Origin of the sequence: Mucilaginibacter sediminis, from assembly GCF_051903035.1 — a bacterium.
Classification (GTDB): domain Bacteria; phylum Bacteroidota; class Bacteroidia; order Sphingobacteriales; family Sphingobacteriaceae; genus Mucilaginibacter.
In genome coordinates, this window is record NZ_CP170602.1 from 3,688,054 (window position 1) to 3,745,724 (window position 57,671).

At 43.8% G+C, this 57,671-nt stretch carries 43 protein-coding genes and 1 tRNA gene (1 of these 44 running past the window's edge); 19 read left to right on the top strand and 25 right to left on the bottom strand.

What is annotated here, in order from left to right; all coding sequences use genetic code 11:
• On the top strand, positions 1-1,153 hold the 3' portion of the coding sequence (locus tag ACFGVS_RS15060) for an LTA synthase family protein (protein ID WP_439699219.1). Its footprint begins 641 nt before the window's first position; the window shows 1,153 of its 1,794 coding nt (coding positions 642-1,794); its start codon lies off the left edge, out of view; it ends in the stop codon at positions 1,151-1,153.
• A 21-nt stretch (positions 1,154-1,174) separates the two neighbouring features.
• Here the strand turns inward: ACFGVS_RS15060 and ACFGVS_RS15065 are convergent, their stop codons facing one another.
• Complete coding sequence (locus ACFGVS_RS15065; protein WP_439699220.1) at positions 1,175-2,029, bottom strand: LysR family transcriptional regulator; 855 nt, start codon at positions 2,027-2,029, stop codon at positions 1,175-1,177.
• Between the two features lie 87 nt (positions 2,030-2,116).
• Between ACFGVS_RS15065 and ACFGVS_RS15070 the strand changes: the two genes are divergently transcribed.
• Complete coding sequence (locus ACFGVS_RS15070) at positions 2,117-3,088, top strand: alpha/beta fold hydrolase (protein WP_439699221.1); 972 nt, start codon at positions 2,117-2,119, stop codon at positions 3,086-3,088.
• An 80-nt stretch (positions 3,089-3,168) separates the two neighbouring features.
• On the opposite strand, the gene ACFGVS_RS15075 is transcribed toward ACFGVS_RS15070, so the two are convergent.
• The 5 genes from ACFGVS_RS15075 to ACFGVS_RS15095 form a co-directional block, all read right to left on the bottom strand.
• Entirely contained in the window at positions 3,169-5,469 is a 2,301-nt protein-coding gene (locus ACFGVS_RS15075) for a DPP IV N-terminal domain-containing protein (protein ID WP_439699222.1), read from the bottom strand.
• A gap of 65 nt (positions 5,470-5,534) precedes the next feature.
• Positions 5,535-7,334: a DUF885 family protein gene (locus tag ACFGVS_RS15080; protein ID WP_439699223.1), complete on the bottom strand. Its 1,800-nt coding sequence runs from the start codon at positions 7,332-7,334 to the stop codon at positions 5,535-5,537.
• Between the two features lie 171 nt (positions 7,335-7,505).
• Positions 7,506-8,408: an AraC family transcriptional regulator gene (locus tag ACFGVS_RS15085; RefSeq protein WP_439699224.1), complete on the bottom strand. Its 903-nt coding sequence runs from the start codon at positions 8,406-8,408 to the stop codon at positions 7,506-7,508.
• Between the two features lie 419 nt (positions 8,409-8,827).
• The gene (locus ACFGVS_RS15090; RefSeq protein ID WP_439699225.1) at positions 8,828-10,213 is read right to left on the bottom strand and encodes a SusD/RagB family nutrient-binding outer membrane lipoprotein; all 1,386 of its coding nucleotides are present in this window, start codon (positions 10,211-10,213) and stop codon (positions 8,828-8,830) included.
• 25 nt (positions 10,214-10,238) lie between these two features.
• On the bottom strand, positions 10,239-13,262 hold the full coding sequence (locus tag ACFGVS_RS15095) for a SusC/RagA family TonB-linked outer membrane protein (RefSeq protein WP_439699226.1): 3,024 nt from the start codon (positions 13,260-13,262) through the stop codon (positions 10,239-10,241).
• A gap of 332 nt (positions 13,263-13,594) precedes the next feature.
• On the opposite strand from ACFGVS_RS15095, the gene ACFGVS_RS15100 reads away from it, so the two are divergent.
• The 6 genes from ACFGVS_RS15100 (at position 13,595) to ACFGVS_RS15125 (ending at position 22,115) form a co-directional block, all read left to right on the top strand.
• Complete coding sequence (locus ACFGVS_RS15100; protein WP_439699227.1) at positions 13,595-15,964, top strand: beta-L-arabinofuranosidase domain-containing protein; 2,370 nt, start codon at positions 13,595-13,597, stop codon at positions 15,962-15,964.
• Positions 15,965-15,967: 3 nt separating this feature from the next.
• On the top strand, positions 15,968-18,373 hold the full coding sequence (locus ACFGVS_RS15105; protein WP_439699228.1) for a glycoside hydrolase family 127 protein: 2,406 nt from the start codon (positions 15,968-15,970) through the stop codon (positions 18,371-18,373).
• A 202-nt stretch (positions 18,374-18,575) separates the two neighbouring features.
• Positions 18,576-19,178, top strand: coding sequence for a hypothetical protein (locus ACFGVS_RS15110; RefSeq protein WP_439694586.1), 603 nt, complete (start codon positions 18,576-18,578; stop codon positions 19,176-19,178).
• A 465-nt stretch (positions 19,179-19,643) separates the two neighbouring features.
• Positions 19,644-20,246 carry a hypothetical protein gene (locus tag ACFGVS_RS15115; protein ID WP_090642703.1) on the top strand — a complete coding sequence of 201 codons (603 nt, stop codon included), beginning with the start codon at positions 19,644-19,646 and terminating at the stop codon, positions 20,244-20,246.
• An 82-nt stretch (positions 20,247-20,328) separates the two neighbouring features.
• A complete protein-coding gene (locus ACFGVS_RS15120) occupies positions 20,329-20,931 on the top strand; it encodes a DUF1684 domain-containing protein (protein ID WP_439694587.1) in 603 nt (200 codons plus the stop codon).
• 23 nt (positions 20,932-20,954) lie between these two features.
• A complete protein-coding gene (locus ACFGVS_RS15125) occupies positions 20,955-22,115 on the top strand; it encodes a M20 aminoacylase family protein (RefSeq protein ID WP_439694588.1) in 1,161 nt (386 codons plus the stop codon).
• 82 nt (positions 22,116-22,197) lie between these two features.
• On the opposite strand, the gene ACFGVS_RS15130 is transcribed toward ACFGVS_RS15125, so the two are convergent.
• Both ACFGVS_RS15130 and ACFGVS_RS15135 read right to left on the bottom strand, forming a co-directional pair.
• Positions 22,198-22,821 (bottom strand): alpha/beta hydrolase, encoded by a 624-nt coding sequence (locus ACFGVS_RS15130; RefSeq protein WP_439694589.1) that lies wholly within the window; start codon positions 22,819-22,821, stop codon positions 22,198-22,200.
• 2 nt (positions 22,822-22,823) lie between these two features.
• Entirely contained in the window at positions 22,824-23,759 is a 936-nt protein-coding gene (locus tag ACFGVS_RS15135; protein ID WP_439694590.1) for a ring-cleaving dioxygenase, read from the bottom strand.
• On the opposite strand from ACFGVS_RS15135, the gene ACFGVS_RS15140 reads away from it, so the two are divergent.
• The 5 genes from ACFGVS_RS15140 (at position 23,758) to ACFGVS_RS15160 (ending at position 28,537) form a co-directional block, all read left to right on the top strand.
• Positions 23,758-23,973 carry a hypothetical protein gene (locus ACFGVS_RS15140; protein ID WP_439694591.1) on the top strand — a complete coding sequence of 72 codons (216 nt, stop codon included), beginning with the start codon at positions 23,758-23,760 and terminating at the stop codon, positions 23,971-23,973. The two genes, ACFGVS_RS15135 and ACFGVS_RS15140, sit on opposite strands and share 2 nt — an antisense overlap.
• 81 nt (positions 23,974-24,054) lie before the next feature.
• Complete coding sequence (locus ACFGVS_RS15145) at positions 24,055-25,770, top strand: IlvD/Edd family dehydratase (protein WP_439694592.1); 1,716 nt, start codon at positions 24,055-24,057, stop codon at positions 25,768-25,770.
• A 9-nt stretch (positions 25,771-25,779) separates the two neighbouring features.
• Positions 25,780-26,550 (top strand): SDR family NAD(P)-dependent oxidoreductase, encoded by a 771-nt coding sequence (locus ACFGVS_RS15150; RefSeq protein WP_439694593.1) that lies wholly within the window; start codon positions 25,780-25,782, stop codon positions 26,548-26,550.
• Between the two features lie 9 nt (positions 26,551-26,559).
• The gene (locus tag ACFGVS_RS15155) at positions 26,560-27,435 is read left to right on the top strand and encodes an SMP-30/gluconolactonase/LRE family protein (RefSeq protein WP_439694594.1); all 876 of its coding nucleotides are present in this window, start codon (positions 26,560-26,562) and stop codon (positions 27,433-27,435) included.
• An 814-nt stretch (positions 27,436-28,249) separates the two neighbouring features.
• Positions 28,250-28,537 (top strand): DUF6922 domain-containing protein, encoded by a 288-nt coding sequence (locus tag ACFGVS_RS15160; RefSeq protein ID WP_274211746.1) that lies wholly within the window; start codon positions 28,250-28,252, stop codon positions 28,535-28,537.
• A 427-nt stretch (positions 28,538-28,964) separates the two neighbouring features.
• Here the strand turns inward: ACFGVS_RS15160 and ACFGVS_RS15165 are convergent, their stop codons facing one another.
• From ACFGVS_RS15165 to ACFGVS_RS15190, 6 genes are all read right to left on the bottom strand, one after another.
• Positions 28,965-30,188 (bottom strand): phosphorylase family protein, encoded by a 1,224-nt coding sequence (locus ACFGVS_RS15165; protein WP_439694595.1) that lies wholly within the window; start codon positions 30,186-30,188, stop codon positions 28,965-28,967.
• Positions 30,185-30,634 (bottom strand): response regulator, encoded by a 450-nt coding sequence (locus ACFGVS_RS15170; RefSeq protein WP_439694596.1) that lies wholly within the window; start codon positions 30,632-30,634, stop codon positions 30,185-30,187. The genes ACFGVS_RS15165 and ACFGVS_RS15170 overlap by 4 nt, the downstream gene beginning before the upstream one ends.
• Positions 30,631-34,230, bottom strand: a complete 3,600-nt coding sequence (locus tag ACFGVS_RS15175) for a hypothetical protein (RefSeq protein WP_439694597.1) — start codon at positions 34,228-34,230, stop codon at positions 30,631-30,633. The genes ACFGVS_RS15170 and ACFGVS_RS15175 overlap by 4 nt, the downstream gene beginning before the upstream one ends.
• 782 nt (positions 34,231-35,012) lie before the next feature.
• Positions 35,013-36,452, bottom strand: coding sequence for a nucleoside hydrolase-like domain-containing protein (locus tag ACFGVS_RS15180; protein ID WP_439694598.1), 1,440 nt, complete (start codon positions 36,450-36,452; stop codon positions 35,013-35,015).
• Between the two features lie 12 nt (positions 36,453-36,464).
• Complete coding sequence (locus ACFGVS_RS15185) at positions 36,465-40,145, bottom strand: family 78 glycoside hydrolase catalytic domain (protein ID WP_439694599.1); 3,681 nt, start codon at positions 40,143-40,145, stop codon at positions 36,465-36,467.
• Positions 40,146-40,387: 242 nt separating this feature from the next.
• Complete coding sequence (locus ACFGVS_RS15190; RefSeq protein WP_439694600.1) at positions 40,388-41,305, bottom strand: glycoside hydrolase family 16 protein; 918 nt, start codon at positions 41,303-41,305, stop codon at positions 40,388-40,390.
• Between the two features lie 166 nt (positions 41,306-41,471).
• Between ACFGVS_RS15190 and ACFGVS_RS15195 the strand changes: the two genes are divergently transcribed.
• From ACFGVS_RS15195 to ACFGVS_RS15205, 3 genes are read left to right on the top strand one after another with little or no spacing between them, the layout of a single operon-like run.
• Positions 41,472-42,959: a M1 family aminopeptidase gene (locus tag ACFGVS_RS15195; protein ID WP_439694601.1), complete on the top strand. Its 1,488-nt coding sequence runs from the start codon at positions 41,472-41,474 to the stop codon at positions 42,957-42,959.
• Positions 42,949-44,214: an aminotransferase class V-fold PLP-dependent enzyme gene (locus ACFGVS_RS15200; RefSeq protein ID WP_439694602.1), complete on the top strand. Its 1,266-nt coding sequence runs from the start codon at positions 42,949-42,951 to the stop codon at positions 44,212-44,214. Before ACFGVS_RS15195 ends, ACFGVS_RS15200 begins: the two co-directional genes overlap by 11 nt.
• Positions 44,186-44,596 carry a hypothetical protein gene (locus ACFGVS_RS15205; RefSeq protein ID WP_439694603.1) on the top strand — a complete coding sequence of 137 codons (411 nt, stop codon included), beginning with the start codon at positions 44,186-44,188 and terminating at the stop codon, positions 44,594-44,596. The genes ACFGVS_RS15200 and ACFGVS_RS15205 overlap by 29 nt, the downstream gene beginning before the upstream one ends.
• Before the next feature lie 221 nt (positions 44,597-44,817).
• Here the strand turns inward: ACFGVS_RS15205 and ACFGVS_RS15210 are convergent, their stop codons facing one another.
• From ACFGVS_RS15210 to ACFGVS_RS15220, 3 genes are all read right to left on the bottom strand, one after another.
• Entirely contained in the window at positions 44,818-44,949 is a 132-nt protein-coding gene (locus ACFGVS_RS15210) for a hypothetical protein (RefSeq protein WP_255369787.1), read from the bottom strand.
• Positions 44,950-45,053: 104 nt separating this feature from the next.
• Complete coding sequence (locus tag ACFGVS_RS15215) at positions 45,054-45,899, bottom strand: universal stress protein (protein ID WP_439694604.1); 846 nt, start codon at positions 45,897-45,899, stop codon at positions 45,054-45,056.
• Positions 45,896-46,063 (bottom strand): hypothetical protein, encoded by a 168-nt coding sequence (locus tag ACFGVS_RS15220; protein ID WP_177183734.1) that lies wholly within the window; start codon positions 46,061-46,063, stop codon positions 45,896-45,898. Before ACFGVS_RS15220 ends, ACFGVS_RS15215 begins: the two co-directional genes overlap by 4 nt.
• Before the next feature lie 258 nt (positions 46,064-46,321).
• Here ACFGVS_RS15220 and ACFGVS_RS15225 point away from each other — a divergent pair, with 258 nt between their 5' ends.
• Positions 46,322-48,037, top strand: coding sequence for a GMC oxidoreductase (locus ACFGVS_RS15225; protein WP_439694605.1), 1,716 nt, complete (start codon positions 46,322-46,324; stop codon positions 48,035-48,037).
• A gap of 269 nt (positions 48,038-48,306) precedes the next feature.
• Here the strand turns inward: ACFGVS_RS15225 and ACFGVS_RS15230 are convergent, their stop codons facing one another.
• Together ACFGVS_RS15230 and ACFGVS_RS15235 are read right to left on the bottom strand one after the other, a co-directional pair.
• Positions 48,307-49,377, bottom strand: coding sequence for a PDDEXK nuclease domain-containing protein (locus ACFGVS_RS15230; protein WP_439694606.1), 1,071 nt, complete (start codon positions 49,375-49,377; stop codon positions 48,307-48,309).
• Between the two features lie 84 nt (positions 49,378-49,461).
• A complete protein-coding gene (locus ACFGVS_RS15235) occupies positions 49,462-52,446 on the bottom strand; it encodes a TOTE conflict system archaeo-eukaryotic primase domain-containing protein (RefSeq protein WP_439694607.1) in 2,985 nt (994 codons plus the stop codon).
• A 78-nt stretch (positions 52,447-52,524) separates the two neighbouring features.
• On the opposite strand from ACFGVS_RS15235, the gene ACFGVS_RS15240 reads away from it, so the two are divergent.
• Positions 52,525-52,776, top strand: a complete 252-nt coding sequence (locus ACFGVS_RS15240; RefSeq protein WP_439694608.1) for a hypothetical protein — start codon at positions 52,525-52,527, stop codon at positions 52,774-52,776.
• A 126-nt stretch (positions 52,777-52,902) separates the two neighbouring features.
• Here ACFGVS_RS15240 and ACFGVS_RS15245 read toward each other — a convergent pair.
• Positions 52,903-52,979 (bottom strand) — tRNA-Asn (locus tag ACFGVS_RS15245).
• Positions 52,980-53,065: 86 nt separating this feature from the next.
• On the opposite strand from ACFGVS_RS15245, the gene ACFGVS_RS15250 reads away from it, so the two are divergent.
• Positions 53,066-53,980 (top strand): PfkB family carbohydrate kinase, encoded by a 915-nt coding sequence (locus ACFGVS_RS15250; protein ID WP_090643953.1) that lies wholly within the window; start codon positions 53,066-53,068, stop codon positions 53,978-53,980.
• A gap of 101 nt (positions 53,981-54,081) precedes the next feature.
• On the opposite strand, the gene ACFGVS_RS15255 is transcribed toward ACFGVS_RS15250, so the two are convergent.
• From ACFGVS_RS15255 to murB, 5 genes are all read right to left on the bottom strand, one after another.
• Positions 54,082-54,336, bottom strand: a complete 255-nt coding sequence (locus ACFGVS_RS15255; protein ID WP_274211626.1) for a cytochrome b5 domain-containing protein — start codon at positions 54,334-54,336, stop codon at positions 54,082-54,084.
• Positions 54,320-55,012, bottom strand: a complete 693-nt coding sequence (locus ACFGVS_RS15260; RefSeq protein WP_274211625.1) for a lycopene cyclase domain-containing protein — start codon at positions 55,010-55,012, stop codon at positions 54,320-54,322. Before ACFGVS_RS15260 ends, ACFGVS_RS15255 begins: the two co-directional genes overlap by 17 nt.
• The gene (locus ACFGVS_RS15265) at positions 55,009-55,554 is read right to left on the bottom strand and encodes a hypothetical protein (RefSeq protein WP_274211624.1); all 546 of its coding nucleotides are present in this window, start codon (positions 55,552-55,554) and stop codon (positions 55,009-55,011) included. Before ACFGVS_RS15265 ends, ACFGVS_RS15260 begins: the two co-directional genes overlap by 4 nt.
• 155 nt (positions 55,555-55,709) lie before the next feature.
• The gene (locus ACFGVS_RS15270) at positions 55,710-56,246 is read right to left on the bottom strand and encodes an RNA polymerase sigma factor (protein ID WP_090642614.1); all 537 of its coding nucleotides are present in this window, start codon (positions 56,244-56,246) and stop codon (positions 55,710-55,712) included.
• A gap of 266 nt (positions 56,247-56,512) precedes the next feature.
• Positions 56,513-57,532, bottom strand: coding sequence for a UDP-N-acetylmuramate dehydrogenase (gene murB / locus ACFGVS_RS15275; RefSeq protein WP_439694609.1), 1,020 nt, complete (start codon positions 57,530-57,532; stop codon positions 56,513-56,515).
• Between the last annotated feature and the right edge of the window lie 139 nt (positions 57,533-57,671).

A 57,671-nucleotide genomic window follows, 5' to 3' on the forward strand; every position in this document is an offset into this window, starting at 1 on the left:
TATGCCTGCCGAAAAGGCTTCGGCGATGGTTGATAGTATGTACGCCGTAAAAAAAGACAGCACTTTACATATCCTAACAACCAACCGCCCAAACGTGGTTATTTTTCAACTGGAAAGTTTTACTGCCGATTTAATTGAATCATTAGGCGGCGAAAAGGGCGATGCACCCAACTTTGAAGATTTTATAAAACAAGGGGTTTTGTTTGATAGCGCATATGCGGCCAGCGACCGTACCGACAAAGGCATTGTAGCCATTATAAGCGCTTTCCCGTCGCAGGCCACGCGCACAATTATCATTGATAACGAAAGGCAGGAACGCCTGCCGGCGCTATCCACTGTTTTTGCCGACCAGGGATACCGAACATCATACTTTTATGGCGGCGAAAGCGAGTTCATGAACTTTAAAGCCTACCTGCTAAGCCACAAAATAACCGACCTGGTAGATAAACGAGATTTTGAAGCTAAAGAAATGAACTCCAAATGGGGCGCTCACGACGATATTTTGTTCAGGCGGAATATCAGCTATCTGAACAAAGTACAAAAGCCGTTTTTTAGCTATGTACAAACCCTAAGCAACCACGAGCCTTTTGAGCTTCCAGTTCCGCCACATTTCCCCGGCGATGATATGGGCAACAAATTCAGGAGCACCGCATATTATACAGATGCCAGCCTGAAACAATACTTTGATGCGGCAAAAAAACAACCCTGGTACAAAAACACCCTGTTTATTTTAGTGGCAGATCATGGCCACCGCTTACCGCTCGATAAATCGGAGCCTTACGAACCACGTAAATACCACATCCCCCTACTGTTTTTTGGCGATGCCATTAAACCGGAATACCGCGGCCTGAGGGTAAAAAAACTGGGCAACCAAACGGATATAGCGGCTACCCTGTTGGCGCAGCTGAACCTGCCACATCAGCAATTCAAATGGTCGAAGAATTTACTGAACCCCTATAGCCGGGATTTCGCATTTTTCGACTGGGATAATGGCATGGGCTTTATGCTGCCCAACCAGGCTGTTACTTACGATAACGCAGGCCAAACAGTTAGCTATATCCAAAACAAGAAGGCACCAAAAGCTTATACTGATAAAACGTTGGATTATGCCAAGGCTTTTATGCAGCAGGTATTTACGGATTATTTGAGGTAGGATATATGCGTTTTATAACAATCAATACATATCCAAAAAAGCTTTCAATGCTCTTGATTGCGGTACATCTCTCCGGGTTATCAGTACTGTGGTCATGGTGCCTATTTCCTTATTCATAGCAAGGGTATTTATCTTTCGGTTGCTGTAATACTGGCTAATCACTTCCTCTGGTAATATACTGACACCCAGGCCGGCTTCTACAAAGTTGATGATGCCTTCGATGGAGTTAACCACAATACTTTTATAGCGAATGATGCCTTTTGAACCAAGCCACGATTCCAACCTTGCCCTAAAAACACAACCCTGGTCAAATACCACAATTTTTAAGGGACTAAAGGCAATGGCGTCGTCAATATTTTTGATGCCGGCCGGTGCTAAAATGACCAGTTGCTCTTCTTTAATCATCACCTGCTCCAGTTCGGGAATGTTAACCGGCGCAGGCACAAAAGCTGCATCCAATTTATAGTTCATAACATCGCTGATAAGGCTGCCCGCCATAGCCGATCTGAACTCGAGCTCAACCTCTGGATAGGTATCTGCAAAATGGCTGATGATTGCGGGGGCTTTGAGTGCCATGGTTGTTTCAATACAACCTATTTTTATATGCCCTTTAACCTGGTCGGCATTTTGGATGTTTTTTTTGGCTTCCTCAATCAAATGGCCTACCTGTTTGCTGTACTGCATCAAAGTTTGCCCGGCTGCCGTCAATTCAACTTTGCGCGATGTTCGTGTAAAAAGCTCGGTGCCAAATTCTTCTTCCAAACTTTTAATGCGTGCCGTTACGTTTGATTGTACTGTAAACATTGATTCGGCGGCTTTGGTAAAACTGCCATTGGCCGCCACGGCTTCAAATATTTTAAGATCGTTGGTATTCATAAATCACAAAATATGATTATATAAATCATTATAAATCGTTTTTAACAATCAAATGTAAGAGTTAGTTTTGAATAAGCAAAACAGCAGATGAAAAACATAACAAAAACAACACTTTCGCTATTAACAGCAGTCAGCCTGGTAGGTAGCCAGTTGCATGCGTTAGCTGTCGAACATTTAAAACCCATTAACAACACCATGGAAACTACTCAAATTTATTACCGCAACATTAAAGCTAACGGGCTGAATATATTTTACCGTGAAGCCGGACCAAAAGATGCCTCTGTAATTTTATTGCTGCATGGCTACCCAACATCATCGCACATGTTTAGGAACCTGATACCCATACTTAGCGAAAAATACCACGTGATAGCCCCCGATTTGCCTGGCTTTGGCTATTCAGACGCGCCCGACCATACCCAGTTTGCCTACACATTTGATAACCTGGCCAATACCATGCAGGCTTTTATAAACGAACTTAGCCTTAAACATTTTGCACTGTACATATTTGATTATGGTGCGCCAACCGGGTTAAGGCTGGCAATGGCCAATCCCGAAAAAATCACCGGCATCATATCGCAAAACGGCAACGCCTACGTTGAGGGCCTAAGTAACGCCTGGAACCCCATCCAGCGGTACTGGGAACACGAGTCGCCCGATAACAGGGACGCACTGAAAGACTTCGTGTCAGAAAAAATAACCTGGTTTCAGTACCACGAAGGCGTAACCGATCCATCATTGATAGCCCCCGAAAGCTATACTTTAGATCAGCATTTTTTAGATCGTCCCGGAAACGTGGAGATTCAATTGGATTTGATGAAGGATTATAAAAGCAATGTGGAACTGTATCCAAAATTCCAGGCCTATTTCAGGCAATACAAACCCAAATTTCTGGCTGTTTGGGGCAATAAAGATCCCTTCTTTTTACCAGCAGGGGCCGAAGCTTACAAACGCGATAACCCTAACGCCACTGTTAAATTTTATAATACCGGGCACTTCGCTTTAGAAACCCATGTTAACGAAATTGGCGGCGATATTTTAAATTTCATGGCGGGGCTTTAAGCTAAAAAAGCACAGGCGCACCAACAGAAAAGCACAGGGCATATCGCTCTGTGCTTTTCCATTTATCATGCTTCCCCGACTTAAAAACCGGCGGTTGATGCCTTTTCGCCGCTATTCCGTGCCGGAGGATCAATACCCAGTAAATGTTTAACAAAGAAGTCGCGCTTCTTTTGACGGCCATAAACACCGCCATCGCCGTGTCCCATGCCCGGCACGGTAAGCAAATCAAAAAACTTATTGTTTTTTATCAGCGCATCAGCAAAACGATAGGTGGACTCGGGAGGTACGTTGGTATCGGCCTCGCCCACTATCAGCATTAAATTACCCTGTAGTTTTGCAGCGTTTGTGATGTTTGATTGTTCGGCATAATGCGGGCCTACAGGGTAACCCATCCATTGCTCGTTCCACCACTGCTTATCTATCCGGTTATCGTGGCAGCCGCAGGCAGATACCGCCGCTTTATAAAACTCGGGATGAAACAATACCGCACCGGCCGAATTTTGCCCGCCTGCTGATGTGCCATAAACGCCCACCCTGCTGATATCAGCTTGCGGGTATTTTGCCGCCAGCGCTTTCATCCATAAAATACGGTCGGCAAAACCTGCATCAGCAAGGTTATGCCAGCATACATCATGAAAAGCTTTGGAGCGGTTTGCAGTGCCCATGCCATCAATTTGTACCACCATAAAGCCAAGCTGGGCTATGCTTTGCATTTCGTTAACGGCGGCAAAGTTTTTAGGCACAAATGAATCCTGCGGCCCGGCGTAAATATTTTCAATTACCGGGTAGCTTTTAGCGGAGTCCATATTGGCAGGGCGATAAACTACGCCCCATATATCGGTTACCCCATCGCGCCCCTTTGCTACAAACACTTCGGGCAGTTTTATGCCGGTATTTAATAATAAGGGCGCTATATCAGGATGTTCCAGTTCCATAACAGTTTTCAGCGTAGCTGTATTTTTGAGCACCATACGCGGCGCGACATTTACCTCCGAATAAGTATCGATATAATATTTTCTATCGGGAGAGAAAGTAAGTCGGTGATTCCCCTTTTCCGGGGTAAGGTCAACCATGTTTTTCCCATCGAGACCAATACGGTAATAGTGAATAAAATAAGGGTCTTCGCCTGCGTTTTTGCCGCTGGCAGTAAACCATAGCTGCCTTTTATTTACGTCAACGCTATCAATATCACGTACCACCCAATTGCCTTTGGTAATTAGCTTTTCTTTGCCGGTAAGCTCATCAACCAGGTAAACATGCCGCCAGCCATCTTTTTCGGTTATCCATACTACTTCATGGGTTTTGGGCAGATAATGCGTATATAGCCTTTGCTCGTAAATAAAAGTATTCGTTTTCTCGTCGATGATGTTGCGGGTTTTGCCTGTTTGTACATCAACCTCAATAACCCTGAACCGCTGGTGTCCCCTGTCAACTTTTTCATAAGTGTAAAAGCGGCTGTTAACATCGCGCCAGTGCAGTATGGGCGCCCCAAAAAAATCAATCTTTTCGGCATCAACGGGCAGTTTACTTTTATCGGCAATATTAAAAACAAAAGGCTGGTACGATGTAAATTCATCGCCCGGCTGGTCGTACTCATGCGATTCGAGCTGCCCCCTTGTAGTGCCGGGTACCGAACTTAATACATAGTATACCTTTTTTGTTTTTTTAGGATCGGTAAGGTAAGCCACTAAATGCTTACTATCCGGCGACCATGTGATTTCGGCATACGGCTTATCATTAGTACCGTCAGTTGTAAACTGTATTTCGGCAGAGCCCTTTAAGGCCCTGGCATACAAATTCCCGTTCCTGATAAAAGCCGTCCATTGCTTATCGGGAGAAACCGAATCGGTAACATTAGCCTCCCAGCGATAGGTGCGTTTTTGCAGCGGGGCGGTTGGGTCGAAATCCTTAAAAACGGTATCGGTAGTTTTTTCGCAATGGTAATTACTTAAATCGCATTTAAGCCAGTTTTTGCCGGTTTTAAAAGTAATCTGCTTTTCATCGGCGCCATAAAACATAGCCGTGATGCGCAGTTTATTTGCGGGCACAGGTTTCCCTAACGCGGCAGCCACTGCATTGGCCATTTGTTTGGTATCAAAGGCCTGGTGTTTGGTTTGCTTTTCGGCATTAACAAAGTAATATTCAGTAGCATCGGCCCCGGCACGCTTGTCATACCAAAATTGCTTGCCGTTTGCCTGCCAGTTGGGCCTGATGTTGGTTACAACCGGGATCTTTTTCCAGGCAGAATCCAGCCTGTCGGCATTGGCATAGGCCTGCAGCATTTGTTGATGGGTTGGCAAATATGGTGTAACCGCCGGCTTTTGGGCATAGCTAAAGTTAGCTGAAAAAACCAGCAACAAACAAAAACGAGTGTATCGCATCGGAGACAGATGAAAATTGATGAATGTTTTTAATGCAGCCCGGCGCTAAAACCGGGCTGCATTTGTTATTTATTAAAATCGTAAAACTTCCAGCTGGTGGTAAAATCCCTGGTTAACGGCTGGTTGATAAATGTGGCCCGCATCATTTCAATAGGGATAAGATTCTGCTTCATAAACGTATCATGAAATTGCTTGTAGGTCATTTTACCACTATCAACCATCTCTTTTTTAAGCTCCATAATTTGCAGGCCGCCCAGCAGGTAGGCTACCTGGTAAAGCGGGCTGTACCCCCCTTCAAATGAGCGCCTCACTTCACCTGCGGCGTTGGCTTTTTCGTGCCCTACACGGTCAATCAAAAAGTCGATACATTGCTGTGGCGTCCATTTGCCCAGGTGATAATTGAGCGAAAAGATGATCCTTGCGCAGCGGTGCATGCGCCAAAATAGCATCCCAACCCTTTCTTCGGGTGTTTTGGCAAAGCCCTTATCATACAATAATAATTCCCAGTATAACGACCATCCCTCTACCCCAAATGGCGTCACAAAATCCTGCCTATAGGCTTTGTAACGGCTGTTCATAAAGTATTGCAGGTTATGGCCGGGTATTAATTCATGCTGAACTGTGCCTCTTGAAAAATAAGGGTTATTGCCACGCATGCTCATGAGCTTATCCTGCGCTTCCATACTATTGGTTGGGTACGATATCATGATCTCTTTACCACCCAAAAAGAACGGGTTAACCAATTGCCGCTCGGGCGACATCATTGTCATCCCCCAGGTTTCTTCGGCCAATGGCGGTATCGTGATCAGGTCGCGCTCCTTAATAAAACTGATGGCATCGTTATATAATTTCACAATCAGTTCCGGCTGATGGCCTACCGGCACATAGCTGTTTTTCACCTTCTCCAACGCTTTTTTCCAATCGGTACCGAAACCCATTTCCTGCGATGCCTTTAACATTTCCTTATCGCACCAGGCAAATTCTTTATTGGCCAGCTGAATCAGTTCTTCAGGCGTGTAGGGGATCATTTCGGCCTGCAACTGGCTTATCAGGGCATCGCGGCCAATGGGCACGCCTTTTATACCGCTGCTATCGGGCTTTTGGGTTGTAATTACTTTGCCTTTGCTTAGCGCCATATCGCTGTACTTGCCAAGGGCGGCATCAAGGGCTTTATAAGGCGCAGGCACCCACCATGTAAAGGCGGGATCGTAAGTGTTGTAAAAGCTATAAAAGTCTTTTAAGCGCCCCTTAAGGCCTGCCAGCGCTTCTTTGGTAATGCGCGCCAGTGGCATATCCAGGCTGGGCAGTTTATGATAGGCCGCGGTGTCGGCTTTTAGCTGTTTCAGTATGGCGGTTAACTCGTTCGCCACTTTTTCGCCGTCCATAAAATCGCCGTGGCGGCGTTTCTTTTCCAGGGCGTAAATACCATCGGCACATGACAGGTATTTGGCAACCTGGTTATACTTTTCCTCTTCATTTTTCAGGTCGTTCAGATCGAATTTTATCCTTTTTTTTAGCAAAATATAATCTACTTTGCCATAAATACTCATCGATTCAAAATCGGCCTGTTGCAATTGCTTCAGGTAATCGTTGTCAATTTCAACCAGCCTTTTGCGCTGCTCGGGCGAGTTAAGCACATTCATTTTATACTCATCCTCGTTATGCTCGTTAACATAATAAGGCGAGTAAAAATCTTTAATGGCATTAATATCCTGCCCGTAACGAATAATGGTGCCTGCCATTTCGCTGGTTTGCTCATAAAGGGCATTGTTAGCGGCAGCTGTTTGTGCCTTGCCCGCCAATGAGCAGGAGGCTAAACAAAGTACAGCGAAAAAGGTGGTGGTTGTTTTTGTGGTGGTAAACACAGTTTGTTTTTTTAGATGGTAAGTTTGAAAGCCTAAAGCAGAAAGCGCAAGGCTTAAAGCTAAAGAACTGTTGATTTATTGACAAGTTTAAAAGCTTAAAGCAGAAAGCGCAAGGTTTAAAGCTAAAAGGTGTGTATGATATTGAATTAAATGACACGGCCTGGCGGCATATTAACTTGCCGCCCTGCTCAGGCTTACCAGGTTATTGTTGTATGAATCGAGGTAGCCGCGCGGCGAATTGCCTATTACAAATTTAAATACCCGGTTAAAATTGGTGATGCTTTTAAAACCACATTTGTAAGCAACGGTATTAATACTTTCAAATTTATGGGCTATCAGTTTTTTACAGGCCTCGTTTACCCGTATCTCGTTTAAAAACGATATAAAAGTATGCCCGGTGTGCTTTTTAAAATACCTGCAAAACGATTCGGGTGTCATAAAGGCTACTTTGGCAACATCTTCCAGCGTTATCTGTTCGCTGTAATGCTGCATGATAAAATTGTAAATATTACCTATCCTGATCCCCTCATTCTCGGTAATGCCCGGGAGGTTGCCGTAGGTTGATAAAGGATCGAGCTTTGCTTTCATATTCACTAACACCTTAAGCAGGTTAAAAAACTGAACAAGCTGATCTGTGCCACCGGCGTTTCGTAAAGCTATCATCGTTTGCGATACCTTGTCAGCTGCACTATGGGGTATTTTAAAACCCTGCTGGTGCTGCTGCAAAAACATCTTGCTCGATTTTAGCTCGGGTAAATCAAATAGGGGGGCCAGGGTTCCTTCGGGGTTAAAAAAAATAGATATGGCCTCAATCTGCTTATCGCCCCCGTTTACAAAATATTCGGGGTTGCTTTTAAACACATGCGGTAAATTGGCTCCCAGTAAAAAAATGTCGCCCGATGAATAATCGTGCATGTTGTTGCCGGCAATCAGGGTTCCTTCTCCTTTCTGGATCCAGGTAATCTGTATTTCTTTATGGCGGTGCAGATAAGGATAATGGTATGGAAGAGAAACTTTTTCTGCTATCACACTCTTATCATGGGGTACAGGGATAGTAAATTGTAAAACTTTCATATGAACGATTGTTAATGTTCCCTGAATTTACAATTACTTAACTCTAAAAACCAACAATCGGCCCTAAACGGATAAAATGCTGCTATCATCTGTTAATTTCATGCAGATGGAGCGATGAAAACTTTAGCCATTAATGCCTTTTTGGACCATTTCAATACTAACATTAAATGTTATTTATACAATAATAAACCATTCCTTATAACTATCCTTCACGTGTTTACGCGCATTATTTTATAAGTTAATTGTACCGTGAACAATTAAAATAAATTTGACAGAAACGACCTCTTTTGGGAAGAATTTAAAAAGGTCAGGCATTTTTGATAACCCTGCCCCAAAAAAAATCCCCAGGGAAAAAAAAACCCGCATCCTGTTAAGGAATACGGGTGTAATAGTTATGCTATTAACAAGGGGGTGGCAAATTATTTAACATCCCACCAAACCCTGTCGGTAAGCTTAGCTGTTTGCTGTGGCTGTGGATTTGATGTTATTTCAGCCTGCGGGTATAATACCCTCCGTGGTATGGCCGACAACGCGTTTGGTACGGCGGGCAAAACAGGATAACCGGTGCGTCGGTAGTCCGTAAAATTTTCCAGCGAGAGGAAGTTGGCAATACCTTTTTCTTCGATGATCAATTGCTCGGCATTGCTGGCGGTTAAGGTTCTTGAGGCCAGGTAAGCGTTGGCTTTGTCTGTACTAACACCAAGCTTTGTCATGTGCGATAAAACCGCGCTTTGGTAAACAGGCGCCGCGCTTGTATAGCCCGATGTTATCAGTGTAGCCTCGGCCTTTAAAAACAATGCTTCCGAATAATTTACAATGTAATTGGTGGCTCCGGTGGCGCCATAAAAGTCGCCGGGACGTGAGTAGTCTTCCAACTGGCCAATTGTATTTAGGCCCTGTCCCAGCCCGGTGTAAAGGCCCGTTGCTGTAGCCGGAGCTACCATAGCACTTAAGCGTGGATCGCTACGGGTTGAAAAACCATTAACAAAAGTACTACCCAAAACAACCGTACTGGCCGATATAAAGTTTTGCTGCCATGGATTTTCGCCACCAGCCGCGCCTGTATAAGCCATTTTAAAGTCATCATCGTTTGATTGCATGCCTTTTTCCAAAGCTGTAAGTGCCAGCTGAGCCTGCGTTGAGGCGGTGTAACCCGGCGCTTTAGTTAGGTGCATATAATAACGCGCTTTTAAAGTGTAGGCCAATTTTGTCCATTTACTCATATCGCCGGCGTAAAAAAAGTCGTCTCCGCCAGGTTTTACCGTACCGTTTTTGGCAATATCGGCAATACCGGCGTCCAATAAACTTTGTATCTGGGTATAGATATCTTTTTGCGCATCATATACAGGCGTAAAATCAGCGCTTCCTTTAAAGGCCTGCGAATAAGGCATATCTCCCCACAAATCAGTTCCGGTACCCAGGCAATATGCTGTTAATATTTTAGCTATACCTGCATAATTTGATTTACCATCGGCCGTAGCTTTCTGATTTAGCGTTACCAGGTTATTCAGGCAGGTTACATACAGGTTGCCCCAGTCGCCATCCATATCCGAGTTATACATCAGGTACGTGCCTGCATTGGGTGCTACCTGGTTAAGGGCAGCAACCTGCATGTATTCCTGTACAATTACGGCCACGTTACCCGCATACAGGCTTGATGATATATCCAGTTCAACCGGCGCCAGGATCTGGGCCTCGGCCACGTCAATGGGCTGATTGGGGTTTTGATTTACATCGATATATTTTTTACACCCCGAAGCACTTATCAGGATACATGATATTAAAATCATTGATATTTTTTTCATGATACTTTTTTGTTTGATAAATGGATTAAAGTGTGAATTTTAAGCTAAAGTCGATTGAACGGGAAGTTGGGGTAGAGAAGGAATAAATACCCTGTGCACCGTTTGACGCGCCAAATGAGCTTACTTCCGGATCGCCGCCGGTAAAGTGCGGCGCATAAATCCACAGGTTACGACCGGTTACACTAAAATTAAGCGTTTTAAAAGGTGTGCTTTTTAACCACAACGGTTTTACAGTATAGCCAACACTCACATTCCTCAATTTAATATAGGTACCATCCTGTATTACCGATTCGGTGATGCCGTTTATACGCTGGTAATATGCCTGGCCGTTAACAGAGATAGTATTTGGCTGGCCTGTTGTAGCGCTTATACCGTCAACCACTCTCGGGTCGCGGTTTTCGGTAACTTTGGGCGTACCATAAAAGTATCCGTAGCCATCAACATTGTTCTGAATATCGCCGCCTTTTTTCACATCAAAAAAGAAGCTCAGGTTAAATTGTTTATAACGCAGATTACTGCTGAAACCGCCGGTCCAATCAGGATTGGTGTTACCAATTATACCCTGTGTATCGTCGGCATAAGGCAGGCCACCGGCATCAATCAATAATTTACCCTGTGCATTACGTGCATAGCGTGTGCCGTATATAATACCATAAGGCTGACCTACAATAAGTGAGGTAAAACCGTTGCCCAGTTGTTGCAAATCGCCATAAAGGTTTAACACCTTATTACGGGTACGGGTAAAGTTCATGGTTACCGACCAGTTAAAGTCCCTGGTTTTAACGGGCACCACAGTAAGCAACAATTCAATCCCCTTGTTTTGCATTACACCGGTATTTACCGTTGTACCGCTATAACCGGTAGAAGGGGCTATACTTACGCCTGGAATAATACCGTCTACGGTCTTCTTAGCAAAATATGATGCTTCCAGGCTTATCCTGTTGTTAAAAAAGCCTGTTTCGAAACCTGCTTCAAACTCGTTTATCCTTTCGTTTTTCAGGAAAGGGTTACCCAATGTTGAACTTAGCAAGAATCCAGACTGGCCCTGGTAAGGGAAGGTAATATTGCGGATGGTTTGGCTATAGTAAGGTGTAGTAAGTGAATAAGCACCTACGTTACTGCCGCCAACTGTTGCATATGAAACCCTGAATTTGCCCAGGTTCATCACATCCTGGAAATCTTTGGAGAAAAATTCCGAAAATATAAAGCTGGCTGCTGCCGATCCGTAAGGATAAAAATTATTGGATGTTGAAAGTACCGAACTTCCATCATACCTGCCGGTGAGAGAAAGTATCAGGAATTTTTTATAATCGATGTTGGTTTGCAGGTAAAAACCTATTCTGCGCACCAACGCATGGCTCTCAGAATAACTTACCGTAGATGCCGAACTAATGTTATCTAAATCGGCCACCGAAAGGCCAACGCCGTTGGCATATGAATTTTCGGTATACTGCGAAAAAATATTGTTTCCCAAAACACCATCAATGTTAAAATCGCCAAACTGATGGTTACCGCTGATGATCAAATCGTTATTAATCTGCCTGAAATTGGCGTTATTAACTACAATACGGCCGTTGGGGTTAGATACTGAGTTGGCAGATTCATGGTATTTATCCTGCTCAACATATACATCGGCACCAAATCGCTCAGTTACGGTAAGCCATTTTAAAGGCTTGTAATCTGCAGTAAAAGTTGGCATAAAGCGGTTTACGCCAGATTTGTTCGAGATATTATTTAATACCCAGTAAGGATTGTTCCTGGAGTAACGGTACAAGCGCTGCGTTCCGTCGGCATTTTCATAAGGCAACAGGTTGTACGATATGGGGGCAGTAAAAATTGTCCATACCGGGCTCTCTAAAGCCCATCCTTCGGGCAGCCTGTCGTTTTGCGAATTGGAATAATTTAACTGGAACGTGGTGGTCAGGTTAGGCAGAATCTTTGCACCATATTTAGCAAATAACGAATTACGGATAAACGAGGTAGTTGGTACCGTGCCTTGCTGATTAAAATTAGAATACGATATATAGTAGTTTGAAGCTTCACCGCCGCCATTAATGCTCACCACATTATTATAGGTATGGCCGGTTTTAAAGAACAGGTCTGATTGATTATATTTTTTTGCAGCCTGGTCGTTTATCTTCAGGGTATCCATCAGCGGCCCCCAGGAGGTGCTGGTTTTTAAAGTTGTACCATCATAAAACTGTCCGTTTGTTCCCTGGGCATATTTGCTCTGGATTTGTGGCAGTAAAGGATTTTCCGACGAAAAATCAGACGAGAAACTGACGGTAGCTTTTTTGCCGGCCGACCCGGTTTTGGTAGTAATGATGATAACACCATTGGCACCCAACGAACCATATAATGCAGTTGCCGCCGCACCTTTTAACACGTTGATGCTTTCAACAATGTTAGGGTCCAAATCGGCAATCCTGCTTGTACCCGGGCCGGAGTTAAGGTTACCTGTTTCGCTGTTATCAATCGGGATACCGTCAATAACCATCAGCGCGTTGTTATCGCCATAAAATGACGATGCGCCCCGAACTACAATACGGGTAGAGCTGCCCGGGTTACCCGATGAACTGGTAATTTGCACACCAGATACTTTACCAGCAATATCGTTAACAATGTTAGGATCTTTTCCCTGTACCAGCTCGGCGCCTTTTACTTCCTGGCTGCTGTAGCTTAGCACCCTTTTATCGCGTTTTATGCCAAGTGCCGTAACCACAACTTCGCTAATCGCCTGGTTGTCTTCGGGCAAAACAACATTAATCTCGGTTTGGCCGGTAAGCTTAATTTCTTTGGGGATATAGCCAATGGCCGAAAAGTTAAGCGTGCCGGTACCCGGGTAGCTGATGCTGTAGGCACCATTAATATTGGTACTTACACCTTTGTTGGTGCCTTTTAATCTGACGGTGACGCCAGGCAGGGGTAAGCCTTTATCGTCAGATACTTTTCCTTTTACTGTAACTGTTTGTGCATTAGCATTTAAGCAAAATACAAACAAGGCTACTAAAGGCAAAATGAACTTTTTTAGTAATTGTTTCAACTTCATAAATTAAAGTTTTGGGGTTAAAATCTATTTATTTACAACCTGATTTTCAGATATGTAAATCTATTTGCCCCCAACACTGCATTTTTTACAAAATTTTGCCAAAGCTGCCCGTATATTAACTTTCTTATTACAATGGCATTAATAAATTGTAATTATTGCATAAAGCCCGGTAATCATGGCCACTTTACTGTTAACATTAATAAAACCTCAAAAACGCCAATACCGCAAAAAAAGAGCTAATATCCGGCTAAAACCTGCCAATTATTATCCATAAACATTCATTTCATCCCGGTAATTTTATAAATTGAATTTATAGTGTTAACCTTATGCTAATGTTTGTAAACAAGTATTTTAAAATAAGCTGCTATGCCGTTGCATGCTTTATTGCTGCCGAAAAAACGCAGGCGCAATCTTACGTACCTGAATGGAACGATACCCGCTTTAAAGTAAAACCTGTTGTTCCGGTTAAGGCCTATAGCTTTGACTTAAAAGATGTACAACTTTTAGAAAGTCCCTTCAAAAAGGCTATGCAGGTTGATGCCGCTTATTTATTAACTATCGAGCCAGACCGATTACTGTCGGGTTTCCGTTCTCACTCGGGCCTACAGCCTAAAGGGAAAATATACGAAGGCTGGGAAAACTCGGGCCTGGCCGGGCATACTTTGGGGCACTACCTATCGGCCATTGCCATGCACTATGCATCAACCCGCGACCCGGAGTTTTTGAAACGTACAAACTATATAGTTAGCCAACTGAACGAATGCCAGGTGGCGCGTAAAAGCGGCTATGTTGGCGCTATACCCAAAGAAGATACCATTTGGGCCGAAGTAGCCAAAGGCGACATCCGTTCCCGCGGGTTCGATTTAAATGGCGGCTGGTCGCCGTGGTATACTGTACATAAGGTTATGGCCGGGCTTTTGGATGCCTATTTATATACTAACAATACACAGGCCCTCAAAATATGCCAGGGCATGGCCAACTGGACAGGCGAAACCATCAAAAACCTTGACGACGACAAGCTGCAAAAAATGCTGCTTTGCGAATACGGCGGCATGGCCGAAACCTTGACCAATTTATACGCCATTACCGGCGACAAAAAATACCTGGATCTATCGTACAAGTTTTACGATAAGCGCATATTAGATCCGCTTGCCCAAAAGAACGATATATTACCCGGCAAGCACTCTAATACCCAAATTCCTAAAATCATAGCCAGCGCCCGCAGATATGAACTTACCGGTGATGGAAAGGACAAAGCTATAGCTGATTTCTTTTGGGAAACCGTTACCGGCTTTCACTCCTACGCAACCGGCGGTAACAGTAATTACGAATACCTTACCGAACCGGGCAAACTAAATGACAAGCTTACCGAAAACACTACCGAAACCTGCAACACCTATAATATGCTAAAGCTTACCCGCCATTTATTTGCGGTTGAGCCTTCGGCAAGGTTGATGGATTATTACGAAAAGGGCTTATACAACCACATCCTGGCATCGCAAAACCACGAAACAGGCGGGGTATGTTATTTTGTGCCTTTGCGCATGGGCGGTAAAAAAAGCTACAGCACCCCCTTTGATGATTTTACCTGCTGCGTAGGCTCGGGTATGGAAAACCATGTAAAGTATAACGAAAGCATCTACTTCAGGGGTGCCGATGGGAGTGTTTATATCAACCTGTTTATTCCGTCGGTATTAAACTGGAAGCAGAAAGGCCTGAGCATTAAACAGGAAGGTAATTTGCCTTCGGTAGATCGGATGGCTTATACTATCACCCTTGCAAAACCGGCTACATTTGCTATCCGCATCCGCAAACCCAAGTGGACAGGCAACCCTACAATCAGCATCAACGGAAAAACACAACAACTTACTCCAGATGCGGAAGGTTATTTTGTATTGAACCGTAAATGGGTTAACAACGACAAAATAACGTTTACCACTCCCGAGAATTTATATACCGAGGCCATGCCCGATAATGCCAACAGGCGCGCTATATTCTATGGCCCGGTTTTGTTAGCCGGCGTTTTAGGCAACACCGAGCCCGACCCGTTAAAAGGAGTACCAGTTTTTGTAACCAGCGAAACCGACCCTAACAAATGGCTGCAAATGGTTGATAAAACCCAGTTAAGCTTCCGCACCGAAAACGTTTCAAAACCCGGCGAAGTGAAGCTGATCCCATTTAATCAAACCAAAGATGAATATTACTCGGTTTATTGGGATGTATTTACACCGGATGCCTGGGTAGTACAGCAAAAAGCTTATGACGAGCAAAAGAAAAAACAACAGGAACTGGAAACCCACACTACCGATGTTTTACGCATAGGCGAAATGCAACCCGAGCGCGACCATAATTTTGCCGGCGAGAACACCACCACCGGCGAGGACCATCAAAAGAAATGGCGGTCGACAGAGAACGGCGGCTATTTTACCTATGATATGAAAGTTGATGCCGGCACCCAAAATACACTCATTAACACCTATTGGGGTATGGATAACCGCGGCCGCACATTTGATATTATGATAGATGGCACCAAAGTGGCAACCGAGGATTTAAACAAGTACAAAGAGAGCCGTTTCTACGACATCAGCTATCTGATCCCCATTGAGTTAACCAAGGGCAAGCAAAAAGTAAGCGTTAAATTATTACCTAAAAAAGATAACAGTGCCGGCCCCGTATATGGCAGCCGCATGGTAAAAAACTAAAATATGATGACCAGTAAAATTAAAATAGCCTGCCTGTTGTCGGCATCGGTATTAGGTTTAAGCAGCAACTTATTTGCCCAGCAAAAGGATTATCCTATTCAACCTGTAGCATTCACCAATGTGCAGGTAAACGATAAATTCTGGCAGCCTAAAATGGCGGTAAATGCCAATGTAACTATCCCGTATGTACTTGCCCAGTGTAAAAAGAACGGCCGCATGGATAACTTTTTACGCGCCGCCAAACAATTAGATGGCGATAAGCTAAGTGAGTTCCCGTTTGACGATACCGACGTGTACAAAGCCATTGAAGGGGCATCCTATTCCATGCAAAACAAAAAGAACCCTACGCTGGATAGATATATCGATACGCTCATTGGTATTATTGGGGCCGCGCAGGAACCGGATGGTTACCTGTATACCTTCCGCACGGTACACGCCAAAAAACCTCATGAATGGATAGGCGACAAACGCTGGGTGAATGAAGAAGTATTAAGCCACGAATTGTATGATTGCGGACATTTATACGAAGCCGCTGTTGCTCATTACCAGGCCACCGGCAAACGTAGCCTACTCAACATCGCCATAAAAAATGCCGACCTTTTGGTAAAAACCTTTGGACCTGGCAAAATTGAAGAGTACCCCGGCCACCAGATTGTAGAGATAGGCCTATCCAAAATGTACCGCGTTACCGGCAAAAAAGAATACCTTGACCTGGCCAAATTCTTTTTGGATGTACGCGGCCCCAAAGGCGAATCATACAACCAAGCCAATAAAAAAGTGGTTGACCAGCACGAGGCCGAAGGCCACGCTGTACGAGCCGCCTACATGTATACCGGTATGGCCGATATTGCTGCCTTAACCGGCGATACCAAATACCTGAGCGCCATTGATGATATCTGGGGCGATGTGGTTAACAAAAAATTATACATTACCGGTGGTATTGGCGCAACCGGCAATGGCGAGGCTTTTGGCGAGGCTTACCAGTTGCCCAACATGTCGGCCTACGCCGAAACCTGTGCTGCTATAGGCAATGTATACTGGAACAACCGCATGTTTTTACTCCATGGCGATGCTAAATATATTGATGTGCTGGAACGGACGCTGTACAACGGCCTGCTTTCGGGCGTTTCACTGAGTGGCGACCGCTTTTTTTACCCCAACCCACTGGCATCCATGAACCAGCACCAGCGCAGCGCCTGGATAAGCTGCGCATGCTGCATCAGTAACATGACACGCTTTTTACCATCGTTACCCGGCTATGTTTACGCCAAAAACAAAAACGACCTGTATGTTAACCTCTTCATGAGCAATACCAGTAACATTAAGCTAACATCGGGAAATGTAAACATTGTACAAACCACCGATTACCCCTGGAGAGGCAAGGTTGATATTACCGTTAACCCGGCAAAAGCAACAGTCTTCACCTTAAGGATACGCATCCCCGGATGGGCCAAACAGCAGCCTGTTCCCGGCGATTTATATTCATTTATGAATAACGTACAGCTGCCTGTTGTACTATCTATCAATGGCAAAGCAACCTCATTTGTAACCGAAAAAGGGTACGCCGTACTAAAACGCAGCTGGAAAAAAGGCGATAAGGTAAGCCTTAACCTCCCCATGGAAACTGAAAAGGTATTAGCCAACCAAAAGGTAAAAGACGACAGGGATCGTTTTGCCTTTGAGCGCGGCCCTATTGTTTATTGCCTGGAAGGCCCCGATAACCGCGACAGCCTGGTGCAAAACATCATGATAGATAAAAACGCCATAGCAAACGCCAATTACCAGGCCGACCTCTTGAACGGCGTAGATGTTATCAATGCCGAGGGCAAAAGCACCAAAAGGCAACTCAACAGCGATAAACTGACCGAAACCAGCCAACAGGTAAAGGCCATCCCCTACTACGCCTGGGCTAACCGCGGGCCAAGTGAAATGACGGTTTGGATCCCTTATGAGGCATCAGCTTCAAGGCCGCAGCCGGCACCTACCATTGCAAGTACCAGTAAAGTAAGTGCATCATTAAAAAATAAAAAGATGTTTGCATCTATAAAAGACCAGTATGAACCGGCCAGTTCAAACGATAACAGCTTTCCCTTTATGCACTGGTGGCCAGCTAAGGATACCAGCGAATTTGTTCAGTACGATTTTGACGCGGCACATACCGTAAGCGAATCAAAAGTTTATTGGTTTGACGATGGACCCTGGGGTGGTTGCCGTATCCCGGCATCGTACAAAATATTGTATAAAAAAGATGGGCAATGGGTACCGGTAAAAAACACAACGCCTTACACCATCAGCAAGGATAGCTTTAATACGGTAAGTTTTGAGCCGGTAAGTACTACCGCTTTACGGATGGAAATTCAGCTTCCGGTTGATAATTCGGCCGGTATCCATGAATGGGCGGTCAAATAACATTGAATAATATTCCAGCCCCCCTTTAATCATTAAGAAATATTTGTGCCCGAAACGGAACATTGCAATTGTAAATCAATTGCAATGTTCCGTTTTCTTTTCACACTTTATTTACAATTTAATCGGAAACTAACCAAAATAACATCGCGACTAAAATTCGATGTTAAACTTGTCTCTTCATTATTATGAAAGGTGGAGAGATATGGAAAAAAGAATTTACCATACGGCTATCCCGGGCATCAGGACAGCCCTATTTATCATCGTTGGCTGCCAATGGTTTATGGCACATGCCCAAACACTTAAAACGGGTTCTCTTAAATACCTAATGGCCTCCAATGGATTCAATGGCTGCATTGCTTTGGGCAAAGATATCGGCACACTGCCATACGGTAAATTAACATACCTCGACGGAGATAGCCGCATTGATGCCGACAGTTGCATAAAATATGCCTATAATGAGCCTTATGTTTTTACCCTCGGCGATAGCATAGACCTTGACATGGTAGCTGTCCGTGCCTATAAAGATAGTATAGTGAACATTTACCTGTTTTTTAAACTTTCGGATGCATATAAAGTATTAAAAAAATTCATCAGCCTATATGGCCAGTTTACCGAGAAGCCAGATAACTACTCGGATATTTATAACTGGAATTCAAGCCAGGTAAGCCTTTCGTTACGCTACCAGTGTAAGGCCGATTTGGGAGTTGCCATTTTTACATGCAAAAAGCTGGAAACCGAAATAGAAGCCGATAAACAAAGAGCAATCAGGCGGTATTATAAACAGGCATTATCCCTCAATTACTAAACCGCTTTTTTCATTCAGTTCGGCTTTAAGCATTGTACTTATATATTGTCAACAACTATTAAGGCATGTATTGCCTTAAATATATCTTACTGAAATTCACGCTACCGGCAAGCCGATGGAACTCCCCGGTTTACAAAAGCATTTACCTGTCGCAAAATCCAATATTCAGCAATTATTTGTTTCTGCTTTTACCCATGACCCCAACAGACAGAACCCAATAGCGGCAGCCGGCACATCATTTATGAACGGGCGGTTAAAATAGGTGCTGAATATTATTTTGTACAGTATTTAACCCACTGTAAACCAGTGTACAAAAAACCAAACAAGGCAAATGAACAGAAAAACGCCTGTTTATTTCATTTTTTATAAATAAGTTTATTAATTAATCAAAAGTTAATAAAAATAAATGCCGATTAAAGTTCGGTATTAAACTTGTCTCTCCAACATTATGCAAGGTGGAGAGATATGGAAAAAAGAATTTACCATAGGGCTATTTCAGGGATTAAAATAGCGCTGTTTATCATTATTAGCTGTCAGTGGTTTATGGCAAATGCCCAGGCGCTTAAAACAGGCTCCATATCGTACTTAACATTAAATAACGGACCCGGCAACAATGTTGTTTTAGGCTCTGATATCAAAGACCTCCAGGCTGCCAACTTATCCTACCTTGATGGCGATAGTCGTGCCGACGCCGACAGTTGCTTAAGATATGCCTACACTGACCCAAATGTGTTGGACCTGGGCGATAGTTTAAACCTTGATATGGTGGGCATCCGTGCCTATAGGGATAAAATTGTGAACATTTACCTGTTTTTTAAAATGACAGATGCATATAAAGTTTTACAAAAATTCATCAGCATGTATGGCCAGTTTACTGACAGGCCCGATAACTATTCGGATATTTATAACTGGAATTCGAGCCTGTTAACCCTTTCGTTACGGTACCAGTATAAGGCCGACCTGGGTGTTGCCATTTTTACCAGCAAAACGCTGCAAAACGAGATAGCTGCTGATAAACAAAGAGCGATAAGCCGGGATTACAGCCAGGCATTATCGCTTAATAATTAAACGGTATCGTTCGTTTCATTCGGCATTAAGTTTTGTAATTTATATATTGCCATCAACTAATAAGGCAATAGTTATAAAACTTATGAGATACCTCCTGACCCTGATATTAATGACCGGCTTTAACTGTTTTGCGCAGGACTATAAAGCGCAAATAGATCAGTTTCGCCAGGGCTATATGAACGATTTTTTAACGGACACTCATTCGCCCTTAAAAAAGGATGACCTCAAAAACCTGCGCTTTTACGATGCCGACAGTACTTACAGGGTTACCTGTAAAGTAACACTGCTGAGCAACGAAACCAATTTTATAATGCCCGTATTTCATGGCACAGGCAGCCAGTACATTAAATATGCCCTGCTGAAATTTATATTGCAGGGCAAACCGATGGAACTCACGGTTTACAAAAGCATCTACCTGTCGCAAAATCCAATGTTCAGCAATTATTTGTTTTTGCCTTTTACTGATGACACCAACGGGCAGGAAACTTATGGCGGCGGCCGGTACATCGATCTCAAAACAACCGATTTTAAGGAAGGCAGTCTTATTGTTGATTTTAACAAGGCTTATAACCCATATTGCGCATTCAGCCCCAATTACTCCTGCCCCAAACCGCCCGACGAAAACAAGCTGAGTATTGCCGTAAAAGCCGGCGAAAAGCAGTTTGCGGGCGGCACCAATCATTAACCTGCTTTCATCCACATCAAAAAATGAGCAGCTTAAATATGCAAGCTTTACGTGCAGAAATGTGTTCCTGGCGACAGGAATTACACCAACACCCCGAATTTGGTTTTGAAGAAAAACAAACCGCCGCTTTCATAGCCGCCAAACTACGCGAATTTGGCATGGATGAAGTAACCGAAGGCATAGGCGGCACCGGTGTAGTTGGAACGCTAAAAAAAGGCATCGGTACAACATCCATAGCGTTGCGTGCCGATATGGATGCGCTACGCATAACCGAGCAAGGCAATTATCCATACAAATCAAAGAACGATGGCGTAATGCATGCCTGCGGTCACGATGGGCATACCAGCATGCTTTTAGGCGCTGCCAAATGGCTGGCAACCGAAAGCACGTTTAACGGCACCATATATTTCATTTTTCAACCAGCCGAAGAATGGGGGCAAGGCGCGCTGGCCATGCTTAACAATGGCTTGCTGCAACGCTTTCCGTTTGATGCTGTTTATGGCATCCACAATTGGCCGGGCTTACCGGTTGGCCATTTTGCCACCTGCGTAGGGCCGCTTATGGGCGCTGAAGACCTTTTTGAAATTACGTTAACCGGCATTGGCGGCCATGCATCCCGCCCGCATGCGGGGCGCGAAGTTTTGGTAGCAGCAAGTTCGCTGGTGATGGATTTGCAAACTATCGTTTCCCGGCGGATAAACCCTGCCGATATAGCCGTTGTATCTGTCACCGAGTTTATTACCAATGGTACCCGCAATGCTTTGCCCGGCCAGGCAATATTAAAAGGCGACGCCCGCAGCTTTTTGCCCGAAGTGAGCCATATTATCCAAACCGAAATGAGGCGGTTGGCAGCCGGTACCGCCCTGTCTTATGATTGCATCGTCGACGTAAAATACACCCACGAATTTATCCAGCTTATTAACGATGAGCAATGCACAAAAGCTGCGTTACAAGCAGCTGCCACCGTATTTGAGTCAGATAATATTGATAGCAACATTAAACCGGTAACCGTATCTGAAGATTTCGCGCGGTTTTTAAAGCATGTACCCGGCAATTTTGCCTTGATTGGCAATGGTGAAAAGTCGATGCCGCTACATCATCCGGCTTATGATTTTAATGACGAAGCTTTAATTTACGGCGCTAAATATTTTAAAGCACTGGCCGAATCGGTATTGATTGCATAGATAAAGCTTGATTATAGCCATGCCGCTAAACTTCCGGCGTATTAAAACGCGGAAGTTTAACGTTGCTATCCACTATCGCTATTTATTTAAATACCAGCTGGTTGGCCAGATCAATCTCCTGTTGAGTTATGGTATGCGGCCGGCCGGGGTATACTTTAAGGGTTACATCGGCACCAAGGTTTTTGATGATGGCAACGCTTTCTTCAACTCTTGTTAAAGGTACATGCGGGTCGGGGTTACCGGTGGTGATCAGTATGGGTGTTCCGTTAAAGTTACCCTGGTAATTGTTAAGATCGAGGCCCTCGCCTATCAGGCCGCCGGTGAACGCTACGGCACCTCCATATGTTTTGGAATGGCGGGTAATATAGTCCAGCGTTAAACACGCACCCTGCGAAAATCCGAGGAAATAAATTTTCTCTTCGTGAATGCCATCAGCTTTAATCTGTTGCACCAACTGGTCTATCGTATCCAGGGCCGAGTTTAAAGCTGGCTGGTTCATTTTATCGCCCGCCATAAAGCTGTAGGGGTACCAGCTATTATTAGTGGCCTGTGGGGCGTAAATAGCCATACCCTGCACATTTAAGCTATCGGCCAGGCTGGCAATGTTTTGGGCAGTGCCGCCGCGACCGTGAATCATGACCAGAGCTGCCCCGGCTTCGGTTGCCGGGGCGCCTGTGGTTATATAATTTTTTTGATGTGTGTACATGATCAATATAATTGAGGTAATGTTTTCTCTAAAGTGCTGCGGAACCTTTCGTGTTGTGCAGGCAATTTTAAATGGGTACCCAATTCGTCAACCGGTTCGTCAACAGCAAAACCGGGATTATCGGTAGCCAATTCAAACAATACACCGCCCGGTTCGCGGAAGTACAATGAGTAAAAATAGTTCCTGTCTATTTTATCGGTAATGTGCAAGCCAAGGGCGGCAATTTTTTCACGGTATTGCATCAACACTTCCTCGTTTTTAACCCTGAACGCAACGTGGTGAACCGATCCGCCGGCTACATGGCCTGCTACTTCGCCGGCAACCTCAACCAGGTCAACAATGGCTGCGTTCTCAACCGCGTCGGTAATAAAGCGGTAACGGTTTACATGCTGCTCCAGCAAGCGGTAGCCAAATACGCCGGTTAAAATATCGGCAGTAGGCTGCATTTTGTTGGTAGTGATAGTTACACTGTGGAACCCTTTGGTAGCATTTTCGGCCTTTACATCGGCTGTTTCCCATGGCAAGCGGTTATCGGCAGTTTTTGAAGCTATCAATTCCAGTTTTAAACCGTCGGGGTCTAAAACGGTAAGGTATGGTTCGCCAAATTTTTCAGATACTTTATTGTAGATGATATTGTTGGCATCAAAACGTTTTAGCCAGAAATCAAAACTCCCTTCAGGAACCGAGTAACCAATTTCTGTAGCCTGTCGTGCACCCCTGCGGCCAGCAGAAATACCTTCCCAGGGAAAAAACGTAAGGATAGTACCAGGCGTACCTTCTTTATCGCCATAATATAAATGGTAAGTTTCAGGATCGTCGAAGTTTACCGTTTTTTTAACCAGGCGTAAACCAAGTACGTTGGCATAAAAATTATAATTGCGTTTGGCATTGCCTGCTATTGCTGTAATGTGGTGAATGCCGTTTACTGTATTTTCCATGATGTTGATTATTTTATGTGTTGCTGTTTTATTTACATCAAAAGTAAGGGGCTATTTGCCGGCGAAACTTGACCTACAACAAGAAATGAAAAGGCACTCATTTTTTTCAGTATCCGGCCTTCAAATCGGTCTTGCAAATCCTGAATATCCTGCGGGAGACGCAATTATGCGTCTCTACAAAAGAAAAAACAACCAACGAATACTCCCCCAATAATTAAATAATGCGGTTATATTTGTTCAACACCAGTAAAACTTGTCGCAGGTTTAGTCCCTGCGCAAAAAACAATATCAACCAATGGACGAGCAAGAACTACGAAGCAGGGCATGGTTTGGCCGTAAAGGCAAGGATGGCTTTATTTACCGCGCCTGGATGAAAAACCAGGGCATTCCCGACTATGAATTTCAAGGAAAGCCGGTAATAGGCATCTGCAATACATGGAGTGAGCTCACCCCCTGCAATGCCCACTTTCGTGAGCTTGCCGAATCGGTAAAACGGGGCATTTTAGAGGCGGGCGGTTTCCCGGTTGAATTCCCGGTAATGTCGCTTGGCGAAACTTTAATGAAGCCCACGGCTATGCTTTATAGAAACCTGGCAAGTATGGATGTGGAAGAATCTATCCGCGCCAACCCATTAGACGGGGTAGTACTACTTTGCGGCTGCGATAAAACAACACCATCGTTGGTAATGGGTGCCTGCAGCGTAAATATCCCCACCATCGTGGTAAGTGGCGGGCCGATGCTTACCGGCAACCACCGCGGCAAACAAATAGGTACCAGCGACGTTTGGCGCTATCATGATGATGTACGCTCTGGCAAAATCATGGAAGAGGAATTGCTCACCATCGAAGCGGCGATGTGCCGTAGCCAGGGGCATTGCGCGGTTATGGGCACAGCTTCATCCATGGCTTGTATGGTTGAGTCACTGGGGCTTTCGCTGCCGGGTAATGCGGCCATCCCTGCTGCCGATTCCAGGCGGAAAGTGTTGGCCCAGCTATCGGGCTTACGCATTGTGGAGATGGTAAAGGAAGATCTGAAACTTTCGGATATACTTACACGGCAGGCTTTTGAAAACGCCATCATAACCAACGCCGCCATAGGCGGATCAACCAATTTTGTGATCCATTTGCTGGCAATTGCCGGCCGCATTGGCGTACCGCTCGAACTAAAGGATTTTGATCCCTTATCTAAAAACATCCCCCTGATAGCCAACCTGCAGCCATCGGGCCAATACTTTATGGAAGATTTGTTTTATGCCGGCGGCCTGCCTGTTGTTTTAAAGGCACTGGATGGCATACTTCACCGGGATGCCATCACGGTAAACGGTAAAACCATTGCCGATAATTACAGCAATGCCGTGGGTTATAACAGCAACGTAATTACTACGGTTGATGCGCCCTTTAATACAGCCACCGGCCTGGCTATTTTGACAGGTAACCTGTGCGAGTCGGGCGCGGTTATCAAGCCATCGGCGGCCAGCGGGCATTTAATGCAGCATACTGGCAAAGCCGTTGTGTTTGAAAACATTGAAGATTTTAAAGCCCGTATTGATACCGACGAACTGGAGGTTGATGAAAACAGCATTTTGGTATTAAAAAATGTAGGGCCGAAAGGCTATCCCGGTATGCCCGAGGTTGGCAATATGGGCATCCCCAAAAAGCTATTGGAAAAGGGAATTACAGATATGGTGCGCATATCCGACGGACGCATGAGCGGAACCGGCTTTGGCACCGTTGTATTGCACGTATCACCGGAGGCTGCCGCGGGTGGCAATTTTGCCCTGATAAAAACCGGCGACCTGATTACGCTTGATGTACCCAACCGCACGTTAAATGTAGCTATCAGCACCGAAGAGTTTGCCGAACGAAAACGACAATACGTCCAACCGGATCCGGTTACCAATCGTGGTTATGTAAAACTGTATCTCGACCATGTGCAGCAGGCGCACCTGGGGGCCGATATGGATTTCCTGGTAGGTGGTTCGGGCAGTAAGGTTTTAAGAGATTCACATTAAGTTTATATCATGAGTTTTAACAATAAAGTAGCCATAGTTACCGGTGCAGGCCAGGGCATAGGGTTCGAAATTTGCCGCATGCTGGCCCAAAAAGGCGCTACCGTAATATTGAATGATATAGATATCGGTTTAGCAAAAAAAGCGGCAGACATTATCAACCAAAACCATCCGGATAGTTGTTTGGCCATGCCCGGCGATTCAAGCGACTTGGGTTTCATCAATACCATGGTTGATACTGCCATAAAGCTATACGGCCGGCTGGATATTGTGATAGCCAATGCGGGTATTACCTTATATGGCGATTTTTTTGCCTATACCAAAGAAGCATTCTCTAAAGTAATGGATGTAAACCTTGGCGGCTCGTTCTTCCTGGCGCAGGCAGCGGCTAAACAAATGAAGGCGCAGGCCAATGGCGGGGCAATACTTTTTACCTCGTCGGTAGTGGGGCACCAGGCGCTCAAAAGCCTTGCCGCCTATGCCATGACCAAAGCCGCTTTGGAGATGCTGGCCAAAAACCTGGTCATCGAACTTTCGCAGTACCGCATCAATGTAAATACCGTTGCGCCGGGCGCTACCTTAACCGAACGTACTATGGAAGAAGCGGACTATGAACGGGTATGGTCGAACATTACCCCCATGGGCCGGCCGGCTTATGTTACCGACATTGCCAACACGGCACTGTTTTTAGTATCCGACGAGGCCAAACACATTACCGGCCAAAGCCTGATTGTAGATGGCGGCTGGACATCGGTAAGTACTTTGCCCGATGGCATTAAATAATATAACACAATGGTACAAGTAGCAGTTAACCACGCCAGCTTTTTGGGCGAAGGGCCCGTTTGGGACTGGCGCAATAACCTATTATACTGGGTTGATATTACGGGCGGGCACGTTCATGAATACAACCCCGAAAACAAGAATTTCAGAACCATTGATGTTAAACAGATGGTTGGCGCGGTAACTATTTGCAGCAATGGGCAATTACTTGCCGCGTTAAAAAACGGCCTGGCTATGGTTGACCGTAAAAGTGGCCAACCGGCATTTTTTGCCCACCCGGAGGCCCATATGCCGCAAAACCGTTTTAACGATGGCAAGTGCGACCCGGCCGGCAGGTTCTGGATTGGATCCATGGCTGTTGACGAAACGCCAAACGCCGGGAAATTGTATATGCTGGATGGCAACCACGATATCACGCCCAAAATACATGGTACCACCATATCCAACGGAATGGCATGGAGCCCCGACCACAAAACTTTTTACTATATCGATACGCCGACCATGAATGTGGTGGCTTATGATTTTGATATACACAGCGGTACCATCTCCAACAAAAAAACGGTGATCACTATCAACGAAAAAGATGGCTACCCGGATGGCATGACCATTGATACCGAAGGCATGCTGTGGATTGCCCACTGGAACGGCTGGCAGGTAAGCCGCTGGAACCCGCGCACCGCAACCAAATTATTTACCTTAACCCTACCCGTAGCCAACGTAACCTCTTGCACATTTGGCGGCCCCAACCTTACCGACCTATACATCACCACCGCCCAAAAAGGACTTACTGCCAATGAACTGATACAGCAGCCACTTGCAGGCATGCTGTTTGTTTGGAAAGATTGCGGATACCAGGGGGCGAGGGCTTTTGAGTACAAAAGCAAATGATTTGAAACACGCTAAAAACGTTTTAAAAAAATAAACGATTTGTATAAACGAACAGGCTATGGGCTATCCGCAGCGGTGAGGATAAATCTGATGCAATTTGCACTCCGTGATATGCTGTAGTGCAAATTGTATAAAATTCTTTTTCGCCCCTCGCTCGGTACGGTAATATTTACCCGATGGGGTACGAATGGGATTAATTGCAAGTGTGTGTACCGGTACGGGATGAAACAGGGTGACACGCCCTGACACGGGGTGAAACACCCTGGTACACCCTGGTACGGGGTGGTACGGGGTGGTACACTACCAATGGTTAATATTTTTAACCCGGACAAAATTCGGATTGAGCGGAAGCATCGCGTAGGTGGTGGCGCAAAGGGTGACTTGTAATCAAAAAGAGCTATACGCCTCCATACCTCGAAAATATCCCTTGTCATGCTGACGAAGGAAGCATCTAACGAACTCTTCTACCACCGGAAAACAAAGGAAGTAATTGCATCCTTACGTACCGAACATTTTGTCTTGATTCTCGCCTCTTGACTCTTTTCCTGCCGTTGCCTGCGGCCCGCGCTTTACACTCATACTACACAGGCCTTAGCCGCCTGGCCGGTATCCGTTTCAATCGCTAACGGGAGCGGCTGGAATTGAGGGGTTGGGGTTTACAACAAAATGTGATTTGCGTGTGAGGCAGATGTGAGATGTGTGCGCCTGCTTCGGGTTAACCGTACGTAAACATAGCAATTTAGCTAAACTTTAATTGAATTACAGGCATAACGGTATTATTGAATAGCTCAATAGATTTGTATATTTGTATATCATGATAAGAAATATCCATATAGATGAACTATTTCCAAAGCATCTGTTTTGGGATGTGGATATGTCATGCCTTGACATTGATAATGATCGCGATCTCATTATTCCAAGAGCATTAATGGCAACCACGCCATTAACATTTACAAATGATATTGCTAAACTTGAAGTGCTTTATCCCAAAGCAGTTATCGCTCGCGAACTAAAAACCACAAAAGAAAGGGTTAGTAATCAAATTTGTCGCTTAGTTGCAAGACGTTATCACGTTAAACAATTCGCCCGTTTTTCTAAATGAAAGCCGGGGACTGCAGGAATTAAGGGGTTAGGGTTCACAACAAAATCGTGATTTGCATACGGGAAGCGTGCGCCAGCGGGAAAATATCCCTTGTCATGCTGACGAAGGAAGCATCTATTAACGAACTTTTTTACCACCGGAAAACAAAGGAAATAATTTCGTCCTTACCTACCGAACATTTTGTCTCGCCTCTTGATTCTTTTCCCGCCGTTGCCTGCGGCCCGCGCTTTACACTCATACTACACAGGCCTTAGCCGCCTGGCCTGTATACGTTTCAATCGCTAACGGGAGTTGCGGGGAGTTGAGGGGTTAGGGTCACAATAAAATCGTGATTTGCATGTGGGGCACACTCGACACGCGTGCGCCAGCGCGGGGACGGAATCTTCGCCTTACCTAATTCCAACCGCCCTGCAACATTTGCGATTTGTTAATTTAACATATGTGCAATAACGTTTCTAATAACATGATCAGCGGTTTTGGCAGAAATGAAAGAACCATATTTTTGAACATTGTCATTTTTATGCGCATTTGCATGATCTGATATGCATTTGATAGATAACGCTGTTGGTTTTGGATCAGTTGAATGTTGTGCCGCATAAAAGACCGCATATGTTTCCATATCGATGGCGATTAGTTTGCGTTGATACTTCATTTTTTCTTCGATATAGCCGGCATGGCTAATTACGGCGGCGCCTGAACCCATAGGACCGATGTGTAACTTTAATTCAGCCGATTGTGCATCGCCCTGCCATTGGTCTTTGATTTCGCGTAAAATATTTTTATCTGTGGTCAAACCCATTAATGCATTCTTCAAACCGGCGTCGAGTTGAATGGAACGATAATCAGGCTCAAACACGGGTTGTCCATCTTTATCGGAAAGCTTCCCGCTATCTAAATCGTAGGACATATCACTGATAATAATGTCTCCTAAATTAACTTTACCCTCAACACCGCCACAGATACCAGTCATGATCATGTAGCGTGGCCTGAAGTGCTCAATGAGTTTAGTACAAGCTGTAGCTGTGGCTACCATTCCCATTTGCGGCAAATGAGTCGCAGCTATGTTCATTGCTCTGCCATCATCCAGCATCAATTTACCAATCGAATAGTTGGCTGAATCATTTGGAATTTTTAACTTTTCCCAGTTGTAAGGTAGTTTAAGGACTGCTTCCAGTTCTGGTGTTAGCAATGCTGTCACAAATGCAACATCACATCCATATGACTTTTCTGCCATTTCCCCTGCCTTTTGTGCTGAGATTTCCTCGATTTTAACTTTGATCGTGGTTTGCCAATTGATCGCTGAACTGTCGTATTTAATTAACGACACAAGATTTTCTTCTAAAATACTTTTGTATTTTTCGTTGAAGTTTGTAAGCTCGGTCAAACCAATAATATGTTCTGGAAGTTTCAGCCGTTTACTTTTTTTAATTTCCAAAATAAAGTCCATACCTGCACTTTCTTTGGGGTCGTCGGAAAAACGTTCCGGCAAATTCATGTCTATAATAGCCAAAGCAAAGCGCTCTTGAAGTAACCTGCGTGCTGACACCAGATCAGGTGCCACTTCAAATATGCAATTTGGGATCGTATTCAAAAAATCAGAGATCTTACCGACTTTTTTTTTGTCGTCATCGATCACAAGTATATTAATCATGTTATAGTGGTGATAAGTTCCTTTAAACGATTCTTCCAGGCAGACAAACCTGGTTTGTAAAAAACGATTTCTAAATAATGATTTGGAAATTCTTTAGTAAACGCATTGCGCCATTCCTGTAACGACGAGATACGGCCATTTTCCGTAAAAGAGTCGTACTGCGTGATGATGATTACTTTACAATTTATATTTTTACGTTTAATTTCCCGAAGAATATCTTTACCTGCGACCGCACGGTGCTTATAGCCGTCTTCGCCAGATTTGATATCATAATTTGGCAATTGCATATCCAGCAAAATCAATTGGAATTTGTTGGTTAAAATAGCTTTCAAGCCAGATTGATACGACATTCTAGTTTCCAACTCGTGCTGAGGATACTCGGCGTCCACATACTCCATTAGAGCTTTTAACTTTTTAGGATCGTCTTCGATTAATAGTATCCTCATTTATTGATAATTGGTAAATTTGTAGTTTCAAAAGATATTTCTGTGTAGAAATAGGGTTTACCGTCAGCCATTAAAAGATCAAGATCGATGGTGAAATTCTTACGCTTAACATCATGTTTCAAGGTTTTTTTGATCTTTGGGAAACCGGTTCCGCCTTCTTTATTGATATCTTCATAGGTTTTTTCAGACTCGATCTTCTTTTTGGTCGCGGCAATATTACTGCGCGTAGTGGCCAAATGACCGTCGTCGTCCAAAATGTTATTACTCACTTTAACATGAATACGATCATCCTTTTGAAATACTTCTATTTTAATCCATAGCTCACTCGAAGGCAGTTTACTATGTTTAAGCGCATTTTCCAGTAGATAGTACAATATATCTGTAAAATGTGGAAACAGGTCACCGTCAAGGATAAGATCGCAGTCCTCCCGTTTAATAATTTCCGCGCCGGCAAATAACGGGTTAACATTTTGGAGGGTGTCTACATTGGAATCGATCAATAATTTGAAATCAAATTCTTCAATGATCTTTTTATTGCTGCGATTAAACCATTCTGAAATATTCCCCATTTCGACAGTTATAGCTGTTTGACATTTGCGCAATGTAGAAATTAGATCCTGCAAAACTTCATGCGCAGGTTCGGTTTCCTTAAAAGACAAGGTGCATAGTTTTGTTTCGGCTTCGTTGAAGATGGCTTCTAACTTGGAGACCATCTCACCATTGAGGTGTTTTTTGATCTCCGCAAGTCCAACTTCTGTCTTAGCCCATAATTCTTCAATACCGCTCTCCATAAACGCCTCGAAATCTTTTATTGCGCCAAATTTTTCTTGGAATAATTTTAGTAGTTCATCTTCAGAATAAGAATAATCGAATAGACCGCGGGAAACTTTGCTTGCCTCTGTTTTAATTTGTATCGTCTCCGCCTTTAAGCGTTCGGCTAATTCATCAATTGCCTTCGAAAATTTACCCAACGTTTCATTCAGTAAATCGTTCAGTTCTGGCTGGTCGAACCGTGTTATCCAATACTCATTCGGGAAGTACTCGTTTCCGCTTTCATTTTTTACGGTAATCAGATTGTGAGTTTCAAAAACGCTCCTGATCTGACCCAATAACGTGCCATGCCGAATACGCATACTTAAATAGGTATCTAATCCATGATCCTTATTTTCAATAAACTGATCGCGTATTTTCAAAAAGGCTTCCTTAAAATGTCGAAAGCGACTATAACTAGTCAGTTTTAGGTTTTTGATGTTTTCTTCAACCTTTTGTTGGTCATTTTGATCGACAGGCATATCCTGATCATCATCACGTTCTAAATAGTAGACCAATATGTTGCCCAAAGAATCGACGATTTTCTGTAATTGGTCCAGCGGCAAAGCAGCAATCTCAATATTTCGGTTGAAATTCTCTCTGAGCTGTCCTCTAAGTAAATCTTTCAAACCTGGGACATCTACATATATTTTACTGAAATTAATTTGTTTAATCCCTTTTCGCACTAAAATTTTTCGCCATAACTCAGATATTTCAGTTTCAATAGCCGTAGTATTATTACTTTTACCTAATAAGAAATTACAAATTTCTAATCGCTCTAAATCTAACTCTTCCTGGTTTTCAAACGCAGGCGAAGAATGAAGAACATCATGGGTACATACTTTCTCTAAGAAACAAATGTCAAGGTTGGTATACTCTTCTAATTGTTTGATGTAAGCGCTAGGTCGATCCACCTGCTTGCTGTCTAAATAATTATCGAAAGCGACATATAGATCGTAGCTTTCAATGTTTCCGCGATAAAAAGTCAGGTAAATTGGAAGATAAATATTGCCGGCCAACTGACTTCCATAATCTCCGGTTAGTTCTTCCAATAACGGTGGGACGAAAAAACGCTCCTGAAAATTCTCATTTTGGATCAGGGTTGATGTGGCCAATTCCATTGCAGCCTTGTAGTCCCCTAACTGAAACAGGCAATGATATTTCCCTATTAAAATGTCAAGTTTGTAATGCGAATACCTCGACATTTCGTGATATTCTTCGCTCGAAATAATGCGGTCGTATAATGGCAAGGCGTTCTGAAACTGTTTCTTATTTCTTAGTGTAATCGCTAAGTATTTAAGCGCCCGCACAGATAAATTTGAATCTTCAACTTGTACCGGAGTCGCTTGAATAGTTCTGATCAGCGAAATGGTGGGTGACTCAGTCTTTTCCCCAATAAGCTTATCAAAAAATTTCTGTCGATCATCCGGTAACAAAAATTGATTTAGCACGGGGTTCAGCGTAACCGATGAACAGACATAAAATTTGAATAAATTGATTTGCCATTCTGCGTCGAAACGAAATGGCAATTCCTGGGTTAAAAGGTAAAAAAAACCATTCGCTAAAGGATGATCGCCTAATTGGTGAACAAATTTGTAAGCGTCCGCAAAACTCTCAAAAGAGAACTCGTCATCCTTTTTTAAAACCTTACATAAGTGGAAAGTGAGCTGGTCAATAATACAACCCGCTTTATTAAATTGAATACAACGTTGACCTGTATTAACACAGGCCTTCACATATAAAAGTATCGCATGATAGGACGACGGATTGGCGCGGATAAAATCCGGTGCTATTTCGACAACGTATTTGTAATTACCGACGGTATAACTATCAGCCAAATCCAAAAAAAGCCGATCAGCGGGAATAAACCCAGGTAAAATATCGCTCATCAAACCAAGAACTCTTAAACTCTCGTCGCTTGGTATCAAAGAATGCAATTCGCGTACTATTTGCTTAACGGTTCCGATTTTATGTTTTGTAACTACTTCCTTTTGACACAATAATAATTTGGCAACCTGTTTAAAAGCTAGGAATTGATCAATAATAGACTGGCGGCTTTCTAAATTGAGAATGGCGCTGTAGCCCTCGTAGGCAAATGTTTTAAAGAAGTCAACTTTAACCCGAATGAAATCGTGAAGGCTTTTATCAACGGCTTCCATGTAATCTTTGAGTATATTGTCATATTGCAGGGGCGATATGTTTTTTTCTATACGGATACTCGTATAACTGCTTATAAAATTCGTCACCAGCGAATTATCGTCCGATAAAAGGGTACTTAAAAGATTTTTATTTGCTTTAAATCCTTTTTCGAACTCAGCAATGATTAACTTTTGTTGTAATGACCAGTTAGAATAGGAAATCGATTGTTCAATTTGGTCGATTATAATACCAGCTTTTTTATAATCTCCCAATAATAAACAGCGTGAATATTCTTTTTCCAACGAGACGAAGTGGGTCAATTCATCTGCGTATTCTTCTATAGTACGGCCAATCCACAATAACTCTGCATTAAGATCTTCGACATGCACACCAGGTTCTTTTGTGAAATTTTCATATCCGTCTGCGATTGGCTTTCCGAAAACAAACTCATAGGTACTTTCATCTAACTGACTAATGATACGGTCTGCCTCCTGGTGAGTCAATGTATACCTAATTTGTCTCGAAAGAAAGTTTTTATTTATATCCGCCGGAAGTATTCCTTTTTTTAACTGTGCGATAAGGTCTTTCGCCAATATTTTTTTTGCAGATCTTTTTGATACTGTCGGTTTAGAAGCAAATGGGTTCATAAATTATTTTACTATGCAGAAAACCCGATAAAAGCAACAAAGACAGTCATAAGGGTTAGCCAAATTCAAATATATATATATTATCCGAACAAATATTTATTGTGAATTCTTCTTAGCATGCGCATATTAATATGATAGTCAAAATGAGTTTGCTTTTTGATAAAGTATAGTTAAAAGTCAATAAATCTCTCGGCTGAAATTTGACTTTAAATAAATAGGTGATACTTTTTAGATTCCCCTCGCTACCGCAAGGGTCCACCCTTGTGGTCCGCATGCTAAGTATACGCCATGCATAGCCCGGAGATTACTTCGCACCTTATAATATCATCCATATAAGTTGTTGATTATCAAATATGTTTCTTATTCCCCTCTCGAGAGGGGGCGGGATGGGAAGTGCGTTGGCAGGGGTGTGTTTTTCCGCGTTTTCATTGCGCGTGTATAAACACACCCCTCCGCCCCTCTCAAGAGGGGAATCGCACATTTCCCCCTCCGCTACCGCAAGGGTCCACCCTTGTGGTCCGCATACTAAGTATACGCCATGCATAGCCACCATGCACAGCCCGGAGATTGCTTCGTACCTCGCAATGACATGGTGGAGATAAGCCCAGTCAAAACCTTGTCCGCCTATCCAACCTCACCCCAACCCAACCGGGCGAACGGACACCGCACAAAACAAAAGGCCGCATTAACCGCGGCCTTTGGATGCAAGCTAAAATGAAATTTTTCGCCCTTGCCTTTTCAACTATTATTGACTGTAAAAAATGTCCTGTTGTTATCGTTCGTTACTTTGGAAGAATGGTTACAATTACTCTTTTATACCGGGTTAGCCGGGGCGTTCCTTTATCGGTAACCTTCAAAATGAAGTGAGTAGTTTGCAGACTACCTACCTCCGGCGCTTTTAGTTCCGGAATGACAGACATGTTTTCTGCCGGAGTAACCGCTATTGTATCATGCAACGTTCCCGCTTCCCGGTACTGAAACCAGTGAAAACTCAGGGCATCTCCATCAGGATCATAGGATGCACTGCCGTCAAGACTAAATGTCTCGCCGGATTTTACCGTGAGCTGTTCGGGCATATGGAGTTTGGCAACCGGTGGGTGATTGGCAGCTTTATAATCCGTATTGCACCAGGCCATTCTTGCCGCAAAATCATGCTGGATTTCTTCTCTCCATCTCCAAATGGTTACATGGTTGTCTTTGTATGTACCTGTGTCTTTTACAATGGCACGCCCCCATTTGCCTTGCACCCAGGGTGTATATTCGTCTTCGGCATTTGTCCAAAATGGTCTCGTCTCTTCTTCCAGCGGAACAATCCATTTCAGCTTGGGGTCAAAGGGCGGTTTGTAAAATTCATAACGTCCGCCCCAGCCTCCCCAGTTTGGATGCTCGGGGTTGTTTAGTCCATTGGGAATCAGCGAGAGCCAGGACGGGGTATCGCCCTCCATGCCAAAAGATACATCCGGATAAATTGCCCCCAGCGGCCCATGTCCCTGCTGGATATTTTGCATAAGCCAATCATTGCTCACAACTTCGTTGTTGGCGCCGGGAAATACCCTTAAAATGGCCGACCATGTAGCCGCATAATAATTTCCCGGGCTTGCGATGTAGAACAGGCCAGGGAAATTCCTGCGTATCCATGGCCCCGAATTATCCTGGTCCGAAATCGTGTATACCCTGAGCTTGCTTATCAACCTTTTTGCTTCCCCTTCGCTTTTAGTCTCCCTGATTTTCCACAGTGCCTGCGCCAGTACATTCGGGCCGCCCCAAACAGTCACCCATAAAGGGCGGCTGTCATTCTTTTCAAGCATTTTGATCACCCAGTCCGACCCTTCCGAATCTTTACCTTTTCCTACGCCTTCCATCCCATAAACCGGAAGCCCCCTTTTTACCAGGCTTAATAATTTTTGCGCTGTCGGAAATCCGGGTTCATGTTTTAGAAGATTAGGTTGCACCTTCTCATAACTACGAATAACTTTTTCAATGAGTTGCGGGCTAACTTTTTTTGATTGATGAATGGATGTTGAAGCGATGAGCCCTTCGATGTCGATTTGATTTGTGTATAGCATTAACCGGACCATCGACATAAAATCATCAGGCTCGTTTCCGATGTCGGTAATAACAATCAGGCGATGTTTGGCAATTGTTTGTGCAGAAACCGTAATGGGTGTTGCCAGTATAATACTTAATACCACTTGCGCAACCAGCATGAATTTTGCTTTCATTATTTCCATCCTCTACTTCACCACATTAAACGCATAACTCCCCGACGCCAGCTCATAAACAGCCTTCCCATCGGCATATTTCAAAAACTTGATGCCTTTTGCTTTTGCAGCGGGTTTGCCGCCTTCGGTTACCGCCGAAGCTGACGGAGCGGGTAAGTATAAAGTGGCTTTGGTATTTGCCGGTACGGTTGCGGTATAAGTTAGGGTATTACCTGCCATTTTCCAGCTGCTGTTTATCCTGCCGTAGGGCGAATCGTAGTAGCCTTTGGCGTAGGTCATCTGGCCGGTTGGGTCGGGCTCGGGTTGCAGGATAAAGTTTTTAAAACCAACCTCGCCGCGCTGGATGCCCAGTGAGTAGGCCATCATCCACTGGCCAATGGCACCAAAGGAATAATGATTAAAGGAGTTCATGCTGTTGTTGCCGCCAAAGCCGTTTTCAACCGTATAGCCATTCAAACGTTCCCATATGGTAGTTGCGCCCTGGTCAATTGCGTATAGCCATGAGGGGTAATGGTTGTTTTGCAGCACCTTGTAGGCCAGGTCGGTGTGCCCGTAATCGGATAGCGATTTGCTGATCCAGGCCGTACCGATAAAGCCGGTCATGAGGGAGTATTTAGGGCGGGTAATACCGCCATCGTCCTTGTTTTCGCGCTCTACAACTGCCTGCAGGTTCTTGGCCATATAAGGAATGTTCTCATCGTTAAAAACCCCTAACGATAACCCAACGGCATAAGCAGTTTGTATATCGGCTACTTTAAATTCCTGCTTGGTGCCCGGCGGATCAAACGCTCCACGACCAACAAGTCCCATCGCTTTTTTATCGGCATTGATAAAGGTTTTGTTAAAAAAGGCTTTGCGTTCGATATATCTTTCCTGGTATTTTACAGCGTCTTCGGGCTTGTTTAAAGCGATGGCAACCTTTACCATAATACCCAAATCGAAAATATGGTAAGCCGTTACCAGGTAATCGGTACCCAGCTGGTTGTTTTGCGGGCCAAGCCAATCGCCTAACTGCGAATCGGAACTGAGGCCGGTTTTTTTGCTGATGGTGGAGTCGATAAAGCTCATGTACCTGGCCATGGCCGGGTAATGCTCTTTCAACAAGGCAACATCCTCATATTGCTGATATGCTTCCCAGGGGATAGTGATACCCGCGCTGCCCCAAAGCACACCGCCAAAACCGCCGCCTACCGGGGCAATATCTGTAAATTTTCCGTTGGGCATTTGCAAATCGCGCAGGGCAAAAAGGTGCCGCCTTAAAAACTGGTCGCTGTTGGACAGGTAGGTAGCTGTACGCGAAAAAATACTGATATCGCCCGACCAGCCCATGCGCTCGTTGCGCTGCGGGCAATCGGTAGGGATGGTTAAAAAGTTATCGATGTTTGACCAGGTAAGGTTTGACCACAGCTTATTCACTTTAGGGTTTGAAGTGACATAATCGGCCGTTAGCTTGTGGATAGAGCTCATGGCTAAACCCTGCACGGCGCTTAACGGCAGCGGTTCATCAACCCCGGTAACTTCAATATACTGATACCCGTGCGATGTAAAGTGCGGCTGAAATGTTTGCTCACCATCCTTCATGGTATACACATCCTGGCTCAGGGCCCCGCGGTAATTTTCGGTCATGATCATCCCCACATTCTTACCCGATTCTTTGAGGGCCGGGTATAAAACTTCGGCATAACGCAACAATAACTTTTTACCGGCCTTACCATTTTTGATATAGATTTTGGGCACGCCCACCATATTTTGCCCCATGTTGTACACATAAACGCCTTTGCGTACTTCCTGCATACTTTGGGCGGTAAGTGTTTTGTAAATGCCGGCGGGCTGGCCAATTTGCCCAATCAGCGATAGCTTATCATAATTAAGATCGTCCTTATGACCAAAATAATCATAGGATACACCCGAGTAAGCGGTACCATCCACCGGTACCTTAACCGCCTTTTGCCATGCGTTATCATTATAATTGATGGTGCTCCAGTTGCTTATTCCGGCTTCTAATGATGCATCATAAACCTCGCCCATATCCAGGCTGCTGTAAACTATGGGGCCTTTGTTGTAATATTTCCAATCTTTATCGTTGGTAGTAATTACTTTTTTTGAACCATCGGCATATTTAATAACCAGTTTGGCCAGTAGCGATTGCCTGTCGCCAAAGTGGTTCCAGATGGTGCCATAGCTTAACAAGCCGCTCCACCAGCCTTCGCCCAGCATAGCGCCTATGGCGTTTTGCCCGTTGGTAACCATGGCGGTAACATCATAGGTTTGGTACAGGTGGGTAATATTGTATTGCGTTAGGCCGGGGTTGTAGTAATCGTTACCTACGCGTTTGCCATTCAGGTAAACCTCATAAATGCCCCGGGCTGTAACATACAGGCGGGCACTTGCAATTTTTTTGCTGTTTGTTTCAAATTGGGTACGTAGCATGGGCATGGAGTTATGGCTTGGGTCGGCCACCGCAAAAACACCCTGGCTACCGCCCGAAACCAGGAAGCGGTTGTTTTTTATACTGATGTCACCGCTGCCTATGAAAGATTTATAAATACCCGCATAATTTTGTGCCGACAAGTCCTCTTTAAACAAGGTATTTCCCGGTTTGCGCGCGTTGGATACCTCCAGCCCCGAAAATGCGGCCTGCTGCCCGGCATCCACGGCATAACCAATATCGCAAAGCAAACCGAACGAGATTACATCACGCGCGCCCAGCGGGTTAAGGGTTATTACCGCCCGGTGCGGCCCGCGGGGCGGAAAAACAGGCTGGGCGGCGGCAGGGGTTTTATCATTATCTACCAGGAAATCATAGTCGCCGTCTACGCTAAAGGTTAAAGTGCCCATTTCGTTATTGATTGCAAAACGGTGCTCTTTGTTTTTATTGCCTTCGTTAATTACGCTTGTTTTAATATCAAACGATTTTAGCACCCGTGTAGCGGTATCATTGCCGGTATAACCGCTACGGTATATGTTAATTTTGGCGTTACCCGTACCGGCGCTGCCCAGCTTTGAAATATCCAGCTCGATTTTAAAATAACTCTCGTTCAGTTTATTTTCAACCTGGAAAATATTTTTGTTTTTATCCATTAACCGGGCATCATTGGCACCCATGATGATGCTTGCACGGGTGCTACCGGGCGCAATGGCCAGTTTGTAATTCATATTAAAAACGGGCAGGTATTTGGAATATAAAACCAAATCGTTGTTGCCGCCGCCAATCCAGGTGGCGCCGTCCCAGGCCAATAATTTGGGGTCGGGATCCATCAAGCCCGTTTCAAACCAGGATGTATTGGTTAACATGGCACCTGTTTGGTCCCAAACGGTAACTTTCCAGGTGTAACGGGTGGCAGCTTTAAGCTTTTTGCCCGCATATTCAATACCCGATGATTTGCTGCTGTTTATCTTCCCGCTGTTCCAAACGGGTTTACCTGTGCCATCTTTTACTTCAAGCTGATAGGATAACTGGATGTAGCCCCTTGCCGCTGCCGGTGCTTTCATTTGCCAGCTAAAGCGGGGAATTTCCACATCAATACCTATTGGCTTGTCGGTATACTCTACCTGCAGGTTATCAATGCTGGCCGCGGGATTGGCCTTTAGCGGCATGGTAAATGCGGCTGCCTTATTAACAGGATAAACGAAAAAAACTAAGGCGAAAACCAGTGTAATACTTTTAAAAGCGAACAGGCAACTCTTTTTCATGAAGGGGGTATAAGTTATACAAAGGTTAATAATGTCAATAATAAAACCACCCGTTTGGTTTGTACACACCAGCATAACCTATTGCCCATGCAATAAGTGCCAACTATCGCAACCATTGCGGCCCCGATAGCCATGTATCAACCCAATTAAAATTCAGACTTTGGTTTTATAATTATTTACACAATAATACGTGTTGAAACGGTGAAACCGTCATGAACTGTCTTGTATATTGATAAAGCTGGTTATCCGGCTTTGTATTTTTGATACACGCGCACATAATCAACCTCAAACCGCTTTGGAAAAGTGGTTGCCGATGGTTCGCCGCCGTTATCGCCGCCAATGGCCAGGTTTAGGAGGATGTAATGCGGCTGCTTAAACGGATTAAAGTTGCTGCCGTCCTGGTTAACCAGGTTTTTTAAAGCCACGTGGTTAAGTAATATATCATCAACATACAGGCTAATAGATGTTTCGTCCCAATCCATTCGCCAGGTATGAAAGCGCTGGTTCCAGCCGGGCTCAAATTCATCGAGTTTTTTGATATTGCTGTACCATTTGGCCTGGTAGGGTACATCGGTGCCACAAGCTATGTTGGCCAACAGTTTATCCTGGTAAAATTCCATAATGTCAATTTCACCGTTTGATGGCCAGGGCTTGTTAAGGCCTAAGGTCCAGAAGGCCGGCCATAAGCCCAAATCGGTATTTATCCGGCCGCGCATAATCAGCCGGCCATATTGCCAGCTTTGCAGGCCACCGGTATTCATACAGGCCGATGTATATTCAATAAACGGTCGGCTGGTCTGCCAGTCGGTACTGTTAGGCACATACGCAGGGTTGGGCAGGTGCACCTTTTTAGCTTCTATTACCAGCAACCCGTTGTGGCAGCTGGCATTGCCGGCCTGGTACCATTGGTCTTCATGGTTGCGTACAAAACCCTGCTCAAACTTCCAGTTGGCGGGATTGGGCACCCCCTCGTTATTAAATTCATCGGCCCAAACCTGCTTATACCCGCCAACGGTATCAGGCTGAATTTGCTGGCCTTGTGCTATTAAAGGTGCCAGGAATGCTAAGCTTAAAACCATCCGTTTCATCGCAACAAAAAGAACACTTGCTTTATGGTAATGCTTAGTGGTAAAAAGCGTTGTATTCGGAGCTATTTCCATCGTATTATTTTTATTGTTCAATATCGGGTTTTATATCTGTAAGCGCCTAATTTATGGGCAGCCAATGAGGACGGGGTTGTTTACGACTCCCCCCTACCTCTCCAATGAGCTGTGATTTTAATGCGGTGCAAATTTTATATATTGTAGCCAGATATTGAAACAGCCCATGACCCGATTGCTACCGGTAATTTATCTTCTTTGCAGTATTTCCCTTTTTGCAAAAGCACAAAATAAAAATACAGCCCCGCCATTAGCCTATCATCTTGGCTGGGACGGAAAATCGGCCATCCTGCAGGTAAGCCTCGACTATATGCCCGCAAACAAAGATAGCACCGTATTTATTTACGGCGACCTCAATTTTGGCGGCCAAAAGGAGATTTTTAACGTGCTGCAAAATATCAACACTAAAGACAAAATAAAGCTTACACCACGCGAAAGGAAAATAACGGTTTACCATACCGGCGCGGGGCCAACGAAAATAAGCTATACCATTAACGGCCAATTGGTTGGCAACCCCAAACGGGCAACAGTTGATGAGCTGTTTCGCCCGCTGATAACGCCCAATATATTATACCTGGTGCCCCAGTTTTTTATGATAAACCCGGTGGGGCATCCGGCCATGGAGGCAAGCATACAATGGGATACATTTCCGGCGGGTTTACCTTATTTTATGTCAACCGCAGCCGGCGCCGGCCCGGCTGTTAAACAAACCATTACGCTTAAACAGGAGCAGGATGTACTGATGCTGATGGGCGCCAACCTGGTTATTAACACCTACAAAGTACACGGCATCCCCTATTATTCCATTACATCAAAAAGCGATACCATTAACAACTTAAAAGCCGAGCTTAAACCCTTTTTTGAGCGCTATTTTCCGGGGCTGCGCGATTTTTGGAAGGACGACAAAGCGCCTTACTATTACATCAGCGTGCTGCCGCTTTTATCAATTGACAAGCCATGGGCCACCGGGTACAGCCAGAAGCATGGCTTTGTTATGCGCTATTCGGGAAAATTTGATGACGATAAAAAACGGGTACTGGCCCATGAAACCTCGCATTCATGGATTGGCAATAACATGCAAATTGGCAACGATGAATTTGACAACCAATGGTTTGGCGAAGGGTTTAATGATTACGTAACAATGATTAACCTGGTAAAATCGGGCATACAAGATAAGGCCGCCTTTTTGGGTTATATGAATAAAAACAATTTGTACGACCATTATAGCAGCCAGGTAAAAAACGCGCCAAATGACTCCATCGCTGCCAAATTCTGGATTGATAAAAACTACCAGACCCTGCCTTATAAAAGAGGTTTCATTTATGCCTTTTACTTCGATAACCAAATCCGGCTGGCCTCGGGCGGCAAACTTTCTATCAGGGATTTCCTGCTGACTTTATTTAAAAGAAACCGGCAGATTCATGCCGCAAACCCTGCCGCCAATTTAACTTTGGACGATTATATTGCCGCGGCATCAAAATTCATCCCCAAAAAGCAGGTACGTAACGAAATACAAACCTACCTGATTAAAGGCAAACCGCTCGACTTTAAAACCATCCGGCTAATTGATGGCTTTAAGATGAATTACCACGATAGCATACCGGTTTTAACCATAGGCAAAACAATCAATTTAAAAAAAATCTATGCCCAATAATTACAGCCCATCGCGCAGGAGCCTGCTTTCTATTTTGGGCGTGCTACCATTTGCACCGGGATTATTAAACAGTTTGGCCAAAAACCAGGCTAACGAGCCAGGCACCGGGTTAGTTAACGACAACCCACTCCCCGCCAGGGACCAGTTTGCAATTAAAGGAACATTTTTAAACGCTGCCTATACCCATCCTATGAGCATTGGCAGCGCTGAAAACATCAAAAGTTACCTTGATTTCAGGATGGCGAATGGAAAAGCGGCAGATACGATTGACCAGGATAGAAACACCGCCCGCACCTTATTTGCCCGCCTGATAAATGCCGATGCCGACGAGATTTCATGGGTGCCCAGTACCATGGCGGGCGAAAACCTGGTGGTAAATGGCCTTGGCTTACCAGGAACAGCTGCCAGGATAGTTACCGATGCTTACCATTTTGATGGTTCGTTGTACTTATACTCGGAAATGGCCAGGCAAGGGGCAGAGGTAAAAATGGTTATGCCCAAAAACAATAAAATTGAACTGGCCGATATGGATGCCGCCATAACACCGGGTACAAAACTGGTAGCAGTTTCGCTGGTATCGATGATTAACGGCTTCCAGCACGATTTGAAGGCGCTTTGTGACATAGCCCACGCCAGGGGAGCCCTGGTATACGCGGATATTATACAGGCAGCAGGCGCGGTGCCTATAGATGTGCATGCCCTTGGTGTTGATTTTTGTGCGTGCGCCACCTACAAATGGCTAATGGGCGATTTTGGCGCAGGTTTTTTATATGTACGGAAAGACAGACTACCGTTAATTAAACGCAGCCAGTTTGGCTACCGCCAGCTAAAAGATATGCAATCGCATGTTTTTCCTTTTGATGCTGCCGGGAACGCCCCGTTTGAATTTGTGCAGGGCGACAAAACCCGCAATTATTTTGAAGTGGGCACCCTGGGCAATGCCGCCGTGCCGGCGCTTATATACTCCTTAAACTACCTGCTGCAAACCGGCGTGGATAACATACAAAAGTACCGTCAGCCCCTGCTTGATAAACTGCAACAGGAATTGCCTAAGCTGGGCTACCAACCCATGACGCCAACTGAATCAACATCGCCGATAGTAAGCTTTGCCCTGCAAGGGGCTGAAAAAAAGCTGCACCAAAAACTGGCGGCGGCGGGTATTAACATACAGCTTTATGAAAACCGGTTCCGGGTATCGCCGTCGGTATACAATACCATGGGCGATATTGAGCACCTGGTTGGCGTACTTTCCTGATTTAGGCGAACTTTTTGGCCATAGCAAACGCCGCAATTGCATATCGCTGAATTATATAACCAAAAATTGGCCAAATGCTTCATTATTGGTGATCAATATCAATTGGAATAATGATACTAATCACCCATTGAACGCCTTAAATCCAATTACTTTACTTGTAAAGATCCAGACGATGACCATCAAAAGAAATGGGGATAAGCCGCTGCCCACAGAAGCGCCCGCCGTACAACCACAACCCGAAGTAAAACCTCCGGTTGAGCCCACACCACCACCCACTCCGGCGGAGGCCCCATATGCTCAACCCGAAGAAAGGCCACAGGAAATATCGCCTTATGATTTACCGCCTCCGGGTGACGGCTTTTTCCCGGAAATTTTTGAGTGAGGGAACCCGTCCCGTCAAGTTAAACTGGCAATGTCCTGGAAAAAAATATATCACTAATAAAGGTGCGCATTGCGCAACAGGACATGTTCCTGATCTCTGTTCTTTTTCCTGCCTGGTTCGGCCTTGTTTTTATTTTCCTGCTGCTTAAAAGGGAATGGTGGCTATAAAGATTTTACGGCCCGTCGCCGTTATCGTCCGGCTTTGTCGGCCAGGTATACCTGTTAAAAAACCTGGTTCCGAAAAATAAAACGGAACACCGTAAATAGGATAATCATGACCACCGCTACCAGGATCAGGAAGGGATACGGATTAATTTTCCCGTCGGCTCTTCTTATCTTTACTAACCTTTTCATAGCCGATATTCGTCATTACTTGTTTTTATTCATTTTTTAATAAAAGTGCCTTTTCGTCAGTTATTTAAAATAAGCGGTGTAAATCCATCATCATGCCGCCCCGCTTATTTAAAACCGGGTGGGAAAACCAGCACCGCCAATCGCTGATCAGCGATCATCGCCCGGGACTCGCTATGGCCGAACATCCTGGCAATGAAAGAATGTTCTCCATGAGACATGGCTAACAGGCTGGCACTGTTTTCCTCGCAGTAATGCTGTACCCCCTTGTGTACATCTGTTTCCTGCACCTGGTTATAGCTGAGCTCATGGCGAACCAGGTAATTTCGAAAGGCAACCTCGGCACCGATCCCGGTTACTACTTCATTACGAGGGATGATATGAACAATATCCAGGTCAAAACCCAGCCGCACTGCCAGATTATGCAGAAAGCTTACTGCCGGTATATCAGATGTTCCAAAATCGGTGGCAAAAACAACCTTTTCCGGCACGTTTACAATTGCATTCATGGGGATGATAAGCACCGGTTTCCGGGCCTTCCGGATAACAGCAGCGGTGTTGCTGCCAGTGATCAGATGTTCCAGTGCGCCCCCGGATCTGCCTCCCATAATCACCATTTCAATGTCCGGTTCTTCGGTAAGGTCCCCGATGACGTCGCCAAGGCTGCCCTCACCGTTTCTTTCTTCAATGTACAGGCAATGGCCCATTACCATTACCGAAACCTCTCTTAATTTGTCAGCCTCCTGGATCAGGCGTTCTTTACTATCCTCAAAGAGCATGTTGGCCGTTTCGGCCACATACGGGCCGCCGCTATCGATGGGTATCAACGGAATATAAGGCAAGGTATGGTATAAACAGATGCCAGCATCCAGCTTGGCGGCAATACGAAGCGCCGCCGCCGCCGCGTGCGAGGCATTGGCTGTAAAATCGGTGAGTACGAGTATTTTTTTCATTTACGTTTCTCTTTTAATTCGTGCCATAGTTTAAGCGCTTCGCTTTGCAATTTTCGCATGCGTTCCATACAACGGGCCTGCTCATCTTTTTCAGAAAGCGGAATCTCCGTTTCCAGCGGACGCCGGCCGCCGGCAGAAGGGCCCGGGTTATTCCTGTTAATCATAACCTTTGTATTTGATACCTTCAAAAGTATTTAAAGAGCTGGCATTGAAGAATGATTAATAGCACCCAAATAATTGATGTTAAACACATTAACCAGGCATAAACTGCAGGCGGCATAGAAAGCCAAATTCATTTGCTTTAACGTTTAGAAGGATAAAGTAAAATAGGAAACAGGAGGCAGCGCAAATCTACATCGGTAAAAACGGTGTTCCATTTTATGCATTCCGTTATTATCTTGCATTGACAAACTTAAGTCACCATGGCGAACGTAAATTTTAATGAACTTCCGAATAACGCTTTTGATGCAATTGTCATCGGTTCGGGCATCAGTGGCGGATGGGCTGCTAAAGAACTTTGTGAGCAGGGCCTCAAGACCCTTCTGCTGGAAAGAGGTAAAGACGTAGTACATATCAAAGATTACCCTACTGCAACCATGAACCCCTGGGATTTTCCGCATCGCGGACGTTTGCCACTTCAGATAAAAGAAAGTAACCCTATTGCAGAGCGTTGTTATGCTTTCAGCGAAGCAAGTGAGCATTTTTTTGTTAAAGATGCAGAACATCCCTATGTGCAAGATAAACCATTTGATTGGATACGGGGTTACCAGGTAGGTGGCAAATCATTATTATGGGCGCGTCAAACACAGCGCTGGAGCAAATTCGATTTTGAAGGTCCAGCCCGCGATGGGTTTGCTGTTGATTGGCCGATCCGTTATGAAGATATTGCTCCCTGGTACAGCCATGTTGAGCACTTTGTTGGTATAAGCGGGAATCATGATGGCCTCGAAACACTGCCTGATGGCGAGTTTCTGCCAGCCTGGACCATGAATGTGGTTGAGAAAGAGATACAAAAACGGATAATGTCTAATTACAGCGACCGGAATGTGATTATAGGTAGATGTGCTCATCTGACACAACCTAAAGAAATTCATTTACAACAAGGCAGAGGACAATGTCAGGCACGTAGCCTATGTGAGCGGGGTTGCCCGTTTGGAGGCTATTTTAGCTCTAATTCATCAACCATACCTTGGGCCAGTAAAACAGGAAAATTAACGCTCCGGCCAGATTCCATTGTTCATTCCATCATTTATGACGAAAGCAAGCAAAGAGCAATAGGTGTTCGCGTAATTGATGCTCATACTAACAAGGCTGTGGAATATTTTTCTAAGATTATATTCGTGAATGCATCTACGTTGAATACTAACCTTATTTTACTCAATTCTACTTCTAAGCGTTTTCCTGACGGATTGGGGAATGACCACGGCCTGTTGGGTAAATATATTGCATTTCACAATTATCGGGGTTCGATAACGGCAAGTTTTGACGGCCCCATGGATAAGTATTATTACGGACGTAGGCCAACCGCAGTGATGATGCCAAATTTTCGAAATTTGTACAAGCAAGAAACAGATTTTTTAAGGGGTTATATGGTTTTTTATACGGCTACCCGTGCTGCTTGGGGACATAATACGGATGGACCAACAGTGGGGGCAGGGTTTAAAGAGGCAATAAGTGAGCCCGGGCAGTGGAACGTTTTTATGATGATGCAAGGCGAAACCATTCCTAAGGTTAACAATATGGTGCAATTGAGCAGCAATCTCAAAGATAAATGGGGCATACCGCTATTGCGAATTTCAGTTGGCTATGATGACAACGATGTGCGATTATTAAAAGATTTTTTAATACAAGGCGCGGAAATGTTGGATAAAGCGGGGTGCAAAAACATTATTACCGCCGACAGTGGGCAAAATCCAGGACTTGATATTCATGAAATCGGCGGGGTAAGAATGGGTAAAGACCCTAAAACATCAATGCTCAATAAGTGGAACCAGCTACATACCTGCAAGAACGTATATGTCACAGATGGTGCCTGTATGACTTCAACCGGTACACAAAATCCTTCGTTAACGTTTATGGCACTAACTGCCCGTGCGGCCAATCATGCGGCAGCAGCGTTACAACGCGACGAAATATAGTTATTATTTAGGCCACCATGCCCGACGGAAAGCATGGTATTTGACAACCATACGAAATGTGAATTTTCAAAAATTGTGCGAAAATAAAAAATCCCCACTCGCCGGAGTGGGGATAAATCATTGATTTTTGAGGCTCCCCACAGTGGCTTTTTTTCGAACCAATTCATCGAAAAATTAAAAAGAATTGGAAATTTGGGCGAGAGCCGTATATGATCTATTGCTTTTTGAAAGTAAATATTCACAAAGTAGTAACGGACGATTGAGCTCAGTTAGTCGCTGCCATTTTTTAATTCATTTTCTATTTCCTCAATAGTTGGTAAACTTGACCGCAGGTTTTTCGGCAATGATCTGGTTAATTCAAATTCCGAAATTCCAATGGGTTTATTCATGTCCCGTAAAGCATATTCTGCCATAACTTTATTTTTTGTTTGGCAAAGAATAAGACCAATGGTAGGTTTATCAGTCGGATGTTTTATTAGGTCATCCACTGCGGAACAATAGAAATTCATTTTGCCCGCATATTCGGGCTTAAAGTCGCCTCTTTTTAAGTCAACTACAACAAAACATCTCATTTTAAGATGATAGAATAAGAGGTCTAAATAGAAATCCTGATCGCCAACAACTAATTTGTATTGCCTACCGACAAAAGCAAAGCCGGCACCTAATTCTAATAGAAACTTTTCTACATGTTTTACCAGTTCAGTTTCCAACTCACGTTCCGTAAAAGGCTGTGCAATTGTAATAAAGTCAAATATGTATGGGTCTTTTAGCGTTTCCTTTACCAAATCAGATTGTGGATTGGGCAAGGTTTTTGAAAAATTATTAATTGCTTCTCCCTGTCGAAGATGAAGATCACTCTTTATCATTAATGAAAGAACATCTCTACTCCAGCCATTTAAAAGCGTTTGTTGCACATACCAAAGACGTATGTTTTTTTCCTTAACCTTTTGGATTAGCAAAATATTATGCCCCCAGGGAATTTGTGAAACAACTTGTTTCATAAATTCAATGTTAGCGTGATTAGAATTTTCTAATTGTGAAACAGGCCGTTTCACAATTAGATCTTCGGTATCATATTCCTTATAAAATTGAACCATAAATAAAAGATTTCGTTCAGAAAACCCCTTTACCTCCGGCAGCTCATTTTTAATATCATTGGCTAATCGTGCGACAACCGTAGCTCCCCAGCCTTGTTCGCTTTGAAGTTGCTTTACAGTTTTACCGATATCCCAATAAAGCATAATCAATTCCGCATTTACCGCAAGAGCCGCTTTAGTTTGCGCGTTGCGAATTCTTGCCTTTATGTCTGTTAACAAGGATTGATAATCTTTAATATCCATAGTAACCCGGAAATGATTTAGTGATAAACTTAAAGAATGATAAGCAAGACACCAAATTAGAAGTAGAAGATTACGATAATCAACTTAAAATAACTTTTCTTCCAGAAGATCTTTCCAAATTATCAAGCCCTTTGTTTCATCGGAATAGTCGTGAACAATACGGCTGAAGTTCTCGGGGTTGTTTTCGAGATATTGCTGCCGGCCTTTCAACCGTATTTGTCCAAGCAGCGCATCTATCCGCTTTATACCCCGCTCCAATTCGTAAACGGACTTTTCAATATGCCATATATAAGTCGCCTCTTCAGTATCCAATGTTTCCCAAATCAAATGGTATTGATTGATACCGGCGAGTAAAAAAACAAATGAGAAAGGCTCCAATACAAAACGAAGTTTCAATATCGCTCGTTCGTGTTTTTGAGAAAGATATCGGAGCTGGCGATGGTGCTTATATTGCTTAAGCGCTAAGATATTTTCCAATAAGTCATCTTCATTTGCATAAATCAGTTGTTCACCGCCACTTTGCAATTGCCCGGCATCCAATAAATTTTCTTCACCTGCTGGAACGCGCTTAATGATTTCTTTATTCAAGAAACGAAACTTTACACTTTCAATAACCTCGCGGTTTATTTTATCAAGGTCATTGGAGGACGCAGATTTAAAAACCAACCTGTTATGTTGAAATGTTGCCCGGATATTAATAAATACCGTTGTGCTTTTTAGAAATCGGATGAAGTATGGTTTAAGTACCGTAAATTCTGGCCTTATATTCAGGTTTTCGATTTCAAACTCCACTTCTCTTCCACTAAAATCGGCAATCTTATGTTTAAAAGCAATGCTGCCAAACCCGAACTCCAATTGCTCAATTGCCACTTCAACGTTTTCATTAATTTGACCGCTTACAACTTCACTGTCATCTACTGGACTTGTTAAGCCATTTTGATCGAGCTTTTTATAGTAAAGGCTTCTTTTTTGAAACAGTCTTTCCAGATAACTGATCTTGTGATCGCGATAATCGTAGATAACAGGTGATATTTCAGATCGTTGTACCCTGCCTATATATTGAATTAGCTTACCTTCAAAAGCGAAGGGGTAAACTAAAAACAAGCATTCTATATTTTGAATGTCGGTTCCTTCACCAAAATATTGGCCCGTTGTAATCAATGCTTGAAAGTCCCCTTTGTTTATGGCAGCCCATTTAGATTTTTTATTTAAGTCAGAATCTTCGCCACTTAATGCAATGGTATCATATTGCTGCTTTAAATATTGTTGGATAGAAGTGATATGCTCTTTCCGCTCTGTGATAATAACGGCTTTCTTACCGGTATTTAGTTGCGAAACCACATCATTTAAAATGAGTTGATTGCGTGCCGAATCGTGTATCAAAATCTTAAAAAGCGTTTCGAATTTGTCTGTTTTGATATTAAAGGGGACAAATAACTCTGTTTCTCTGACGATGATCTGCGTACCTGATTGTTTTTTTACCTCCGGCGCTTTAACTTCGTGGATGATCTCACCTAAATTAATAAATATCAGCTTACCATCATTGTACTTTCTAAATGGTGTAGCCGTAAGCCCGTACATATAGTAACTATTCAGTTTCCCGATAACCCGCTGATAGGTTTCTGCCGGTATGTGATGGCATTCGTCAATGACAATAGTGCCAAAAGCATTCATTAGTTCCGGGGACCCTGATGAGTCCAACGCTTTTTCCATACTTTGGATCATGGCGACGGTAATGTGTTTACCGGGTTTGTTCTTCCCCTGTCCAATACGACCAATCTCTTTCTTAGGAATGCCCAGGAAGGATTCTATGCGTTCCATCCACTGATCTGCCAATTGTTTACGATGGACTAAAATGAGAGCCGGCTGCTGCTTATCTTTTATAATAGCCAAACTCAAAACCGTTTTACCTGAGCCAGGCGGAGCAACAATAATTCCAAAATCCTTTTTAGTGGCTGCTTGCTGTGCGGGTAATTGATACTCTCTCAAAATTATAGAACCCTTAAATTTAACCTCTCCGTTTTTCTTTCTTTGATCCTCGAGGGTATAGTCGATTTGTTGCTCTTTACAAAAACGCAATAGCCTACCGATGAAACCACGGGGAATTGAAATGGATTCTGATGTTTCGTTCAGTAGTTTAAAGTAACGTTTTATGCCGAATGTGTTTTTATTGATATTCTTTTTTATCTGGTATTCATTGTTGACAAAGTTTAATTCCTCTTTCAGAAAACCAACAAGTAAAGCAGGCAAACCTACGCGGCCAATATAAATTACGTTATTTAATACAATCGCCAACTTACCAGTGATGGGCTGTTCTTTTTGAAATAAACCTGTAGATATTTCGTCCTGATTAGTTTGCTCTTTGTAGATATGATTTAGCTGGCTTATTGCGATCCTGTCGATTGTTTTTAAAAATGCCCACTGATCATCAAAGGGCTGTAATGTTTCAGTATCTACAAAACAGCTATTGCCTTTATCTAAACTGACTTTGTTTAACGGCAACGCAATCAAGTTGCCCAAGCCTTTTTTTGAATGGTAATCTTGATTAGGAAAAAGCCGATCGAAACTTGAGTTTTTATCGAAGATCGAAACTATACCTATCTTTTGTAGCAGGTACATCACTATCTTTCTGCTTCTGAATGCTTCGTAGGGCTCTTCAAAAAATATCCACACATGGCCTCCTTCGCCAGATCGTGAACGCTCTAAATAAGCTGGTATATCATGCTCCTCACAAACCTTTATAAATTCCCTGCATTCTTCAATCCAATCAGCTTCATCAAAATCGGCCGCAATGAACCAGGACGTATTATCTTGCAACAATGGGTACAGTCCAACAACCTGTTCGCCTTTGAGGTGTTTGATTAAATGGTCGTCGGTTAGCGCCAGGTAAGTTTTATCGGTAAAGGTTTGGAACGTGCCGCCTTTCATTTGATGGAGCCGGTATCGGTTGGGATCGAAACTATAAGCAGGCATATAGCTGCTTTTGCCACCTTTCTCCCACCTTAAAGCAAACACATCTTCTCTGCCTTTAAATAGGGATTTGTATAAGTTTAGTCGATCATCTTTCATTTACCACTCTGAACTCATTACATCAAGCTATTCAAATATCAGTTTATTTTAGTGTTTACAAACTATAATTTATAAATCATGAAAACAATACACGAAGACTTAAAACAATCTATTAGCACCTCTCAAATAATTACTCACTTTAAGAAAAGAGGTGTTGAATTATCTAAATCGGATGCTGAAAGATATCTTAATCTATTGTATTTTTTGGCTAAGCAAGTAGTAAACAAAACTTTATTTCCTCCAAAAACGAGACACCGGACGAATCCGAAAAGCTCGAACCATATTTCAGGCTTAAAAAGCAAAACAAACAACTATAAAACAACGAGTTAGACAAGCTAAAAAATAAAATTGAAAACTTTACCCAGTGTCCCTGGGAGAAAACTTCAAAAATGTGTGAGAAATGTGTGAAAATAAAAAATCCCCACTCGCCAGAGTGGGGATAAATCATTGATTTTGTGGCTCCTGAGGCTGGGCTCGAACCAGCGACCCTCTGATTAACAGTCAGATGCTCTAACCGGCTGAGCTACTCAGGACTATTTTTCCGTTTGGAGTGGTGCAAAAGTATAATTTCTGCGGTAATTTCACAATATTTGCGCAAAAAAAATTTAAAATATTTTCCATGAGTTTGTTAGTTATTGGTACTGTGGCATTTGACGCAATTGAGACCCCCTTCGGGAAGACGGATAAAATCGTCGGCGGGTCGGCAACCTTCGCAAGTTTGGGCGCTTCTTACTTTTTTGACGATATAAATATCGTTGCCGTGGTGGGCGATGACTTTCCGCAGAGCGAAATTGAAGACCTGAACAAGCACAATGTAGATACCGAAGGGCTGCAAATTAAACAGGGCGAGAAATCGTTTTTTTGGAGTGGCAGGTACCATAACGACATGAACAGTCGTGATACATTGGTTACTGAGCTGAACGTTTTGGCCGATTTCGATCCGATAATTCCCGAATCGTACCAGGACTGCGAATACCTCATGCTGGGCAATTTATCACCACAGGTTCAGCAAAGCGTTATCGAACGTCTTAAAAACCGCCCCAAACTCATTGTAATGGATACCATGAACTTTTGGATGGATATTGCATTGGATGAATTGCTGAAAACATTGAAGCTGGTAGATGTACTAACCATCAACGATGCGGAAGCCCGCCAGCTATCAGGCGAATTTTCACTGGTAAAGGCTGCCCGTAAAATTTTAACAATGGGGCCGCAATATCTTATTATTAAAAAAGGCGAGCATGGGGCCTTACTTTTCCATGAGGATAAAATATTTAGCGCCCCTGCCCTCCCCTTAGAGGAGGTTTTTGACCCCACAGGCGCAGGCGACACGTTTGCCGGCGGGTTTATCGGCTATATGGCCAAAGCGGGCACCGTGAGCTTCGAAAGCATGAAAAACGCCATCATCTATGGCTCGGCCCTGGCGTCATTCTGCGTGGAGAAGTTTGGATCTGAAAGATTAAGAAACCTGACACAGGAAGAAATTGCTGCCCGCATAGCCCAATTTGTGGGATTGGCCAAGTTTGAGATATAAGAGCCTCACCTAAATCCTCTTCAAAGGAGAAGACTTTTGAATTGCGGGTTAAAAATATAGGCTGTTTCTTTGGAGAGCAGCCTATATTTTTAACTCCCCCTTCAGGGGGTTGGGGGGCCTGCGCTTAGCCTGCCCACTTTCTCAAACTTTTCAAACACCGTTTCGGTATGCGGGGCATCAACAAGCTCGGGGGTCAAATCCTGGCCGGCCCAATGCTCGTAGTGTTTGCCATTACGCCATAGGCGGCTTTCGGTTACATCGTATATGATACCTTTATAGGCCACCCAAATCCGGGGCTTATCCTGCCCGTTGCGCAGGGCCAGTTGCGATTTGGTATATTCAGGCAGATCGGTCATCCGTTTTTTTTCTTGTTTTAAAGTACTCAAAAAAGCCGATATTCATAAGTAACAGCGCCATTAAGTAAAAGTGGTCTTCAACGGGTATAGTCCCTACCCTTTTGCCCATATTTTGACTATTGTTGTATATAACCACCGGGATGGCTGTTAAAATTCCATTAACAAGGTAAAAGGGGACCAGCGCAACTACGTATGCCATGTAAAACCGGCTAAGCCATTCTGTTTTAATTACATACTGAAGCATCAGTAGCAAGATCAGCAAAAGCCCGAAAGTAACTCCTGTATAAATCTTATTATAATAAAAAATAAGCCCCAAAACAGATAACATAATCACCAGGCTGCTAATGATACCGGTTAACCGCATATCTATTTGCCATTTTATATAATAATTTAAACAGGCATAGATAAAAATACATGCAAACGGCACGGTTAAAAAGAAAAGCACTTCCTCAAACGGTAAACCCCACATTGTAACACCGGTAATATACTGCGGATTGAATGACCATACGCCTTTCATGGTAAATAGTACATCCCAAAACAAAAAGAAAAGGCCGGTTGTAGCCATGCCCGGCCATATATATTTCCAGCTTTTATAAAAATACACCTTCTTATCAAACGATAACACAAACGGAAAAAATACCGTCAATATATTGATGATGAGGTAAGTGTATCTCACTTTAATTCGGCTAAGCGTTTGTTCAGGTCTTCATTTTGCGCGGGGGTACAGCGTTTAGAATTCAGCAGAAATTTGATGATGGCTACCGTTAAATCCTTATCGCCGGTACCATAATTCTTTTTACCGAGCTGAGTTATAATTTCATTGCGGTCGGTAACCAAATCCTTGTTAAAACCTAAAAAACCAGGCACATTGTGCTCAACGGAGAAGCGCAAAAAACGGATCTCGATATTATGCGGATCAGCGTTTACGGCTGTTTTATAGGTTGCCTCGGCATTATTCAGGTGCTTTACCTTCATATAAGGGTTCCAGCTGAGCTTGGCCTTACATGCCGATAAGGTAGCCAAATATGCTGTAATTACCCCCGCGGGGTTCTTAATTACCGCCAGGCTTTTATATAGTGAATCGGTTGTTTTGCTGTTATTCATGCACACCATCAGCAAACTGCGGATATGCCTCAGGTTAGGCTCGTCTGCCCGGCTTTGTTGGGTAACAAACAACATCAGGATAACGGATGCAATAAAATAGATACGGTTGTTCATGAGGTGCAATTTAGCCGTTATTGCGATGTGTTAACAGTTTCTGATGACTGCCACGGCTTAGTCAAAAGTACAAATTGAAACCCATAATGTTTCAAAACAAAAAACCCGCCATTGGTAAGCGGGTTTTTTATTTATATATGGTTGAGTTTATAAATTTAGTTTTCGGCGTAAACGGGTTTGGCAATGCCGTTATCGTATGCTTTCAGGTTTTTCTTCAATAGCTTACGTGCTACGTGTATCCGGGTTTTTACAGTACCTATAGGTATCTCTAAATGATCGGCAATCTCATGGTATTTGTGTCCTTCAAAATACATGGTAAATGGCACGTAATAATCGCCTGGCAACCTATCTAAAGCTCTTTTAATATCATCCATCACAAATTTAGCTTCGCCTTGATTTTTTGTTGAACTGAATACCAGGTTTGGCGAAGAGATTTCATCGCTTTTGGTAACAAATGTGCTCATTTTAACAAAACGGCGATAGTTGTTAATAAATGTATTTTTCATGATGGTGTATAACCATCCTTTTAAATTGGTACCTTCTTTAAACTTATTGTAATAAGTTATGGCCTTCAACATTGTATCCTGAACAAGGTCGTTAGCATCGTCTGCGTCATGCGTAAAATGTAAGGCATATGATCTTAACGAAGTTGCCTGGCGCAGTACAAGGGTGTTAAACTCAATCTTTGTCATTTTGTTAAAGTTTTGTGTTAACAGTTAGGCAAGCATAGTGCCAGTACTGTATTAAATACAGCACAAAACAGGCCGCGGACCCAAAAATCAGCAAAGCAAACACAAGTGTAAACTATACACTTACACCAAAACCAACAACCTGCCTGTCAAGCCATTAACAGCAACAAAAACAACTATTGCTTAGAATATAAAAACAAAGATTATTGCAAAATTTTTATTGAAAACAAATGAAAACAAAATTGAAGATTTAGTTAAAATTTAAATTTTTAACTAATAATATTCACCTCGCGTTGTAGCATAACGCCAAATTTAGCGTACACACTGTCTATAATTTGCGACGAAAAGTTGTAAACTTCTGTTCCGGTGGCGCCGCCGTGGTTCACCAATACCAGGGCCTGGTTCTTCCATGTTCCGGTGTGGCCAACGGTTTTTCCTTTCCAGCCGCATTGTTCAATAAGCCACCCGGCAGCTAATTTTACCTGTCCGTCGGCAGCCGGGTAATTAACCACATCGGGAAACTTAGTGTATACAGCTTCAAATTCGAGCCGGCTGATTACCGGGTTTTTAAAGAAACTGCCGGCATTGCCTATAGTAGTAGGATCGGGCAGTTTAGATACCCTGATATGTGATACCACCTGCGATACATCTTTTATAGTAGGCGATGTAATGCCGCGGCTGGCCAGTTCCTGCCCTATTGCACCGTATTGGGTATTGATGTTGGGGATAAGCGATAAATGGAATTTAACCGATACAATGATATACTGCCCCTTCAGCTCACTTTTAAAAACACTTTCCCGGTAGCCAAATTTACAATCGGCTTTGCTAAACGTTTTAAACGTACCGGTGGCAATTTCAAAAGCTCGGCAGCTTACAAACGCGTCCTTAAGCTCTACACCGTAGGCACCAATGTTTTGAATGGGTGATGCCCCAACCGAACCCGGAATCAGGCTCAGGTTTTCGATCCCGGCATACCCACGGGCAACGCAAAAGTTTACCAAATCGTTCCACACCTCGCCGCCGCCGGCCTCTACAAATACATCGTTATGGCTAATACGATGTTCGATGCCCCGGATATTCATACGGATAACCAGGCCATCAAAATTGGTAACCAATAACAAATTGCTTCCTCCACCTAAAACCAATCGTTCGGTTTGCTGCCATTGCGGGTCGGCAAATAGTTCAACAAGGTCATCCTCGTGGGCTATTTCCACAAAATAACGCGCCTGGGCATCTATGCCGAAAGTATTAAAGTTTTTAAGTGATACGTTTTCCTGTATTTGCAGCATGGTGTTGATTTCGGATATCGGATGTTCGATTTCGGAATTATTAGCGGCGAATTTCGGAATTTTAATTAACATGAAATGAATGCATGCAAAAGTTGCCGTTTCAGTTTAATAATAAATAAAACTCGAATGCCGTAGTTGC

What these genes read in the sequence shown, in the direction of transcription:
- ACFGVS_RS15235 (WP_439694607.1), bottom strand. Translation starts at nt 52,446, where the DNA reads ATGAAAGATGATCGACTAAACTTATACAAATCCCTATTTAAAGGCAGA.
- ACFGVS_RS15165 (WP_439694595.1), bottom strand. Translation starts at nt 30,188, where the DNA reads ATGATTAATATACTTGTGATCGATGACGACAAAAAAAAAGTCGGTAAG.
- ACFGVS_RS15075 (WP_439699222.1), bottom strand. Translation starts at nt 5,469, where the DNA reads ATGCGATACACTCGTTTTTGTTTGTTGCTGGTTTTTTCAGCTAACTTT.
- ACFGVS_RS15100 (WP_439699227.1), top strand. Translation starts at nt 13,595, where the DNA reads ATGTTTGTAAACAAGTATTTTAAAATAAGCTGCTATGCCGTTGCATGC.
- ACFGVS_RS15240 (WP_439694608.1), top strand. Translation starts at nt 52,525, where the DNA reads ATGAAAACAATACACGAAGACTTAAAACAATCTATTAGCACCTCTCAA.
- murB (WP_439694609.1), bottom strand. Translation starts at nt 57,532, where the DNA reads ATGCTGCAAATACAGGAAAACGTATCACTTAAAAACTTTAATACTTTC.
- ACFGVS_RS15170 (WP_439694596.1), bottom strand. Translation starts at nt 30,634, where the DNA reads ATGAGGATACTATTAATCGAAGACGATCCTAAAAAGTTAAAAGCTCTA.
- ACFGVS_RS15070 (WP_439699221.1), top strand. Translation starts at nt 2,117, where the DNA reads ATGAAAAACATAACAAAAACAACACTTTCGCTATTAACAGCAGTCAGC.
- ACFGVS_RS15155 (WP_439694594.1), top strand. Translation starts at nt 26,560, where the DNA reads ATGGTACAAGTAGCAGTTAACCACGCCAGCTTTTTGGGCGAAGGGCCC.
- ACFGVS_RS15220 (WP_177183734.1), bottom strand. Translation starts at nt 46,063, where the DNA reads ATGATTAACAGGAATAACCCGGGCCCTTCTGCCGGCGGCCGGCGTCCG.
- ACFGVS_RS15105 (WP_439699228.1), top strand. Translation starts at nt 15,968, where the DNA reads ATGATGACCAGTAAAATTAAAATAGCCTGCCTGTTGTCGGCATCGGTA.
- ACFGVS_RS15230 (WP_439694606.1), bottom strand. Translation starts at nt 49,377, where the DNA reads ATGGATATTAAAGATTATCAATCCTTGTTAACAGACATAAAGGCAAGA.
- ACFGVS_RS15065 (WP_439699220.1), bottom strand. Translation starts at nt 2,029, where the DNA reads ATGAATACCAACGATCTTAAAATATTTGAAGCCGTGGCGGCCAATGGC.
- ACFGVS_RS15190 (WP_439694600.1), bottom strand. Translation starts at nt 41,305, where the DNA reads ATGGAAATAGCTCCGAATACAACGCTTTTTACCACTAAGCATTACCAT.
- ACFGVS_RS15255 (WP_274211626.1), bottom strand. Translation starts at nt 54,336, where the DNA reads ATGACCGATCTGCCTGAATATACCAAATCGCAACTGGCCCTGCGCAAC.
- ACFGVS_RS15210 (WP_255369787.1), bottom strand. Translation starts at nt 44,949, where the DNA reads ATGAAAAGGTTAGTAAAGATAAGAAGAGCCGACGGGAAAATTAATCCG.
- ACFGVS_RS15175 (WP_439694597.1), bottom strand. Translation starts at nt 34,230, where the DNA reads ATGAACCCATTTGCTTCTAAACCGACAGTATCAAAAAGATCTGCAAAA.
- ACFGVS_RS15150 (WP_439694593.1), top strand. Translation starts at nt 25,780, where the DNA reads ATGAGTTTTAACAATAAAGTAGCCATAGTTACCGGTGCAGGCCAGGGC.
- ACFGVS_RS15215 (WP_439694604.1), bottom strand. Translation starts at nt 45,899, where the DNA reads ATGAAAAAAATACTCGTACTCACCGATTTTACAGCCAATGCCTCGCAC.
- ACFGVS_RS15085 (WP_439699224.1), bottom strand. Translation starts at nt 8,408, where the DNA reads ATGAAAGTTTTACAATTTACTATCCCTGTACCCCATGATAAGAGTGTG.
- ACFGVS_RS15120 (WP_439694587.1), top strand. Translation starts at nt 20,329, where the DNA reads ATGAGATACCTCCTGACCCTGATATTAATGACCGGCTTTAACTGTTTT.
- ACFGVS_RS15115 (WP_090642703.1), top strand. Translation starts at nt 19,644, where the DNA reads ATGGAAAAAAGAATTTACCATAGGGCTATTTCAGGGATTAAAATAGCG.
- ACFGVS_RS15110 (WP_439694586.1), top strand. Translation starts at nt 18,576, where the DNA reads ATGGAAAAAAGAATTTACCATACGGCTATCCCGGGCATCAGGACAGCC.
- ACFGVS_RS15250 (WP_090643953.1), top strand. Translation starts at nt 53,066, where the DNA reads ATGAGTTTGTTAGTTATTGGTACTGTGGCATTTGACGCAATTGAGACC.
- ACFGVS_RS15130 (WP_439694589.1), bottom strand. Translation starts at nt 22,821, where the DNA reads ATGTACACACATCAAAAAAATTATATAACCACAGGCGCCCCGGCAACC.
- ACFGVS_RS15200 (WP_439694602.1), top strand. Translation starts at nt 42,949, where the DNA reads ATGCCCAATAATTACAGCCCATCGCGCAGGAGCCTGCTTTCTATTTTG.
- ACFGVS_RS15140 (WP_439694591.1), top strand. Translation starts at nt 23,758, where the DNA reads ATGATGTTGATTATTTTATGTGTTGCTGTTTTATTTACATCAAAAGTA.
- ACFGVS_RS15090 (WP_439699225.1), bottom strand. Translation starts at nt 10,213, where the DNA reads ATGAAAAAAATATCAATGATTTTAATATCATGTATCCTGATAAGTGCT.
- ACFGVS_RS15270 (WP_090642614.1), bottom strand. Translation starts at nt 56,246, where the DNA reads ATGACAAAGATTGAGTTTAACACCCTTGTACTGCGCCAGGCAACTTCG.
- ACFGVS_RS15185 (WP_439694599.1), bottom strand. Translation starts at nt 40,145, where the DNA reads ATGAAAAAGAGTTGCCTGTTCGCTTTTAAAAGTATTACACTGGTTTTC.
- ACFGVS_RS15225 (WP_439694605.1), top strand. Translation starts at nt 46,322, where the DNA reads ATGGCGAACGTAAATTTTAATGAACTTCCGAATAACGCTTTTGATGCA.
- ACFGVS_RS15180 (WP_439694598.1), bottom strand. Translation starts at nt 36,452, where the DNA reads ATGAAAGCAAAATTCATGCTGGTTGCGCAAGTGGTATTAAGTATTATA.
- ACFGVS_RS15135 (WP_439694590.1), bottom strand. Translation starts at nt 23,759, where the DNA reads ATGGAAAATACAGTAAACGGCATTCACCACATTACAGCAATAGCAGGC.
- ACFGVS_RS15265 (WP_274211624.1), bottom strand. Translation starts at nt 55,554, where the DNA reads ATGAACAACCGTATCTATTTTATTGCATCCGTTATCCTGATGTTGTTT.
- ACFGVS_RS15145 (WP_439694592.1), top strand. Translation starts at nt 24,055, where the DNA reads ATGGACGAGCAAGAACTACGAAGCAGGGCATGGTTTGGCCGTAAAGGC.
- ACFGVS_RS15160 (WP_274211746.1), top strand. Translation starts at nt 28,250, where the DNA reads ATGATAAGAAATATCCATATAGATGAACTATTTCCAAAGCATCTGTTT.
- ACFGVS_RS15095 (WP_439699226.1), bottom strand. Translation starts at nt 13,262, where the DNA reads ATGAAGTTGAAACAATTACTAAAAAAGTTCATTTTGCCTTTAGTAGCC.
- ACFGVS_RS15125 (WP_439694588.1), top strand. Translation starts at nt 20,955, where the DNA reads ATGAGCAGCTTAAATATGCAAGCTTTACGTGCAGAAATGTGTTCCTGG.
- ACFGVS_RS15195 (WP_439694601.1), top strand. Translation starts at nt 41,472, where the DNA reads ATGACCCGATTGCTACCGGTAATTTATCTTCTTTGCAGTATTTCCCTT.